Consider the following 57,671-nt stretch of genomic DNA (forward strand, 5'->3'; position numbering starts at 1 on the left):
AGTCCGGATGCGCGCTGCTCGGCGGTGAAACCGCAGAAATGCCCGGATTCTACGCTGACGGCGAGTATGACCTTTCCGGTTTTTGTGTAGGTATGGTGGATAACGCCAAAATCGTTGACGGATCTTCCATCACAATCGGGGATTCAATCATCGGTCTGGAATCTTCCGGCATACATTCCAATGGTTATTCACTGGTGCGTAAACTGTTTGATGAGTCCGGCCTGAAGGCAGATGATCTGCTGCCCGGCACTGACCAGAAAATCGGCGAAGCACTGCTGACCCCCACCCGGATCTACGTTGATGCGGTTCATAACCTTTCCCGCGACATTGAGATCAAGGGTATGGTTCATGTTACCGGCGGCGGTTTTTACGATAACCTGCCCCGCATCCTGCCCAAGCAGGTTACCGCGGAAATCAACTTTAATTCATGGGAAGTATCCCCTGTATTCAACTGGCTCAAGGAACAGGGTGATCTGAGCTGGCCTGAAATGCTGCAGATTTTCAATACCGGTATCGGTTACATCCTCGTTGTAGCTAAAGACCGTGAAGAAGATGTGCTTAACAGACTGTCCGGAATGAAAATTAATTCATGGAAGATCGGTGAAATCACCGCCCGTGACGGAGATTCCGAGCAGGTTAAAGTTAATTTCTAGTCTTCTGTTTTTGATTAAGTTAAAAGCCCTCGGACTTTTTCGTTCGAGGGCTTTTTTTCGTGCTATTTTTTAGTCCACTTGCCGCTTTTTGCCTGGATAAACCAGCCTGAAGGGGCGCGTTGCTGCCATTCCTGTGCAAATATGGCTTTTACTTTTTCAAGTTCACTTCCGGGGATATTCATGGAAGCGGCCACTTCAGTATAAAGCTGGTCGCGGGTGTCATTATCCTGTGCGACAAGTCGGCGCAGTTCGGCGGTCTGCTTGATGTTCAGACCGTTTTTGCTGATTATCTGCAGATAGCCGTCCTTTGTAATGCCTATGTTGCCGGAATTGTAGTAGGGCACCAGTTTCTTGTGATCGGCGGCGATAGTTTGTTTCAAGCCCCGTATTGCCGAGTTGGATTTTTTGTCTATTTCCGCCTTGCTGACCTGGGCATGGGCCTCCTGAGGGCTGAACAAGGCAAGAAAATTTTCAAGAGCGGACTGGTCATCCTTGCCTTCCTGCCCGGGGTTGGTCCCGTAGACATCTTCCACAATATCCTCGGCGGCCCGTTCTACCTTGGCTGCCGGAAAATATATGTTCACTGTCACACAGGCGACAAAGGAAAGAAGGCTGAGAAAGGTTAAAACCTGTGCGGTCTTTTTTAGCATGTGGAACTCCTGTGCTTTTAGTTGCCGATGACCCGTTTCAGTCTTTTGAGCATGTCTGAAAAGCTGATCAGGTTTTCGGGGTTGCTGTTGATTACATTAATTCCGAATAAAGGCGGTCTTTTGATAATGTACTCGATACCGTCCTCTCTGATCAAGCCTCGAATCTTGAAGATATCGTCATCAAGTGTGCATTCAAGTCCCAGCCCGGCGTAACCGAATTCCTTGAAAAATTGGGAAAACATTCCCACTCCGGCACCGGTCAGTCCGGAACCTGTTCCGATTACCGAGAGGGTGTTTACTGCTTTAAGACTGATGTCTCCTGATTTGCCGGAACCGGGAGTTGTTTTCGCCAGCAGATGGAAGGACGCGGGCTGATTATAGGCTATGACCAGTTCGTTCAGGTCGAGGTCCATGCGTCCTGTAATGCGCCCGATATCCAATGCCTGACTGAGCGGTTCAAGATCAAGGTGTCTGAATTTGAAGTCAGCACCATACTGTCGTGAGTCCTCAAAAGGGTTTTCCGCGAAAATTTCATCAATGGTCATATCTCCACCATATACTTTGCCGAAAAGCTTGCCTGTGGTGGAAAGATGGTCCTTAAGCAGCCAGAATTTAAGATCGCCACTGAGCTGTCCATGGATGGGCAGTGATTCCGGGGATAGAGGCAGCAAGTCAATATCTCGGGCAATGATTTTGCCATTCAGTGCAAAATCATCATTAAAGGGGTGGCGCATTTTAAGGTCTGAAAAATGCAAGCTGCCGCCGTCGATACCTATAACAGGAATAGTTCCGAATTCAATTGAATTGGATGATACACTGATCGGAAATGCAAAGTTTTCTATGGTCAGTTTACCTGCTTTAATTTCGTCAAAGCTGATCATGCCGGAGGGTGAATAGGGCAGAGTAATGTCTGCCTGAGGCAGGAATTTATCATTGAGTGAAAGCATAAAGGGCAGGTCGGCATTAATTCCGCTGAAAGCAGCTTCATCCTTGCTGACTGTGCAATTTTCAAAGCGCATATCTCCTGTGAGAACAGTCCGTTGCTTTGTGCCGTTGAATGCGCAGCGCAGGGAGAATATACCGCTGCCGTCCAGACCTTCAAGTGAAAATGGATCAATTGCAAAGGTCTTGAACGGAGCAGCCAGATTTGCGGTGTAATACTCCGCTTTGCCGGAAAAAGAAGGGACGTTGAACATATCGTTCAGCAGTGCTTTCACTTTCAGTTCACCCATTTCTTTCCAGTTAACGAGGCCGTTGAATTTTAGGGAGTCTGTTTTGTCCGGCAGGATTGATTGCACTTCCATTTGCAGAGGGTAGTTTGTGAGATTTACATAGAAACGGTCATAAAGAGCTTCGCCGGCATTGATATCCATGTTGAGATTCAATTGGCGATTCGTTGCCGGAAAGCTGGCATTAATGGTTCCGTCCAAGCTGTCGAGCAATATCATTCCGTCCGGTGAGGCGGCAGATAGAGATGTGAACCCGAGTTTTAATTCCGCTTCAGCTGAATTTTGAATATTACGCAAGGCCACATCCAGCGAAAACTGCCCGTCCTTGTCCCAGTTTTCAAAGGCTGGAAAGTTCAGTGCAATGATTCGTTCAAGCAGGGGCAGGGGATTTTTAATTTTTAATCGGCAATTGCCATTGCCATTTTTTCCCAGTGAGTATTCCAGCCGGGTGTGAAGTTCCGGCAGGCTTCCGGCCTTGATGTGCAGCTCATTAAAGTGTGCTGCACCGGAAACAGGATTGATTGCTCCATTCCCGCTGACGGTCAGGTCCGGGGAGTGCAGCCCGAGTTGGGGAATATCTATTTCAGCTTTACTTATTGCGAGGGTGAAACGGTTTAATTTGAGAATTCCGTCGCCAAGTTCGAAGATCGAATTTACCGCGATGGGCCCGGATTTGACCGGTCCTTTTTTATTGAGATATTTACCGCTGAATTTGAATTTTGTTCCATGCAGATGTTCTATATATCCAGCCAGTTCTCCCGCAATTCCAGCCTGCGGAAAATCCACGGAAAACTGCCAGTTCAGGCCGAAGCCGTGATCTTTTGCAGCTGCCGGCTGCGTAAGGGTGAAGATCAGCAACAACATTAAGTATGCACTGATGAAAATGGGGCGGCTGTTCATCTGATGTTTATACACTGCGGATGTCTCGCTGAAAAGCAGGCTGACCCAAAAGAAAAAGGAGATTTGATCCAATTGATCAAATCTCCTTTTTTTTGAGTTTAAATTGACTCCCCAATTAATAAAAGTTTCAGGAGAGTCCAGAGAATCCTTTTTCAAACGGGTTCTTTTCCCCCGGCAGGCCGCCGAAGGCATTCTTAACAGCGCAAAGTATATCTAAGCTTCTTTTTTTCCGTCCTCAAGATAGGGGTTGAAGTACCCGAAGTTGATCCACGGACATTCATTTTTGATGCGCTTACGAAAATTGATGAAGCCCATGCCCGGCCCGAATTCATATGGTTCCATCAGTTCCATGTACAGGTCCGGGTCGATGTTCAGGTTGCGCAACTGAATAAAATCAAATTTAGTTTCTTTGGCAACTTCCACCAGAGCACTGACTTCAAATTCAGTATCGCTTATCCCCGGAAAAAAGAGGTAGTTCAAGGATACGTGCAGGCCCAGTTCTTTAGCTTTGGCAATGGTCGCCACTACGTTATCGAATTTGTAGCCCTTGGGGCGGTAGTATGCATTGTAGACCGGTTCGCGCAGGCTGTTCAGGCTGACTCTGATAGAGTTGAGTCCGGCTGCGGCCAATGGCTCCATTGATTCGGTGATGGAACCGTTAGTGTTGATGTTCACGGTGCCGATGCCGCCTTCATCTCGGTATTTTTTTATGGCCTCGGCGAGGAGCACGTGTTCGGTAAGCGGTTCACCTTCGCAGCCCTGCCCGAATGAGAATACGGGCCTGCGTTCACGCTTGGCGTGGTAATGCATGATTTCGGTGATCTCTTTTGCCGTAGGTGTAAATTTTATACGTTCCTGCGGGGAGGGGAAACCGGATTCCTCCGGCTGCTCGGAAATACATCCTATGCAGCGGGCGTTGCAGGTGCGGGATGTTGGCAGGGGAGCTTCGAAACGCCCCAGGGCAAGGTTTTTAGCTGCCGGACAGCAGTAAGTCAGAGCACAGCCTGCCAGATGGCGGACCAGCCTGTTGTCAGGAAATTCCTTCAACATGCGCTGTGCTCCGGCATCAATTTTTTTATTCGGAATATTAGTGAAAACCTGACGCTTGTCCTCGTCCACTTTTTTGGCGGTGACCCAGAACTTACCGTTGGCATAGCCCACTGCACCATATGAGAACATGGGCAGTACCGGAGCGTCATCAGTATTGCCGTATGCGGCAAGTCCGGTCAGGGTGTGGCCGGGGCAGGGGAAGGCGGTAACGGCTGTTCCTTCCACCTCAACCACTTCCCCTGTTTCCGGGTCCAGTCCGATGGGAAAGCGACCGGGAAGCAGGAAAAATTCACTGTCCGGGGGCAGGGGAATGTATTCTTCCGGTTTGGGTTGAAAAAGTTCATCGCCCCGGCGGCACATCATTTCAAGTTCAGGATGGTCAAATATCTGTCCGTTTTCATCAGCAAAGACAAGCAGCGGACGCGGTTTTTTTTTGGCAGCCATTATATCAAGTCCTGTTTATTTAATAGGTGGTTTTGGAATTGTTGTGATCAGGGTAGTACCCTTTTCTCTGGACGTTGTGAATGAAATATCTCCGCCTGAAGCACTGGCTATAAGTCTGGCGCTGTATGTTCCCAGCCCGGTGCCTTTCTTTTTACCATAGGTGGTGTAGCGGTCAAAGAATGTTTCTCGGATGCTGACCGGAATTTCGCCCATATTGTGGATTTTAGTAATGATGAAGCGGCTGTCTTCATTGATACTGATTGTTATGCTGCTGTTTTCCGGAGCTGCTTCAGCTGCATTTTTAAGCAGATTTGAAAACATGGTGATTATCAGCGAAGCCTCACCGTAGCAGACGATAGAGTTTTCTTCCTGAATAGGTTCTCCATCCAGCAGGCTGATAATCTGCAGACTTTTATCTTCCACAAGCTGGCTCAAGTCACCGATGGCGGCATTGATGGCACTGAAAAGGTTGAAAGGATGGGCATCGGCTTTGAGAGAGCCTGTTTCGAGCCGGATCAATGTCAGCGATGTGTCGATCTGGCGGATCATGCGCTCACTGGTTTTACGCACTATTTCAGCCAAGGTCTGAAATTCGTCATCAAGTCCGGCTTCAGTCTCTAATATGCGCGACATTCCGACAATATTGGCTGTGGGGGAACGCAGGTCGTGCCTTGCGATACGTTCCATCTCTTCACGTAACTGCAATTGCTGGCGTTGTTCCGTGACATCGATGGCCAGCAGCATGAATATGGACGGAGCCACCTGATCCACTGTCAGATCCCAGAATCTTTCGTAGGCAGAAACCGATTTCAGGAAATGCAGATGGTATGACTCAAGATCATTGAACAGATTTCGGCGAACATCATCTGAAAGCGAAGAAATAAATGGCGGATCCTGCTTATATTCAAAGGCTGGAAGCTGGGCGTGGGCAGCCTTATTGGCGAGTATTGTTTCCTGTGTCCGGGTACTTATCAACAGAGCCGGAAACGGCAGGCTCTGCAGGATGAGACCATATAATTTTGCATCATCATCGTGCTTTTTCCTACGGATGTGCTGGGTTTGAAATTTATCAATAAAGGTCAGCAGCTTTTCTTTGGATGATGATGCCGGGAGGAAAGATACATTATGGAAGTCAAAGAGCGGTTCAAATAAATCCGGGCGTGATGTATCGATTATAAACAGTGCCGGGGCATCTTCATTTACTTCGCGGATATTGGCAAAAGTCTGAGCGGTATCCTCCTGCTCAGCCATGATAAGCAGGTCGGGTTGCTGGCTGGCGTAGGTGAAAAGTGTCTCCCGCGGAGAGCGGGTGATGGACACCTCGTGGCCCAGATCGTGCAGTATAGGCATGAGGGTGTGAATCAGCGGATTCTTCCCGGTGATCAGGATGTTCAGTTTTTCGTATTCGTTTTTGTGGCGCAAGTGCGGCATGTCTGCTCCTGTTTTTTAGCTGCTGAAACAGTTTTGAATCAGGATGTTCCGGGAATCTGGAAAAAAGTATTCGCCCAGCGGTTGGATTCGTAATAGCTTTTGGACACCAGCACCGGGTCCAACTCGAGTTCGTCGAGCAGAAACTCAAGATTTATCCAGTCTCCGGCCTCAAAGAAAGAGGTAAGTTCCAGATATCTGTTGTAGATATTGTCTTCCCCGCACAGGGCTGCGTTGATTTCATCGCCAAGGGGCAGGTAGCGGGTCAACTCCCTCATGGGCAGGTCGAACATGGCTCCAAGCAGCGAAAACAAGCCCAGCAGAAACATGGAGTCGGCCGGTAATCCCTTGCCGGATTTCTGAGCTAAGAGTTGCAGAAATTTAGCCCTTTGAGTTGCAAGCTGCGGCAGTTCCCGGCTTTTTGCTTCGGGAGTAAGGTCGGTGAGCAGGATGACCCGCAGCCAGTTTTTAAGCATTTTCCAACCGGCCAGAACAAGGGCCTGTTTGATGGAAGTAATTTTCTGGGAAAAACCGAAAGTAGGCGAATTCAGCAGGGTCAACAGCCGGAAGCTGATGGATACATCATTCTGGAGTGCTTCAGCCAGAGCCTTGAAGTCCGGGTTCGGATCTTCTATGAGCTTGAGGATTTTGAGTTTTACTATCTCTCCGGAGCGCAGCTTCCTACCTTTTACATTTTCAGGGCGCTTGAAATAAAATCCTTGAAAAAAATCAAAACCCAGCTTTTGGGCCAGATGGTACTGGTCTGTATTTTCTACCCGCTTGGCGATAAGCTTGGTGCCGTACTCTTTGCATAGTGCGCAGATGCGCTGAAGTTTCTCTTCATCAGCGGATAAAATGTCGACAATGATTGCATCTGCGTATGTGATCAGGAATTCTCCCTGAGGTCTTGCTTCAAAGTCATCGATAGCTATGTAAAAACCGTCTTTGGAAAGTTCTTGCAGCGCTTTGATCAGGTTGGGGGTGGGAGGTGTTGTTTCAGGAATCTGGACAACTGTTTTCCCCGCAGGCAAGGAGTAAGGAATTTTGTCCATGATGGCTTTATGTGAAAAATTGACCACCAGCTTGACATTGTCCGGAATTTTTTCGTCCGGTGCTGCACAGATATCAGCTGCTATCCGTAACGTGGCTTTGTAGCTGTCGGAAATTTCTGCTCTGGTCGCCTCGCTGCTGTTACGAAAAAGCAGCTCATACCCCCACAGGGACTGGTCAGGCATGAGAATCGGCTGCCGTGCGAAGAAGATCTTATCGTAAAGCGGTTTTTTACCGGACATATTAATTGTTCCTGTTCACAGTTTTGTTAAGGAATATATTGTTTTTGATGGAATATCCAGAACTTCACTGTAATGAGAAGCAATATCATGTGTAGTTGAAGACAAATAAAAAGGCGGAACCGCATAAGCAGTTCCGCCTGAATGGTCTTGCGAATATTTTCGCAGTACTTCTTAACGTTTGGAGTACTGGAATTTTGCGCGTGCGCCAGGCTGACCGTATTTTTTACGCTCTTTCTTACGAGCATCACGAGTCAGGAGACCTGCGCGTTTGAGGATAGAACGAAGCTCAGGGTCTATCTCAATAAGTGCGCGGGAGATACCGTGTCTTACAGCCTGAGCCTGACCTGCAACACCACCGCCGTCAGCGTTGACTTTGATGTCGAATTTGCCGAGGGTCTTGGTCAGTTTCAGGGGCTGCTGAACGATCATCTGCAGGGTTTTACGAGGAAAATAATCTTCGTAAGGTTTGCCGTTAACGGTGATTGCACCGGTTCCCTCATAAAGGCGGGTACGGGCAATAGCGTTCTTTCTTCTGCCGGTAGCGTAATTGAAATCTTTACTCATTTTTTGCTCCACCCTTAATTAGAATTCCAGTACTTTGGGCTGCTGTGCAGTATGCGGATGATCAGTACCAGCGTATACTTTCAGCTTTTTGATCATCTGTCTGCCGAGGCGGCTCTTGGGGAGCATGCCGCGGACTGCGGTTTCGATGACTACTTCAGGCTTCTTCTCAAGCATAACCTTGAGAGTTCTTTCTTTCAGACCACCGGGGTGGTTGGTGTGCTTGTAGTAAGTCTTCTGGTCCATTTTGTTGCCGGTAACCTTGATCTTGTCAGCGTTGAGAACGATGACGAAATCGCCTGTGTCAATATGAGGAGTAAACATTGCTTTGTCTTTTCCTCTGAGTGTGTTGGCGATCTTGGTTGCCAGGCGGCCGAGTACCATATCTTCAGCATCAACTACGAACCATTCGCGGCTGATGTCTTCTTCTTTAGGAATATATGTCTTCATTAGAAATGCTCCTTACATGAAATCTGGGAAGGGGCTTTATACAAGTATTGATTGTTGGATGTCAAGCTTTAAATAATCCCTTTTTTGCAGACTATGAATCTGCAACCAGTTTCTTGAGGGTTGCGAATGCTTTTTCAATACCAGCGGGGTTGGTGCCTCCGGCCTGCGCCATGTCGGGCCTGCCGCCACCACCTCCGCCAACCTCAGCTGCAACGGGTTTGATTAATGCACCGGCCTTGAATCTATCGTGCAAGTCCTTGGTCACGGCGATAATCAGGGAAACTTTACCGTCATCAACCTTTGCGGCAAGGCAGAATATACCGGAATCCATTTTGGATCTCAGAGCATCGGCCTGATCGCGCAGGGCTTTGACATTGGTCACTTCGAGTTTGGCTGCGAGAACTTTAACGCCGCCAATCTCTTCTATGGAACTCATCAGGTCTGCACCTGCACCGGAAGCCAGTTTTGACTGAAGCTTGTCATTGGCCCGGGTCAGTTCCTTCACCTGAGACTGCAGGGCCGCAATTCTGTCGACCAGCTGTCCGGGTGCTGCTTTGAGCATTGCGGAGGATTTGGATACTTCCTCGCGCTGCTCCTGCAGAAATTTAAGTGAATTCCATCCGGTAGCGGCTTCAATGCGGCGGATACCCGCAGCTACGCCGGACTCGGACAGGATTACAAATGTTCCTGCTTCACCGGTAGACTTGAGGTGGGTACCACCACAAAGCTCCATGGATTCACCAGGAATTTCAACAACTCTGACAACATCTCCGTACTTTTCGCCGAACAATGCGGTAGCGCCTTTGGCGACGGCTTCGTCATTGCTCATTTCCTGTACGACTACGGGAGTGTCGCCCAGTATAGCACGGTTTACCTCATTTTCAACCTGACTTATTTCTTCAGGAGTCATGGCTGCAATGTGGGTGAAGTCAAAACGCAGCCGTTCAGGTCCCACCAGTGACCCGGACTGCTTAACATGGTCGCCCAGAACATTTTTAAGGGCAGCGTGGAGCAGGTGCGTAACAGTGTGGTTACGTTCTGTTGCTGTCCTTGTTTCCGGGGCAACCTCAAGCTTGGCTTCCTGATCAATGAGCAGTTCGCCTTCGCTTACGAAAATTTTGGATGCGGTAAGTCCTGCGGAAGCCTTTACGGTTTCCAGTACTTCTGCATTACCGGTCATGGTGCCGATTGCACCGGTGTCACCCATCTGACCGCCGGACTCTCCGTAGAAGGGAGTTGCGGCAGTGATGATCCAGCCGCCGTTGCCCTGAGTTATGCGTTCAAGATGTTCGCCTTCTTCGGAAAGCAGGTTGACTATCCGGGATTCGGTTGTCATCTCGGAGTATCCGGTGAAGCTGTTCTTAAGCCCAGCTTCCAGAACCTGACGGAAGATTGCACCGGTGTTCTTTTCACCGGAGCCCTTCCATGCCGCTTTGGCGCGGTCTTTCTGCTCTTTCATGGCGGCGTTGAAGCCGTCTTCGTCAACTTCGAAATCTTGTTTCTCAGCAACATCGTTGATGATGTCCAGCGGAAAACCGTAAGTATCGTAGAGTTTGAAAGCAGTTTCACCGGAAATGATGTTTTTGCCGTCTTTCTTCAGCTCTTCCATTTCCTCTTCAAGGATGATCAGGCCTTTGTCGAGGGTCTGGCTGAAGCGTTCTTCCTCTTCCTTGACCATGCGGGCCATGAAGTCCTTGTTGCTCAGCAGTTCGGGGAACTGGCCGCTCATTTCTTCCACTACCATTGCGGTTGTTGCGTGGAGGAAGGGATCAGTAAGGCCGAGCAGACGGCCGAAACGGAATGCGCGCCGGATCAATCTGCGCAGCACGTAACCGCGTCCTTCGTTTGACGGCAGGATCTGATCGGTGATCAGGAAAGCTATGGAGCGGGAGTGGTCGGCAATGACCTGCAGTGCAGTGTCGATTTCCGCGTCTTCTTTGTATTTAACGCCGGCTTTCTTGGCTACAGCCTGAATCATGGGCTGGAATATATCGGTCTCAAAGTTGGACTGTACACCCTGGCAGACCGCAGTGATGCGTTCAAGACCCATGCCGGTGTCAATGGAAGGACGGGGCAGGGGCACGCGGTTGCCTTCCTCATCCTGATCATACTGCATGAAAACGAGGTTCCAGATTTCAAGGAAGCGGTCGCAATCACATTTGCCGATGCCGCAGTTGGGTCCGCAGCTCATGTCTTCGCCCTGGTCGATGTGGACCTCGGAGCAGGGACCGCAGGGGCCGGTGTCGCCCATGGACCAGAAGTTGTCTTTCTCGCCGAGTCGGTAAATGCGTTCAGCCGGGAAGTTTACAACATTCTGCCAGAGTTCGTTGGCCTCATCGTCATCATTGTAAATGGTGACGTAAAGTTTTTCTTTGGGCAGCCCCAGTTCTTCAGTGAGGAATTCCCAGCAAAATTTAATGGCGTCTTCTTTAAAGTAGTCGCCGAACGAGAAGTTTCCGAGCATTTCGAAGAAGGTGTGGTGGCGTGCGGTACGGCCTACGTTTTCGAGGTCGTTATGCTTGCCGCCTACGCGCAGGCATTTCTGCGAAGTGGTCGCGCGAACGTAATCCCTTTTTTCCTGACCGAGGAAGGTGTTCTTGAACTGGACCATACCTGCGTTGGTAAAGAGCAGGGTCGGGTCGTCCTTGGGAACGAGGGATGAGCTGTCTACGATTGTGTGACCGTTTTTTTCGAAATACTTAAGGAATCTTTCTCTGATTTCACTGGCCTTCATGGGCTGTCTCCGTAATAGCTATATCACCGAAAAGAGGTATTTCCATTCGGTTTTATTCTTGGAACCCCACCCGAGCAGGGTTCCTTATAATCTATGCTGAGCCAACTGGCTTTACTCTGTCGCACCTGCTTCGTCAACCTTCTCGTCAACCTTCTCGTCAACGTTCGCTTCATGGTCTTCTTTGAGTCCGAGGTGGATAAGCAGTTTGTCTTCAATCTGCTGGCGCAGTTCCGGGGTTTCGGCAAGGAACTGACGTACATTTTCCTTGCCCTGTCCCAGACGTTCGGAACCGAAAGCGTACCATGCGCCGGATTTATCCACGATACCGTGGTCCACGCCGAGGTCAAGAAGTTCACCTTCACGGGACATGCCTGTTCCGTAAAGGATATCGACAAGTGCTTCGCGGAAGGGCGGTGCCACCTTGTTTTTGATGACTTTGATCCTTGTCCGCGAACCGAATACCTCATCCTTGTCTTTCAGGGTCTGGATTTTACGGATGTCCAGACGGACCGAGGCGTAGAATTTAAGTGCGTTACCGCCGGAAGTTGTTTCCGGGCTGCCGTATCCGGTCATTCCGATCTTCATGCGGATCTGGTTGATGAACAGGACTACTGCTTTGGATTTATGGATGGTCCCGGTAAGTTTCCGCAGGGCATGGGACATAAGTCTGGCCTGTCCGCCGACTTGTGTCTCGCCCATGTTACCTTCCAGTTCTGCCTGCGGAATAAGTGCGGCAACAGAGTCGATAATTACGATATCAATGGCTCCGGAACGGACCAGCAGGTCGGTGATTTCCAGGGCCTGTTCACCGTAGTCCGGCTGGGAAATGAGCAGTTCGTCAGTGTTTACGCCCAGTCTTTTGGCGTATTTGACGTCAAGGGCGTGCTCCGCGTCAACGAATGCAGCGGTTCCGCCCGCTTTCTGGCATTCCGCAATAACATGCAGGGCCAGAGTTGTTTTACCGGAAGATTCCGGGCCGTATACTTCAGTGATTCTTCCCTTGGGTATACCGCCGATGCCAAGAGCCAGATCAAGGCTGATAGACCCGGTTGGAATCACCGGCATATTGTGTGCGGCATCAGAATCAAGACGCATGATGGAGCCCTTGCCGAACTTGCGTTCAATGGTGGTCAGGGCTGTACTTAAAGCCGCCTTGCGGAGTTCATCGGGATTTACGTTTTTCTTGCTCATTTTATCTCCATGTAAAGTTGGACGTTCAACGTATCCTGTTCTTGTTTATCGTCACATGTACAAGGGGTACGGGAGCGGTTGTTCGTCCTTTTGCCCGGATGGGCCGAATTTTCGACACAAAGAGCAAGTGCTTCACATATCAAACACACTTTAATAAATCAATGGATTCCGGCCTAGGGATTTTGTTGCGGTTTCCATAAAATGAAGGTACAGCCGCCCCATGAACAAACAGTATGACGCTTTGGCCCTGTTTTCAGGGGGCCTTGATAGTATATTGGCCTGTAAGGTAATTCAGGATCAGGGATTAAGGGTTCTTGGCCTGCATTTTATCACTCCTTTTTTCGGTAATCCTGAGAAGATAGAGCACTGGCAGGACATTTACGGGGTTGAAATCATGCCCGTTGATATCAGTGAAAAATATGTCCAGATGATGCTTGATGTGCCGGATCACGGCATGGGTAAACTGGTAAACCCATGCGTGGATTGCAAAATCATGATGATCAGCCATGCCAAATCCATGATGGAAGAATTCGGCGCAAAATTTATTATTTCCGGCGAGGTGACCGGGCAGAGACCCATGTCCCAGCGTCCGCCGACCCTGAACGCAATCCGCAACAGTTCGGAGACAGGGGATATCCTTCTCCGTCCGCTTTGTGCACAGTCTCAACCTGAGACTGCTGTTGAAAAATCCGGTCTGGTAGACCGTGAGAAGCTGCCAAATATTTTTGGCCGTGGCCGCAAAACACAGTTGCAGATGGCAAAGGATTACGGTTTCTCTGAAATCCCAACCCCTGCCGGAGGCTGTAAACTCACTGAGCAGGAGAATGCTGCCCGTTATTTTCCGCTCCTGCAGCGTATGACCGAAGCGGATGTAAACTCCTTTCAACTGGCAACTACCGGACGTCAGTTCTGGGCCGGTAACAAGATGCTTGTTGTAGGCCGCAACCGTAATGATAATGAGTGTATTGAAGATCTTTACGAAGCTGAGGATTATCTTTTCGAAGTTCGCGGTTTTCCCGGCCCTTTGAGCATAGGGCGTGCCTTTTGTGATGAGGAATGGATACAGCAGGAGATTCTTGATGCTGCAGCCATGACCGCATCTTTCTCTCCTAAAGCTGTGAAGTCCGGTGAGGAAGTTCATGTAGCCATTATCGGACCAGAAGGTGAAATGATTGTAAAAGTGACCCCCAATCGGGAAACTTACTTTGCGCGTCCGACTCTTGATGGATTGAAAGAATGGAAAAAAGAGCGGGGAGAAGCGAAAGAGAGTTAAAAAAGACTCCGGATGCTCTATAATAAAATTTTATTATGACTTGCCGCTTTGCATATATGAAGGGTGTTTCTGCAGAAGTTCTTTTGAATTTAACAATGACCTGCTATCCTAGCGAACATGTTGTTGTATGAGGTTTTGTTATTTCTGTTAGCGAAGCTTGATAAAAGTTTTTGGTATTCTTAAACCCTTTGCCAAAAGGGTTTAAGCCACCGGAGGCGAAATCTTTTGATCAAAAGCGCGTAGCGCATCAAAAAGGGTTTTAAATGCTTTCCAATATATTTTTCTTTGTCCTGAGTATTTTTCTGCTCTGGTTCGGTGCTGATTGGATTGTTGATTCTGCTTCCAAGATTGCCAAGAAATACAAGGTGGCCGACCTTGTAATAGGTTTGACCATTGTCGCTTTCGGCACATCCGCTCCGGAATTTCTTGTTACCGCTACGGCGGCGTTCAAAGGTCTTTCGGATATTTCCCTTTCCAATGTTGTCGGATCCAATATTTTCAACCTCGGTTTTATTCTGGGGCTGATGGCACTGATAAAACCTTTGCCGACCAACAGATCTTTGGCAATGCGTGACGCTCCTCTGCTGCTGGCAACCACGGCCATGATTCTGGGGCTGGCTTATTTTGATAAGCTGGACAGAGCTGCGGGAGTTACATTGCTGGCCATTCTGGGCGGGTACATAGGTTACCTGCTGGTGCACAGTAAGCGGGCCGCCAATGCCATGTCCGGGATTGTTCCGGAAGTGGAAGAGGATGACGGAACGCAACTGAGTTCCAAAGATTGGCTCAAGCTGCTGGTCGGGTTTATAGGAATTGCGCTTGGCGGTGAGTTCATGGTCGATTCCGCTTCAGCCATTGCCCGTCATTTCGGGGTTTCAAACTGGGTGATCGGCATGACCATCGTTGCTGCCGGGACTTCGTTGCCGGAGTTGGTTACCTGCCTTGCCGCTTCGCTTAAAGGCCGTAATGAAATGCTGCTCGGAAACCTTATCGGCAGTGATTTTTTCAACTTCGCAGGTGTGCTCGGCCTGACCTGCCTGATGCGTCCGCTTGATGTCTCTCCAGATGCATTGCCCGGACTGACCTTACTTGTAGGCATGGTCGCGCTGGTGCTTTTTTTCATCCGTACCGGTTGGAAGGTTTCACGCTGGGAGGGTGCTGTCCTGGTCGCCTTGAGCATAGGACGTTGGGTATTTGATTTTATGAGTTAGTTTTTTATCAAATAAAAAAGCGAAAGGCCTGCGGATAATTTTCCGCAGGCCTTCTTTTTGAAGCAGATTTTTGCCTGACTTATTTAGCTACCATAACGCTTGTAGCTTTGATCATGGCATTAATCTCTTGGCCTTCTTTGAGACCCATTTTTTCAACCGAATGTTTGGTGATGACAGATACGACTTCAACGTTCGGTGCAATCTCAACAACAACTTCAGCATTAACCATGCCGATGGTGAGTTTTTTGATCTTGCCGGGGATGAGGTTTCTTGCACTAAATTCCATAATAGTCTCCTTCTTTTATAATTAATAATATGCCATCTATGACTTAAATCTTACTTGGTCAAGTAACGACTTAAAAAAATTGAAGTCTGTCGCTCTAGTGGAGTGTTTGTTGTTTCAAAAATAACTCTTGTTTTTGGTAATGTCAGAGATCTGCGTCATGTTTTTATAATTTCTCGCATTTTATGCCCATCTGACGTATGAATGAAATAAATACAGATAAATTGCCCAGAAGAAGGAGTTCATGATGTCGCAGAGTTCAAGCGGTGCTTTCAGCCATCCCAAGCCATTTTATCTGCTTTTCTCCGTGGAGATGTGGGAACGGTTCGGTTACTATGGAATGCAGGCCCTTCTGGTTTTATTCATGGTCAAAAAGCTGGGGTTTACCGACCAGTTGGCAGACCAGACCTTCAGCGCTTTTGCAGCTCTCGTGTATGCTTTTATCTGCGCAGGTGGTTATATTGGTGATAAGGTTCTCGGTAGCCGCAGGACCATGTTTCTGGGAGCAATTGTCCTCGCTGCCGGATACGCATTGTTAGGCATTAACTGCGAAAAATTTCTTTATCCGGCACTTGGAATCATCATTGCCGGGAACGGTCTGTTCAAGGCGAACCCTTCGGCACTGGTTTCCAAGCTGTATGACAAGGGTGACTCCCGAGTAGACGGAGCCTTCACCTTATATTACATGGCAATCAATATCGGTTCTTTTGCAGCCATGTCGCTTTGCCCGATTATCCAGAAACATTACGGCTGGAATGCAGGTTTTCTGGTCTGCTTCATCGGTATGCTCATTGCTATCGGCAACTATATTGCCTTTCGCTCTGTTCTGGAGCCCGTGGGCTCGGAGGCAGATTTCGAGCCGTTGAACCTGAAGAAACTGTTACTGACCTTGATCGGCACGGTGGCTATTGCGGCGATGTCGGCTCTGCTATTGACTCATCTGACTCTTGCCCATGAGTTGCTTTATGCGGCTCTGCTTGTTGTTGCTGTCCTGTATGTACGTGAGATAATGCGTGCCGAACATCATGAAAAAGCCAACCTTGTCATTTGCTTGATCCTTATGGCCGAGGCGATTGTCTTCTTTGCTCTTTACCAGCAGATGCCTACCTCCCTGAACCTTTTCGCGGCGCGAAATGTGGACCCGTATATTTTTGGAATTCCGGTGGAAGCAGCATCCTTTCAGGCTTTGAACCCATTCTGGATTATGATCATCAGTCCTGTGCTGGCAGTGGTCTATGCCCGTTTGGATAAGGCGGGAAAGGATCTTTCCCTGCCCGGTAAATTTGCGCTCGGTATGCTTATGTGCTGTGCGGCGTTCATGACTCTTGCTTATGTCGCCAGATTTCAGGCGGATGCCAAAGGATTTGTGTCCGGTAACTGGCTGGTGATCAGTTACGGTTTTCAAAGTCTCGGTGAGCTTCTGGTCAGCGGGCTGGGATTGGCTATGGTCGCCCGGCTGACTCCGGAACGGTCCATGGGTTTTATGATGGGGGCGTGGTTTATGTTTCAATCTATAGCCATGGTCCTGGGTGGAGAGATTGCAACCATGGCCAGTGTGCCGGAGCATGGCATGACTGCATTGCAGTCTATCGATATTTATGATGATCTGTTCTTCAAGATAGGTGCTGCTACAGGAGCCATCGGGGTGGTTATGGCCGGATTTGTTCCGGTCCTTAAAAAGTATATTCAGGATTAGCGGGAGATTTTACCCCGTTTGAATTTGACCGAAAAGCCTTGATTCTGCTGGCTATGATGTTTATTTATACATTTGTAGCAGAAAACAAATACGGATGTGTTTCATCCTGTTTATGATTAAAAACGATTCCAAGGAGACTAATTATGAGTAGATTCGGTGCAGCCGGTTCCGTAAGTGCGAGACCGGAAGTCCTTAATGCATTTATGCGCGGCATTTACAGCTGGATGAGCGCGGGCCTTTTGGCAACCGCAGCCGTGGCATGGGTTACTCTTTCCACTCCGGCGGTTATGAACCTCGTGCTGGCCCAGAATCCTGAAACAGGAATGATCGCCCCGACCATGCTTTTCTGGGTTGCGGCAATCGGTGAAATCGGGCTGGTTTTCTATCTGAGCATGCGCATTTCCAAACTTTCATCCGGTGCTGCTACCGGGCTGTTCATGGCCTACAGCGCGTTGAACGGTTTGACCCTTTCCACTATTCTGGTGGCCTACACAGCGGCATCTATTTTCCAGACTTTCCTCGTTACCGCAGGAATGTTCGGAGCCATGTCCCTGTATGGCCTGACTACCCGTAAAGACCTTACCGGAATGGGGTCGTTCATGATGATGGGCCTGTTCGGTATCCTCATCGCCATGGTGGTGAACTTTTTCATGCAGAGTTCTGCGCTGAGCTTTGCCGTTTCCATTCTCGGTGTATTCATCTTCGCGGGACTGACAGCTTATGATTCCCAGAAGTTGAAAGATATGGGTGAGTACATTCCCGCTGACGATGCCACCGCAGTAAGACGCGGCACTATCCTCGGTGCATTGACCCTGTACCTCGACTTTATCAACATGTTCATCTTCCTGCTCCGTCTTATGGGTAACCGCGAGTAGTTGAGATAAATAGTACGTTTACAGGCACGCTCAAACCCCGTAGGGTTTGAGCGTGCTTTTTTAATGCCTCCGGCGGCTTAAACACTTTTCCCAAAAGGGTTTAAGAATCCCAAAACTTTTTATCAAGGCTTCGTCTGCCAGCTATTTAACGTCGCATTTTATGTTAAAGTTACACCAGCTACAGAATATTCTTAGCCCCATTCTGGCCCCAATTTCAAAGGGATACAGTGCGGTCATGTCCCGCCGTGCGGAGAAATATGTGCAGGGTGAATACGAGCGGTTTCGTCCTGAATGTCCATGTGTTTCTGTGGGGAATATCGGTTCCGGGGGCAGCGGGAAAACTCCCCTTGCGGACTGGCTGCTCAAGTGGGCGGAGCGGGAAGGACTGTTGACTGTTTTGCTTACACGTGGCTATGGGGCCAAGCCGGCGCAAATGCCGTATCTGGTGAATCGGCTGAGTCCGGTCCATGAGGCAGGTGATGAACCGCTCATGCTTGCTAACGGTAATCCTGAGGCTAAGATAGTGGTCGATCCGGTTCGTAAGCGTTCCGGTGCCTGGGCAACGCAGGAATTTCAGCCGGAACTGATGCTGCTTGATGACGGATTCCAGCATATGGCGGTGGAGCGCGATCTTGATTTCGTGCTGCTCACTCCTGATGATTTTACAACTGGCTGGGATAAGGTTATCCCCCGTGGCACATGGCGGGAGAGTCAGCTGGCACTGCAACGGGCGGATGTTTTTTTCGTGAAGAGCGGCCCGCAGACTTTTAACCAGATGCGCCCGCTGATAGAACAGAAGCTGGCTCGGTTCGGTAAACCGGTTTTTCAATTTGAACTGAAAGCAAAAGGTCTCAAGCTCCTCGGCACAGGAGAACAGCTCGGCTTTGGAAGTGAAAAATATCTGCTTTTTGCCGGAATCGGCAAGCCGGAAATATTGCATGAGGATGCAAAAAAATACATGGGCCGTGCCCCCGAAGAATTTATAATTTTCAAGGATCACCACTCATACACAGCACAGGACATGGAATTGATCCGCAGGAAAGCAGCGGCTGCCGGTGCAAAGCGGATTGTTTGTACCCCCAAGGACGTTGTGAAATTGACTAAACTCGGCTGTGAAGAATTTTATGTAATTGATCTGGAAGTAGAATTTAAAGAAACCGTTTTTTTTGATGACATAGAAGAAGTCCCCTTTGATAAGTGGTGGAATAAACAAAGATTAATAGACGCATTTAATAAATAAAAACGCACGCCTCCCTGAGATGGACGGAACCGAAACAACTAAAAAGGTTTTGGGATTCTTAAACCCTTTTGCAAAATGGTTTAAGCCCCCGGAGGGACTCCCGGTAGGGCCGGTGGAGGCGAAATCAAATCATTATAAAGCGCAATCGCGCATCATATAATTAGGAATTTAAAATGGGAAAAAAAAGAAAATCTAAGAATCCCGGTATGATTAAGCCTTACGAGGCTATGAATGTTTTTAAGCAGAGCCGCAAGCCCCTTTCCGCCGGTGAACTTGAGAAAAGGCTGGGGCTGACCAAGAGGCATCGCAAATTTGTAAAGAATATACTCAAAGACCTTGTGCGCGAGGGTAAAATCATCAAGATCGGCAGTGCTTACGGCGTTGTGGAAAAGATGAATATGGTCACCGGAAAGCTGCAGGTTCAGCGTTCCGGGGCGGCATTTCTGCTCCCGGACGATAAAAACCGCAAAGATATCTACATCCATACCAAAAATCTTCGGGATGCATGGCATGGAGACCGGGTTACCGTGGCGATTACCGGTTCCCATTGGGGCGGCAAACGCGAGGAAGGACGCGTGGTGCGTGTTATTGAGCGTGGAAAGCAGGTCTTCCCGGTGCGGGTGATCCGGCCCATGGGCGGTACGGCCCTGCTCTGCAACCCTACAGACCCGCGTCTGGATTTCGGTATTGTGGTCGAGCCTGAAGAGGCCGTTGCTGACGGGCCTGTACTGGATGATGACGGCAGGGAAATTTATCCTGCCGAGTCTGCTGAAGCAGCTGTGGATTTTACCCGGATTGCCAGGGGCGATATACTTTTGGTGGCACCGGGTGAACAGATTAATCCTTCTCTTTGGGAAGGGCGCATTCTGAAAATGCTGGGCGATGAAGACGATGCCATTGTACAGGAAGCAATAGTCAAGGCGAACCACGGCATTCCCACGGCTTTTCCGGGCAAGGTGCTGGCTGTCGCTGATGCTTTACCGGATGAACCCGAGGAAGATGATTTTGCAGAGCGCGAAGATATGCGCTCCATTCCTTTTGTGACTATCGACGGTGAGACCGCCAAAGATTTTGACGATGCCGTATTTGTAGAAAAGATCAATAATGGCTACCGTTTGCGGGTGGCTATCGCAGATGTAAGCCATTACGTTGCCATGGACTCTCCGTTGGACCGCGAGGCCCTTAAGCGTGGTAACTCTTATTATTTCCCCAAGTCCGTGGAGCCCATGTTCCCCGAAGCCTTGAGTAACGGACTGTGCAGCCTGAACCCTGACGTGAATCGTCTGGCTATGACCGCTACCATAGAGTTTGATAATGCAGGTGCTCCTGTTGGAGCTTCCTTTGTCCCGGCTGTGATTAAGAGTCACGCCCGCCTGACTTACGAACAGGTCTACAAAGGCGTCATTCTCCGTGAACAGGAGGAGCAGGAAGGTTTGGGAGCACTGCTGCCCATGCTTCAGTTATGTGAAGAGTTGGCGCGCAAGATCAACAAGCTACGCAAGGAGCGGGGCAGTCTGGAATTCGATCTTCCTGAGCCTGAAATCCTCTTCAATTTGCAGGGCAGAACTGTAGATATCCGACCCCGTTGTCGCAATTTTGCCCATCAGATTATTGAGGAATTTATGATTGCTGCCAACGAAGCGGTTGCAGAATTTCTGACTGAAAAAGAACTGGGCTGCCTGTACCGGGTACACCCCGGTCCTGATGAAGAAAAATTGACCAACCTGTTCAAGGTTCTGCGCAAAATCGGCATCAGTAAGCAGATTCCTGATCCGGTCACCCCGCAGACTTTGCAGGCTGTGATAGCGGATTCAGAAGGAACTGATCAGGAATATCTGGTCAGCCGGCTGCTTCTGCGATCGATGAAACAGGCCAAATATGAGCCTGATAATGAGGGACATTTCGGGCTGGCTTCAGAATGCTATTGTCATTTTACCTCACCCATCAGGCGTTATGCCGATCTGGTTGTTCATCGCTTGCTTAAGGTTGCGCTTGGTGACGGCCATCAGGCTATTCCCGGCCAGAAGCAGTTGGGACGTATCGGCAATGCTATCAGCGGCACCGAACGTACAGCCATGGAAGCTGAACGTGAAATTCTGAAACGGCTGACCATCATTTTTCTTAAAGATAAGGTTGGTGAAGAGTTTACCGGGGTTATTTCATCAATTGCGGAATTCGGATTCTGGGTGGAATTTCAAGAGGTAATGGCTGAGGGTATGGTCCGGCTTTCCTCGCTGGGTGATGATTATTACACTTTCTGGGCTGATCGCCAGATGATTGTCGGTGAACGAACAGGGCATGCTTTTCGTTTGGGGCAGAAAGTAACCGTCCGTTTGGAATCGGTCAGCCTTGAGTTGCTTGAAGCCAACCTTGCTCTGGTCGCAGGGGCCGAAGATTACAAAAAATACGTTTAAATAAGAAAGCCCGCTCAGGTTTTATTGGGCGGGCTTAATGATTGTATCGTAATCGAGCTTAGCGGGTGGCAATTTCTTCAAGTCGGCGGGCAATCTTGCAGAATAAGGTCAGCTCACACACTTTTTCATCAATTTCACACTGATATATGTCGTCGGCGTCGGCAATGGCGTTGAGTGATTCGTAGACCTTAACCAAAGTTTCGGGGGTGATCCGTCCGCATAGGTTGGTAATCATTTTTTTGAGTTCAACGGGTGCATCAGCAAGCAATGACAACTCAACTCCGGCATCACCGAAATCGAATTCAAAGTGCTCAACATATTTTGTAGCCAGATTTTTAATAATCAGGTCATTACTCATTGATAACTCCAAATACTATATCACCTAACTAGCTACATACATTACTACAAAGGTTTTTTTTTTGAAAGTCTTCTCTGTTTATAAAAATGGTTGCAGTATCGGTTTGCAGATGTTAAGTATAGATGAACTTTTTAGTTAAACAGTTGTTAATTTGAGGTGCCGATGCAAGCTAAGGATTTTGATTCATTTTTTGAAAGATTAAAAGAACAGACAGATATTTCCACTCAGGCCCAGTTGGCACGCGAGCTGGGTGTCGGCAGGGCGGCGGTTTCTCTGGTAAAAAAGAAAGGGGCAGTTCCTCCTCGCTGGATACTTGAACTTTCAGTACGTTATAATCTCGATTCAACCTGGCTGGAGTCCGGAGTAGGCTCTCCCAGGGCGGAAGTTAATGCTGCCGAATTTGCTGACGAATTTGCCCGTATCCCCAAGGTTGCGGCCCGCTTGTCTGCCGGTGGCGGTTCATTTGAGACCGGAGCTGAAATTGAAGGTTTTTATGCTTTTCGCAAGGATTGGATCGGCAGTAAGGGCAACCCCGCAGATATGGTATTAATGGAAGTTTATGGCAACAGCATGGAACCTGAATTGAAAGAAGGTGACATTGTGCTGCTTGATCAGTCCCGTCAGGATATATTGGCGGGGGGGATTTACGCTGTGGGAGTGGAGGATACTGTCATGGTTAAAAGAGTCGAGAAACGTCCCGGTCAGGTTGTGCTGCACAGTGACAACAGGGATTATGCCCCAATTCACCTTGGCGGAGATGAATTGGAAAACGTACGTGTTCTGGGACAGGTTGTCTGGGTTTCACGCGAATATCATTAGCTTTTTTATATATAGCGTTTTTAACGGCCTCCTTTGCGGGAGGTCTTTTTTTGGCTTCTGGTTTATAGTAACTTGATGTTTGATAAACTATTTGTGTAATTTTGTTGATCTGTGTTTATTTTAGGTTGACATAAGTGTTTTGCTGTGGTTAATTGTTGCTGTCACATGGCAAAGGGCGCTGGAAGGCGGTTGTTAACCTTAAACGGATTCACGAAACAGGAGTCAGTCATGCAGGAAAGATTTTGCAGGTGCGGTAACCGGGTTATGGTTCAGTATCACAGCAAAAAGAATGAAGCATGGTTCACCCGTTTCTGGGTTATGGGGAATACCTTCGGCAAGACTATCCGGGTCTGCCCGGTCTGCGGTTCCCCTCTTAATATAAATAGCCTTAAATAAGATTGCTGCCGGACTTATGCCTGTTTTGCCGGGCATAGGCCGTCTCCCCCTGTCGATGTTTTATCGTCAGGATATATTTCAAAATTTCCGCAGGCATCTCCCCTGTTGTCTGCTGGAATACAGCACCGTCTCATCTACACACTTAATCCATCTCTCATCATCATGGCAGGCTGTCCGTCGGGGGCAGCCTGTCGCATCCCCCTTCATAAGTGCGGTCTGAGCAGTAGAAATTCAGTACGAAAGTAATTTTATGAATGCCGTATCCTCATACATATGGTGTCTTGTTCAGGCTGGACCGGAACAGGACAGGCTGATACATATTGCGTGTTTTTCAGCTTCAGGTCTGACTTTTGGGAGGATAAAATGGGCGAATGGATCGTAGATTTTCAGGGGCGCAACCACTCCACAGCAATTAAACTTAATTTTTTGTGGAAGCAGGATAATATCTTTTTTATGGATAACCATCGCGCTGCATTGTGGTGCTGGTTGGAAAGTCTTAAGAAGAACGAGAAATTAAATCTGTTTCATGTAGACCGGCATTTTGATGCCTTGTTTTCGAAGCAGGATTATTCCCATTTCCCTCATGAAAACTTTGAACGTTTCGGGATCAGTGAGTACCTTGAATGCGGGTATGACAACGATTTTTTTGCGGTTACCCCGCTATTCCGCTGGGATAATTATCTGGGGCTGTTCATTGAAAAATATGGTGAGCGCATTGAGAACTGGGCCTTTGCCACTCATGGCAAGGGAACGACGCCGCATGCTGTCCGGTACGCAGCTTATGAGCCGTGGGAATTTCCGGCAGCTCTTGGAGGTTTGGAAGGAGACTGGATTTTTAATCTGGATCTGGATTATTTTTTCGGGCGTATGGCAGACGGAAAAATGGACCGCCTTTTTACTGATGAATATATCAGGGGCTGGGGTGCCGAGCTTCGTAAAGGGCTGGCTAGAGGTGCTATTAAAACGCTGACTGTGAGTTTAAGCCCTGAATGTGCTGCCGGATGGGCAGGAGCTGAGGCCGCTCTCGCAGTACTCAATGAAGGGTTGGAAATAGATTTTTCGTTGCCGGAATAGATTTGAAAACCCAAAGCCCCCATTAATCAGTAAGATTAGCGGGGGCTTTTGGGTTTTTATAAAGAAGACGAATCAGTCTCTGTTCCAGACTTTGAATTTGTGGTTGGCGAAGAATTCGGTATAAAGCTCTTCAGCCTTTTCTTTGAATTTATCATCATGCATGATCAGCACGCTCAGCGCTTCATATTTGAAATAGGCTACAACATCGTCCCAGTCTATTTCGTCCTTATCATTTTTAAAGCGAAATCCCTGCAGCCCGGGTTCAACCAGTTTTTGCGTCATGGGGTCATCCACACCCGCAGCTTTGAAAAAGTCGCAAATTTCTTTTTTTACATTATCCGGCCAGTCTGTTTCTCCCAGAGGGATGAGGTCCTGAAATTTATTTTCCTGGCCTTTTTTTAATATATACATTGCGGTCTCCATTTTTCAGTTTCTGACTTTCAAACTGAGTATGAAATAAAAGGAATTGTTTTTCAAGAATATCCAAGTCCCATCTGTATAGAATCGTATGTGGAAACCGGAAAGACATGAAGCGGACATGAAGTGACATAAAATTGTAACCTTTGCGACATGAATGGTTTGGTTCATGTGGTACTAATTACATCAACAACACTTCTGCATCTCTGAAGAAAATGTACCAGCCTCTTCCCAGCTGTTCCCTCTCCGGTCTTCCCTGACACCCGGACCGGAGGGGGGCACCGGGAGCCTGCCATATACTTCTTACTCCCGCTCCTGATCTGTTTTGATGAACCTGCCGATGATCTGCCCTGTTGCCGGATTGCGGGAGTCATCGTCGAATTCTGTTTTCAGGAAAGTCAGTGCCGAACAATCCGGTGAGAAGACCAACGTTCTGATCTGTGAATTCCCGCCATGTTCATATTCAATGATGTCGGTTACGTAAATGGTGTTGCCGGAAATTGTAACCGATCGGCGCACATCGTTTTTATCAAGCAGCCATGTTGTTTCATGATAGTTGCCGTTCTCAGGGATTATGTAGCTGTCGTAATGACTCTTTTCTCCTTTCTCTCCTGTCAGAATGCGCAGGCTTGCTTCTGCGCGGACCATTTTGCCTTTATAGTGAACCGTAACGTTTCCTTTGTACGTTCCTATAAAGCGGGAGTTGTCCTCCTCTTGAATTGTGATTCTTTCGGTGTCCTGCTTTTGTAGCGTCTTTTCTGGTGGTTTGTCCTGAAACAAGCCGTAGCGCGGACGTTTAAGGTCTTTTAGATGGTCCAATTCCTGCGCTTGGGCAGGATAAATGATGGATAACAGCAGTATAATTGCGATATATGTTATTTTCATGCGTAGAGCTCCGCAGTTTTGCTGGAGGGATTTGTTCATTCCATGTATTGTGTATTCATCATAAATTGGAGGACAAAGCTTATGGTTCGGTTTGTTAATTCGTTTTTGTTTTTATTGTTTACTGCAGGGCTTTTTGTTTTTGTACCCCATCTTCAGGCTGAAATGAAGATTACTCTTAAGGATGGAAAAGTTATTGAGGTTCCGGTGGCTGAAAGTGACGTTCAGTCAATTGAATACGGTGCTGTCCAGAATAATGATCCGGAGGTTTTCCCCGAGAAGTCAATAAGAATACAGAGCGCCAAGTACGGCAATATCAGTTTCGAACTGGAAGGAGAACTCGGCTATAAGCAGTATTTTTGTAATGCAAAAGAGGCATTGCTAAAAAAATGTGATGGTAAGGATAAATGCCGTATCATTGTCGGTTCCACTTTTTGCGGGGATCCTTATCCGGGTAAGGGTAAATACCTTTATGTGGAATACACCTGCGGTCAGAAAATGAAACGGGCAAAAAAGTCCCAGACAGAGGTTATGCTCTTGACCTGCCCTTGATTTGATAGCTGTTTCTTCGGTGGGTCCTATTTTTGCATTCCTAGACGAAGGCGAAAATTATTCCTGCTGGAGGTTTGCGTATGAGGAACATTTTGGCACTTGGGCTAGTATTGCTCAGTGGCATGTTGCTTTTAAATTCAGGTCTTGAGGTCTATCATTGCTTTATTCCCAAGAAGATTTCAGAATCTCAACCGGTCCGGTTGGTCCGGATCGAAGGTAAAAATTGCCCCCTTTATTATCCTGAGGGGCAGTAGGCAAAAAACACCCCCCTTCCTGTAATGCAGGGAGGGGGGTGTTTTTTAAAAAATTATTGAAATCATCCAGAAAGGTTGAATTTTTACGGTTAACCAGCAAGTGAAGTTTGTAGGCATAGAGAGGCTTTTCAAGCATCCTGAAGTCATCCATTGTATGGCTGCTTTCTTTAAGCAGATATGGCAGAGTTGTCTTGTTACAAATCGCCGCATCCACCCTTTTGTTGTACAAAAGTTCCAAAACAAGTTTTGTTGAGTATACAGGGTGTGTTTTTATAATCCCGTTTGAAAGATATTCATCCAGCGGCCCGTATGAGTTGCCATGCAGTACCGCAATGGTTCTGCCGGTCATGTGTTCCAGATCTGATGTTGTAAGCGTAGAATCTCTGCGCACCAGCAGATGGTCTTCTATGGTCCACATGGGAAGGGATATGTTATATCTTGATTTTGTTTCCTGACTGGTGAACATCGGAGAGGTAAGGGCAAAAGCGTCCGCTTCTCCGTTATTGATTTGTTTACCTATTCTTGCTCGTGGAAGACATCTATATTCTAATTTATAGTTTGAATACTGTTTCTGGAAATCCTCCAGCATATCAATAAATAGTCCGCGCAGGCTTTTTGAGGGTTCATTTTTACTCGTGACAGTGTAGAATGGAGGGAATTTATAGCCGAATATAATTTTTATATGTTGAGTATCGGTTTGGCCCGCATTTGCCTCGGCACAGGTAAATGCCAAAAGAGTACAGAAAATTAAGATCGTTTTTAGAAAGTTTGTATTCATTCTTTGGCGTAGGTCTGAGTAATTGTATGTTATATTAAACAGGTGGACCGAGTTTATGTATCCTATTTTTAAATTATTATCAGCAATTTTTTTATTTCTGATTATTCTGGTTGCCGGGTATTTCTTGATCAAATGGTTTTCGGCTTCCGATTACCGGATCGGGAAAATGAAGCAGGGGCAGGTGATTAAGTTTGAGACAGAATCCAGTATGGATTCCACTGAAAAAATGAATCTACGCGTTCTCAGCTATAACCTCGGATTTGCCGCCGGACCCGTGCAGCAGACTCTGGCTGATGAGCATCCGGAATCTTTTTTCATTGCTAATCTGGATAAGTTTATTGATCTGGTTAGAGCTGAACAGGCAAATGTTGTTCTTCTGCAGGAGGTGGACCTTGATTCCAAACGTTCCTGGTATATGAACCAACTGGAATACATAATGGGCCGTCTGGGCTGGGGATATGCTGCACCGGTGGTGGATTGGGATATGTATTTCCCGTTGCGAAAGGAGCGCAAGATTACCAAGGCCACAGTGGTTATCTCTAAATTCCCCATTGTTTCAAATGAGTATGTACAAACCTCCTGCAAGCCTAATTTTGAAAGCATGCTCCTGAACATTTTTTATTATCCGTTACTTTGGAAGTCCACCATGCAGCGGGTGGGGGTTGAAGTGGGCGGCAAGCGGCTGGACGTCTACAATGTTCATCTTTGTGTGTGGAACAGGGCGGCCCGCGTAGCGCAGGCTGAATACCTTTCCAAATGGGTAAACACGGCTAGCTCAGACCTGGATTACATTATAGGTGGAGATTTTAATTTTCAGGCATACATCAGGGGGACTCCTGTACCTTCGGTCGATTTAGCGAAGGCTCCATTCGTAAACGGATTTCGCGACAACTTAAACGGTAGTAAGGAAATTTTGAGCAGGCCCGGTGAATCAGCCGGCAGCATTCATCAAAATATTACCTTCGAAGAAAGGAAACATCGTTACGACTTTATCTTTTATTCAGCAGGGATGACCCTGAAGAATGCAAAAGTAATTACCGGGATAGATGCTTCTGATCATTTCCCTGTGTTTGGAGAGTTCAGTTTTATAGAATAGATTGTTTTTTTTGCTGATATAATTAATAATTTTGGGTAAGTGTGTTTTACTGTCTGTCCTGACGAAAAAATGTTATAGACATGTTCTACAAATAAAAAACATTATGCTGTGAATTTCTGTGGGGCGCGGGGGGCCAATGAAAAGAAATTATAGTTGTCTTGCCGTATTCATTTTTTTTGCGTTTTTAGTCTGCTGCTTTGCTTTTGCTCTGCCTGCACAGGCAAAAGATATCTTAATCGTTCACAGTTACGATCTGGATAATATTTGCGGTGCCCCCCAGCAACAGGGAGTATTGGAAAGTCTGGCCGAGGCCGGCTTCAAGGCCGGGAAAAATCTCACAGTGCATCAATATGCCATGAACACCAAAAAGGAAAATAACACTCCTGAACTTATGGCGAAGCAGGCTGCAGCTGTTCTTGAAAAAATCAAAAAAATCACCCCGGATGTTCTGGTGCTGCTTGATGATAATGCTTTCAGGACAGTGGGCCTAAAGCTTGTAGATAGTAAATTTAATATTGTTTTCAGCGGCATGAACGGTCAGCCGGAAGATTATGACCGCAAAGTGAAGTGGATGGATTCATGGTCGAAGCCGGGCCATAATATCACCGGAGTCTACGAGAAACTTCATTTTATAGAAGCCTGCATGGTTCAAAAGAAAATTATACCCGGTCTTGAAAAAATATTGGTGGTTACTGATAATTCTCCAACCGGGAGAGCTGTACTGAAACAGGTCCGAAAGGAAATGAACGAGGCCGGCAATGAATTAGGCATTGAATTTCAGATACGCATTGCTTCCACGTGGGAAGAATATGTGGAAATTATCAGACAGACCGGTACTGATTCATCCATCGGGACCATTTATCCGGCAGCGACCCTGCTTAAGGACCGCGATGGAAAAAGTCATTCAACATCAGAAATCATAAAATGGACCGTTGCCAACTCCATGATTCCGGGAATCCCGCTTAACTATTCCTTTTCCCGGCTGGGAATGCTCGGCGGAGTAGGGGTTGATTTCATTGCTATGGGCAGGCAGGCCGGGGTAATGGCCGCAGAAATCCTGAAAGGCTCTGCTCCCGGGGAGATACCGATCGAAGAGGCAGAGCGCTATGCGCTGGTTTTCAACTTGAACCGGGCCAAAGAGCTGGGAATGGATATTCCTACCGATATACTGATGGCTGCTGATGTTATTTACAAATAATTCGGATTCGTTTTGCTGAGATGAATAGCGCAACTTCCTATAAATTATCATCATTGGTGGCGTTCGCCATTTGTGGAATGGCTATTGTGACTGCCCTGGCTTTGGGCAGTGTTTTCTCATACAGTTATTTTAATACCCTTAAGGATGAATATCATGACCGGGTTCGTGCAGAGGGGCAGGAAGTAAGTCTTGAATTGTACAGCTTTCTGCACCGGGCCATGGGGCGTCTTGGTGAGTTGAGTAAGGATAACTCCATTCGGGTTGCCATTATGATGGGAGTTGATTATCCGCTTTCCGAAAAACTGTCCGAGTATGATCAGGCCCAACTGGGAATTGATTTTTTTGTCCTGCGTCAGGAGGATGAAAGGGTTTTTTCTTCCTCAGCCAGACCTTTCAACGAAGTTTATGTACGAAATGCGCTTGAGCATTCCCCGCATCGCTGTTCTTTCTGCAGGATAGGTGACGGCGGTTTTCTTACTGTTTTTTCCCTGCCAATCCGCAGTCGTTCGGAAGTTGTGGGAAGTGCCGCCTGCATGGTGGATTTTTCAAGGTCTGAGTTGCAGTCTATCTTCAGCAAATCGGATGTAAGCAGGATGGTTCTTTTCGAAAAGGGCCATGCTTATGATTTGCTTTCCGGAGAATCTTTGCCTTTTTCCATGGGGAAAAATGCAGGCGATGGCGATCTTGTGAAAGTCTCCTTTGATGATGATAAAAAAGGTGTGCTGTACCGCAGTGCATTGGTTCCGGGGCTGGCTTATTTTGTCTCAGATGCCCGCTTCAACGAATCATTACAGCGGACATTCTGGCTGCTGCTCCCTATTTTCGGGGGAATAATCGGCTTGTGTGTTCTTGTTTCACTTTATCTCAGCAGCATACTTACCCGTCCTTTGAGCAGCATAACTTCTTCTGCCGAGGAGATTTCAAATGGTCGTGAAGAAGATCTTCCTGACCGGGGAAGTCTCATCACTGAAATTAATGCTCTTGGCAAAGCCCTTTCGTCCATGCTGGAAAGTTTGCGTAAAACTAGAGGGCTGGAGCAGTATCAGTTCTTTTTTGACAATGTTGATGATCTGGTCTGTATTACCGATATTGATGGTTTTTTTCTGAGGATAAACAGTCGTGGTACTGATTCTCTGGGTTACGAATATGATGAGTTCCAGAAAAAAACCATTTTTGAGCTTGTTCCTGCTTATGAGCGGGACAGTCTGCGCGGAATTATGAACAGTCTTTTTGCAGAAAAAGGTTCGCGCCAGTTTGAGTGTCCGGTTATCGCCAAATCCGGTGAGATTCTATACACGGACGTGCGTTCCCGCCGGATAGCCTATCAAGGGCGGTACGTGCTCTTGAGTGTGGTGCGTGATGTAACCGACCGCAAGCGTGATGAGGAAGAGCTGCAACGCTATGCGACTGAGCTTCTGAAGGCCAAGGAAGTGGAAGAGAGAAATTCAGCCCATATGGCCGATACCCTGAAAAAGCTTGAAGAGGCCATGAGCCGAGCTGAAATAGCCAGCCGGACCAAAAGTGAATTCCTTGCTCAGATGAGCCATGAAATCCGTACTCCCATGAACTCGATTCTGGGTATGGCTGATATGCTTTCCGATACCAGGCTTACAGCGGAGCAGGAAAGTTATGTCTCGATTTTCAGGGATTCCGGTAAGGCTTTGCTGAGCCTCATAAATGATATTTTGGATCTCTCAAAGATTGAGTCCGGTAAACTGACTCTTGAAGATACAGAATTTAATATTGATGAGCTGGTTGATGAAGTCTCCGGTGTTATGTCTGTGAGTGCCTGGAAAAAGGGCCTTGTTTTCGCCTGCCATGTGGACCCGCTCTGTCCTGACCGTTTCAGCGGGGACCCGACACGAATCAAGCAGATTCTGCTCAACCTGCTCAGTAATGCCATAAAGTTTACTGATTCCGGTTCTGTGGTAGTTGAGATATTTTGTGACCCCGTTACAGAAGGACAGCCCATGCTGGACATGGTTGTAAGTGACAGCGGTATCGGGATTTCAGAAGAAAAACTTAAAATTATTTTTGAGAATTTCGTTCAGGCTGACTCTTCCACCACCAGAAAGTACGGCGGAACAGGGCTTGGTCTTTCTATCACCCGCAATCTGGTTGAGATGATGGGAGGGAATATCTCCGTACGTAACCTTCCTTCCGGAGGGGCGGAATTCAGGGCTCAAATTCAGGTCGGTCGGGTAGATACTCAGGAAACCGATGCCTCAAGAATCCGGTCCGTAATGCAGGATCGTGAAGTGCTGGTTATTGACGAACGTACACTGGTCAGGAGTTATATATGCACATGTCTTAATGAGTGGGGAGCTAAATGTGTGCATGCCGGTGATTTGAATTTTGCCTGTGTGCAAAGTGAGTCCTGCCGAAGCAATGCCGAACTGGTCATTATTTCAGACAAGCTTGGAGAAGAGGACGGACTGAGCGAGGTAGAGGCAATCAAGGCCCGGTTGAATAATAACAACCCTATGCTCTGCACCCTTTCCTCTTCTCCCGGAGTAAGTAGCAACAGTCCTGAGATCAATATGCTCTTCGGGGTTAAGAGCAGTGTTCGCTGGCCTGTGACCCGTGGTGGCCTGTTGAAGGCAATGCTGAATATTTACGGAGATACCGTTGTTTTGTCGGAAAAACAGGAACAGGTTCTCGACCTTAATCCATTGCGAATCCTCGTAGCCGAGGATTCGGAAAACAATCGCATACTCTTTGATTTTTTCCTGAAAGACACTCCTTTCAGGATTCGTTATGCCGGTGACGGCGATGAGGCCGTGCGCATATACCGTGAAAATAACTTCGACATGGTGCTGATGGATATCCAGATGCCCGGCAAGGACGGTCTGGAAGCTACCCGCGAAATCAGAGCTTATGAATTAGGAAACGGCTACCCGTCTACCCCGGTGGTGGCCCTGACGGCCAATTGCCGGGAGGAAGACAAAAAGCTCTGCCTTGAGGCCGGTTGTAACGGAGTCCTTTCCAAGCCGATTAAAAAAATCAGCCTGATTAAGGGTATTTTGAAATACAGTTCCTGAAGACTGTTATTTTTTGCCCAGCCAATTTCCCAATGCTTCCTGCAGGGCAGATGAAGCCAAATGGGCGCAGTGCGTTTTGTCTTCGGGCAGCCCTCCGAGTCTTTCAAGGATGTTTTCACCTCCGATTTCAGAAGCCTCATCAACGGTTTTGCCTGTACTCAGTTCACAGGCCATATCTCCGCTGACAATGCTGGGACCGCATCCGGTGGTGTAAAATGAAGCCTCGGTAATGACGTTGTTTTCTATCTTGAGGAAAATTTTGATCAGGTCGCCGCAGGTCCCCTTCATTTCTCCTACAGAGTCCGGTGATTCCATTATCCGGGCATAAGTCGGATTATGCCAGCGGGAGGTTTCCCTGCCGAACATACTGTGGGCTGCATCATCGCATTGTTGTTGAATATCAGTAAGAAGTGTGTCCAGATTCTCAATCATAAAAAAAGCTCCTTGTTGAAATAAGGCGAATTGAGGTTCGCTCAACCAGGAAAAAAATGCAATCAAACTTTTTACCGGTTTTAGAGCTTCTGACATTAATATTGTAATTATACAGGATTTATTGTTGAATAACAGAACGTCGGATGTTTTGCCGACTCCTTTCAGCTAACGGATTTGAGACTATGGAATTAAGGCAGCTCAGATATTTTGTCGCTGTGGCCGAGGAATTACACTTTGGCCGTGCGGCCCGCAGGGTGCATATTGCCCAGCCTCCTTTTTCGCAGCAGATCAAGGCGCTGGAAGAGGAACTCGGCGCGCGTCTTCTGGAACGTAACAGCCGCAAAGTCCGGCTTACAAGCGAGGGCAGGTATTTTTACAAGCAGGCCATGGATATTCTGGCTCAGGTGGAGGAGGCTTCTTCAACAGTAGGCAGGATGGCCAAGGGAGAATACGGGAATATCAGGGTAGGTTTCATGGAGATTGCCATGGACAGCCTGCTGCCCGAAGCCGTGCGTTCCTTCAGCCACAGGTATCCCGGTGTCTCGGTTCGTTTAAGCCAGTTCGGGGCTTCCATCCAGTTGGAGAGGATTCATACCGGTGAACTTGATGTAGGTTTTTCAACTGTGTACCTGCATGCCATGGAAGGGCTTTCCTCGGTTAAGCTGTTTTCAAAAAAACATGTGCTTGCCGTGCCCGAAGATCATATCTTTACTGCTCAAAAAAGCGTATCATTGAGTGATATTGCAGGGGAGAATCTACTCATGTTTCCAAGAACCGGGCAGCCGGACCTTTATGATTCCATCATGAAGGCCTTTGCCTCAAGAGGGCTTGTTCCGAAAGTCAGGCAGGAAATCTCCGGACTCTCCGGAGCTTCAGCCCTGATTTCATCGGGCATGGGCGTAACATTTCTTCCTGATAACAGCCGTGTTTCCCGGAAAGGTATTGCCATTGTCCCTATCAGTGACGAGTTTCCCTGCATGGATATCTATATGGTTTGGAACAGGGAGGATTACTCCAACACGGCAGGGGTTTTCATGGAATGGGTTGCTGACTATTTTTCCGTGTCCGGTGCTTTTGCCGGACTGGTCAGCTGATAGTTTTGTGGGTTGTTAAATGACTGATATTCTGGATGGACTTGAAATATCATGGGTTCCCTCGATCACTGAAGTTGATCGTGATGAGTGGAACCGACTGGCTAAAGCGCTTGATTTTCCTTTTCTGGAGTGGGACTGGCTGCGGCTTATAGAGCAGAGCGGCAGTGCCACCCCGGAGAGCGGATGGCTTACGGCTCATCTCCTCGTGCGTTATGAAAACAGGCTTGTCGGAGCGGCTCCGCTGTTTGTGCGGGACCAGAGCGAAGGTGAGTTTATTTTTGACCGGGTCTGGGCTGAGGTGGCGCAGAAGGGCGGGATTGCTTATTTCCCCAAGATTGTGGGCATGAGTCCGTTTACTCCCGCTTCCGGATACCGTTTTCTTATTTCTCCGGATGTTCCCGGTAAAAGGGTCTGCGGCCTGATCTGCCATACCCTTGATCGCTTCTGTGCAGTTAACGGTCTGGGCAGCTGTGCTTTCAATTTTGTGGACCCGGACTGGGTTACAGAGATGGAAGCTTTCGGCTATGCCGCTTGGAAGCATCAGGGTTATGTCTGGGAGAATAATGATTACCGTGATTTTGACCATTGGCTGGGAACCCTGAACAGCAACAGGCGTAAGACGGTACGCCGTGAACGAAACGTCCTTCGCCGTGAAAATATCCGGGTGGAAACCCTGACCGGCTATGATATTCCCGAGAGTTATTTCAGCCTGATGTTTCAGTGTTACGAATCCACCAATGATAAATTCGGAGTCTGGAGCTGTAAATATCTCACTCCCCAGTTTTTTGAGGGGTTGAAGCAGAGCATGCTGGAAAACCTGATGTTTACTGTTGCCTACCGAGGTGATGATCCTGAACCTCTGGCTTTGTCCATGTTTGTTTTTTCAGGGGACAAGCTTTGGGGCAGGTATTGGGGCTGTTTTGAGGAAGTGCGTTTCCTCCATTTCGAGCTTTGCTATTATGCACCCATAGAGTGGGCCGTGGCCAATGGCATAAATATATATGACCCGGGCATGGGCGGAGAGCACAAAGCCAGACGCGGCTTTTTCTCCACCCCTTCCTACAGCCTGCATAAATTTACCGACCCGTCCATGGATTTGACTTTCAAGACCTATATTCAGGAAGTGAACAACCTTGAAAACGGGTACATTTGTGAAATGAATGACCTCATGCCCGTAGGCCGTTTGGAAGAGGGGAAAGATTAATTCTGCTGCCGCAGCTGCAGCAGGAAGTTCCGGACCCTTTCATCCTTGCGGGAGACTTCCCCGTATCCCTGAAACTGGTGATCTGTGTCATATGAAATGATTGCGGCCCCGGCCTTTTTAAGTATTGACTTCATTGCATTCTGGTCGAGCAGTTCATCATGTTCGCCGATCAATGCCAGTACCTGCCCTCTGCTTGCTCCCTGCTTTGCAATTCTTTTTTCTAATTCTTCCTGCGCTGTTGCGAAGCGGTCTACATGTTCCTGTGAAATAAGGATGCTGTCACCGTTGGAAAATTCATAGACATCCCCCAGACGGTTGCGGACCAACTCAGCCGGGGTCAGAGCTGGATTAATCAGAAGTGCGGGAATTCTATGCCTTAGGTGCATGATCAGGGAGTAGAATCCGCCCATGGATGATCCCTGCATCACCAGCGGGCGTTCTTTGTTTTCAACTATGATCTTATCAATTATCTCAAGGCATTCAAGTGGGTCTGCGGGTAGGTCAGGACTGATTAGCTCATGATCGGGATAATTTTCAATAAGTGCGGCAGCCTTTGAGTTTGCGCCGGAAGAACCGAATCCGTGTAAGTTAAGGAAAATGTTTTTCATATCAGTAATATTGAGGTATGTTGTTATCCGAGTTGTAATGACTTGCATAGCCGATATCATAATGCTTACTAATCAAATGTGCGGGGCAGGTAAAGGAGTTGCAGTTGAATAAAGAGCATCCGGCGATTGTTTTTTTCAGCGGAGGGACAGCCTTGAACGGTCTGGCTGCTGAGCTTGCCAAGGTCAACCCGGAGTGCGCCTACATCATAACTACTTTTGATTCAGGGGGCAGTTCTGCTGCTTTGAGGGAAGTGTTTGACATGCCTGCGGTCGGCGATGTCCGTAACCGTATTCTCGCCCTTGCTGATACTGACAGTCCTGAAAAAGCCAATATTGTTGCCATGCTCAACACAAGGCTGCCCCGGTATGCGGACCGGACCGCATTATACGGGCAGCTTTCCCATCTTGCCAATGGCTCACATCCCTTGATGGACGGTTTCTCCGAAGTTGTCCGCAAAATTATTTCCGAACGGTTTGCCTTGTTTATTGAATTGGCCGGAGACAGTTTTGATCCGGTCAATGCAAGTCTGGGTAATATTGTACTGGCAGCCGGGTTCATGGCCCATCAGCGGGTTTTGGCTCCGCCGATCGCCCAGCTTTCCCGGTTGATAGGAGCCAGAGGCGTTGTCCGCGCATCCACGGTTGATAACGGGCATCTTGCAGTAAGGTTGATGAATGGTGAGATTCTTGCCGGGCAGCATCTATTTACCGGCAAGGAGAGTGATCCGGTTGCTTCGCCTATTGATGGTATGTGGATTTGTTCCGGTATAGATGATCCCTGGCCGCGTTCGGTGCATGGCTCTTCTCTGGCCATAAATCTGATCAATGATGCAGATATGCTTGTTTATCCCATGGGTAGCTTCTATTCCAGCACATTGGCGGCACTTTCTCCGCAGGGATTGGGTCAGGCCATTTGCAGGAACCCTTGTCCCAAGGTTTTTATCCCGAATATGGGGTTTGACCCTGAACTCATCGGTCACGACATAAATCTTCAGGTGGAGCGGCTTCTGGAGGTGTTGCGTATGGATTCTGCTGCCTATGTCAACTTGAGCAAGGTCTTGAATTTTATTCTCATCGACTCCGTTAACGGCACTTATCAGCAAGAGCAGGATTTTGCAGCCTTGGAAAAACTGCCCGTGAAAGTAATTGACCGCAGGCTGGTTTCAGATGAATCTGAAGGTCTGATTGACCCCCGCCTACTCGCTCCAGTGCTTATGGAGCTGGCCTCAACCGGTGGAAAGGGGGGCGTAAGTTAAATCTGAAAATAAGGAATTTGTATGTATATAGGCGCTCATATGCCCATTACCGGCGGAGTGGACAAGGCTGTAGAGAGGATTATGTCCATAGGCGGGACCGCCTTGCAGATATTTACCCGCAACCAGCGCCAGTGGAAAGTGAAGCCCCTTGATGAAAGCGTGGTCGATAATTTTAAGAGCTTGAGGGAAGAATGGGGCAATTATCCGGTCAGTGTCCACGATTCCTACCTGATTAATCTGGCTTCTCCCAATCCTGAAAGCGCATCCAAATCCGTGAAGGCTTTTGCAGAGGAATTACGCAGAACCGAGAGGCTGGGGGTTGAGTCTCTGGTCACCCATCCCGGCTCACATCTTGGTTCAGGCAAAGTGGAAGCACTTGAAAGGTATGTATCCAACCTTGATCAGGCTATAGCCCTTTCGGAAACAGAGGAAGTAAAGGTCCTCATCGAAAATACCGCAGGGCAGGGAACAAATCTTGGCAGCAGGTTCGGAGAATTGGCCACTATATTGGAAGACTCCGGTTATACCTCACGTATGGGGGTCTGTTTTGATACCTGTCACGCTTTTGCCGCCGGGTACGATCTGCGCAGTGCCGAATCGTGCATAGAGGTTTTTGAGCGTTTTGATGAACTTGTCGGATTGGATTTTATCCGCTTTTTTCATTTAAATGACAGTAAACATGAATTGGGGTCGAAGAAAGACCGTCACGAGCATATTGGAAAGGGACACATTGGACTTGAAGGATTCAGGTTCGTAGTCAATGATACCCGCTTTTCAACCGTCCCCAAGGTTATTGAAACCCCCAAAGATGATGATCCCGAATTTAAGCTTGATAAAATGAATATAGATCTGCTGCGTTCCTTGCACGGTTAGCCGGCTTTATATCGTTTTTGGAATCTCGGTCTGCTGCAGGCGGACAAAAGACTGTCTCCAAACCGTCTTTCCGCCGCAGTCCTCAGTCGTTTATGTTTAGAGGTTTTCAAGGCAGTTCTTCAAGGTGGACACACCGCAGGAATGGAACATGTGCAGAGGAATCTGTTTTGACTTGGTGTATTTAACAATATCTTTTTTGGCCGCATGGGATATCTGGTTAGTGAAGATGATTACATGGTCTGCACTACCGAGTTTTGAAGAAACCTTGTTTTCTTTGCCGGTAAAGACCTTGAGCTTGATGCCTTTCTCCTTTGCTGAAACAATGTAATCCCTTTTGAGCCTGTCCATTCCGCCTATGAGGGCTGCGCACATGGTTGCCTCCTTTGTTTTGGTTTTAGTAATTTTATAGTGAAAATGATTTTCAGTGTCAAGTAGAGGCGGTAAAAAATATCAGTACCGGGCTGAAGTGCCGCGGCTGTTCTCAGGCAGTCAAAATTGTTGTAATGTCGGTATATGTTTTTGCGCAGGTTTGGGGTATTATTCAACACCGGATGTGAAGAGAGTAGACTGGTTTCAAGTCTTTGGAAACGCGGAATTAAATTTTAGTTGGGCGGTATTTTTGATTTGATGAAAAATAATGAGGCTATATCTGAATCCGGGATGGGGAATCTAGTTTCACGCATTTTACTTACCTGCGCATTTGCGGTTTTTGCCGGGTTTGTGGGGCTATCTTTATGGGTCGGGTATTCTTCACAATTGCAGGTCAGGACCACCGCCCGGGATTTGTTTGTGGGCGAGTCTGCGCGGCGGGCAATGGCCGTCAGTTTTTATTTTTCCAATCGTGTTTCCGAACTTGAAAATATTGCCTTAAGTGAGTCTGTACATTCCCTGACCGATGTGTTGAGCGAAAAGGGGCGTGCTGCCTTCACCGATAATTACGCCCTTGTGGAGGATGTTTGTTCGTTTGTGAATAGCAGTCTCTACCAACGCAGCGCTGGCAATGAGCAGGCCTATTCACGGATTGCAATTCTTGATGACGGGGGCGGGATTATTGTTGATTCTGATGCCGAATGTACGCTGGAAAGCGGTGATCATGAGCTGGAAAAGTTCAGGGTCCGGCACGGTTCCCCTGCTTTCTTTGCAGGGGAGTATGGTGGAGAACTCGCGATTGTGGTCAGCGTTCCCATTGATGCTTCAAAGGGAATCAGGGGGACTGTAGTTGGTTGGACAAAATTGGACAGCCTTTACCGCAGTCTCGGTTTCATGACCGTGTCTCCTTCTGTCGGCAGTGATTTCCTGCGAGTGGGAGGAACAGTCGTTGCCGTTTCAGACAGTTCCGCGCGGCAGAGCGGACAACTTCTGCTTATGGATGTCCTGCATGAGTGGGACGGCCTGACGGTTCTGAAAGCCGGACAGTCAGGCAGGGAAGTTGATTATCTTGCTATTTCATCTCCGGTGCAGGGGACTTCGCTTAGCGTTATCAGCCTTGTGGAAGAGGAAAAATTATTTGGTTTCCTTAGCCTCAGGGCTCAGTTTATGCTTTCAATCTTTATCTTTTTGATAATAAGTATCGGCTGCCTCTGGCTGATACGGTCCGTGCTGGCCCGCAAGGTTTATGATGCCCGCATGCAGGAGGCCGCAAAGAGGGTTGAGGAAGTCAACAGGCAGAAGGATAAGATCGAGCAGGAAATCAAAAACCGCCATCTTGCCGATGCGTTGCGCAGGAGGGCTGAAATCAAATTCAGGGATATTTTTGATAATGCACCGATCGGTATTTTCCAAGCCACCCTTGACGGCAGTTATCTGACTGTGAATAAGGCTCTTGCAGAGTTGTACGGCTATGAGAGCAGTGAGGACCTGATATCCAAAGTCGAAAGCCTCGGCAGTCAGATCTATGTGAATATGGAAGATTGGAACCGTGCCGTACAGATATTGCACTTATCAGGGCGGGTCGCCGGATACGAAGCGGAATGCCGTCGCAGTGACGGTAGTGTGGTCTGGACTTCACGTGATTTGAGATTGGTCGAGGCTGAACCTGGAATGCCTGCTTATGTGGAAGGTTTTGTCATCAATATAAGTGCCCGCAAAAAGGCTGAAGAGAAGCAGCAGAAGAGCGAGTGGAGGTTCCGGTCTCTTTTCGAGAATTCTCCGGTGGCCCTGTGGGAGCTGGATATGCGCAAACTCAAGGCTCTTTTCGATTCATACGGTCTGGAAAAGGGTCCTGCTATTCGAGAGACGTTGCTTTCAGACTTGGAATCGGTGAAACAATCTATGAACTTGGTGGAAATAATAGATGCCAATAACCGCACCCTCGAATTTTTCGGTAACAATTCGCGTGAAGAACTAACCAATAAAGGGTTTTCAGCCTACGTTTCTCCGGATTCATGGCGTATATTCCGAACCATAATGCTTGACCTGATTGCAGGAGCACAAAGACACCGCAGTGAGTTTAATTTCATCCGGCTGGACGGCAAGGAGCAGTCTTTTATTCTTAATATGAATATTGTTCCGGGATTTGAGGACTCCTGGTCCCGTGTGCTGGTTTCTGTCGAAGATATTTCAGAGCTTAAAAGAATCGAGCGTGAGCTGCGGGCCAGCAGGGAGGAGGCGCAGAAAGCCAATGAAGCCAAAGGACGTTTTCTTGCCAATATGACACATGAATTCAGGACTCCCATGAACGCGGTCAAGGGTATGGTCCAACTCCTGCAACGTTCTGAATTAACAGCTGAACAGCAGGAGAATCTGCGTTTGATCAAGTCGTCAGTGGATAGCCTGCTGGTTATTGTCAACGATATCCTTGATTATTCCAAACTTGATTCCGTGCATGTTGAATTGAATGAAGAGCCTATAGATCTTCCCGTTTTCCTGAGTGATATGCGGGATGTGGTTGATGTGGGGGCCATGAACAAGCCTTTGCAGGTACTCCTTGAAGCGGAGAATGTGCCGGGGTGCGTGCGGGTTGACAGCCTGCGTCTGCGTCAGGTGCTTGTCAATCTGTTGGGTAATGCCGTTAAATTTACCGATAAAGGGTCAGTGACCTTGCGGTGCAGTCTCGATTCACACTCCGCTGAAGACAGCAAAAACTATCTCCATTTCGAGGTCTCTGATACAGGTATAGGATTGCCCGAGGAAGCAGTTGAGGATCTATTCAAATCCTTTGTGCAGGCTGATCCCAGCATAACCCGTCGTTACGGCGGAACCGGTCTGGGGCTGTCAATTTGTTATAAGCTGGTCAAGCATCTTGGGGGAGAACTTTCGGCCTGTAATAACGAGCATGGAGGGGCGTTGTTTTCCTTCTCCCTGCCCGTGGAAGTATGTGGCCGTAGTTGCGTTGATGGAGAGTGCGATAGTGTAAATTCCCCCCCCGAAAGTGTCGATTTTTCCGGTATTAAAGTGCTGGTAGCTGATGATAGCAAGATGAATCGTATTCTGCTGCGTAAGATTTTTGATAAAAACGGACTTACTGATTATGTGATGGTTGAAAACGGCAAAGATGCTGTTGACGCTTTTTCCGAGTCTGATGATTTTGATCTGATTCTCATGGATATACAGATGCCTGTACTTGACGGTTTTGAAGCTACCCGGGCAATCCGTAAAACCCATTCCCCGGTCAGGATTGTAGCCCTTACAGCCAATGTGGGGGGAGAAATTCTGGATAAATGTATTGAAAGCGGGATGGATTCACGGATTACCAAGCCCTTCAACGTGGATGACCTGCTTGCGGAATTGGCAAAGGTAGCCCAAAACTAGACGGTGAATAGTTGATTTTTGCTTGGGATGTTGTGCCGGTAAGAAAATGCTTTGAGTGCAGGTAGTTGTGTGATTTTTGTCCTGTCCGATATTTCTTGAACGGTTTTAATTACAATGGTAATTCCCTAGTAATGACGTATGATTTCAGGCTGCCTTAAGGGTTTAAGTTTTTTTACAGGCGAATTGTGATGATAAAGGCTCTTGCACAGAAAAAATATAATTATTTACGTGTGGCCCCTTTACCCCATTTTGTACTGGGACTCTGTATCGGCATGGTGGTGACTCTTGCATGGCTGGCGGCTGAGTTCTATCGTGACGGGCACAGTTTCGGCTTCATCACCTCGGCGGCCATTGCCCTGAGCTGGGTGACCGGGGCTTTCTTTTCCGTGGCCGATATTATCAGCCGTTACCGGGAGTATCTGCGTATCCGCAGAATGCTGATGGATAAAGGTTACAGTGATAAGATTTTTAAGACTGTGGCCTCTTCCCGCTGTCAGCGCGACGCTGCTCTCTGGGCTGCCAGACAGGCCGGATACGGGTGCCTGGCCAAGAAGGTCTACCACCGCCTTGGATACCGCTGGTATCATATTATGCCGGACATGTTGGTCCGTAATCCTTTCCGTTTATTTACCCCTAAATTTTTGCGCATGGCATTTATGCCCGGTAAGCGTGTTAAATAGGTCTGCCTCCGGCGACTGGGGAAGCTCTACTAAAAGTTTCCAAGCCGCCAGAGGCAGAATCATTTCATTAAAAAAGAGTTTAGCGCATTAAAGGTTTTCTTAATGCGTATTGGGCTTTGCCCGGAAAACAAATTTTCCATCCTTTTCTTCAGCAACAGCCTTGTGTCTCGGCGGGATGGCGCGGTATTTTACAGCCGGATAGCCTAAGAACAGAGCTCCGTGGGCCATGTGTTCAGCGGGGATGGCGAGAAAATCCAGAACCTTTTGACTATATGCCGCGGCCAGTACCACGTAGCCTGCCCAGCAGGTCCCATAGCCTTGGGCATGGGCAGCCAGTTCAAGGGTATTGGTGGCGATTACGGTATCGGCCTGCGGGGTGATGCCCTGCTTCGGCGCCCATGCAACAGCCACAGCCGGTGCCTTACGGCAGATCACATCGTTGCCTTTTTTCCATGCATTAACAATTCCGGCTAGAAATAATTTTTCAGCCAGCGGATTTTTCTGTTTGACCATATCTTCCATCCACTCAACGATCACCTCGCCAAGCTCGTGGACCTTCTCGGCAGTGTCCAGAACCGTCCATGAGACAGGCTGTGCGTTGTGACCGGAAGGAGAGTAGGCTGCAGTATGGATGAGTTCACCGATTTCAACTGAACTTATATTTTTTTTCTTGAATTTACGCACGGAGCGGCGGGTTTTGATCAGGGTTTCAACGGAAGCCGCATCTGGCAGTTCTTCCTTGCTGAAAGGAACTGCTTTTTGTCCTTCAAATGCAGTAAGGGTTATGGCTCCGGTGGGGCAGACGGCCATGCAATGACCGCAGTTGATACAGTAGTTTGTTTTCTTGGGATGAACGGTGGGTATCTGCCCTTTTTCTTCCACAGTCAGTACAGAGAGAGGGCATTCGTTTACGCAAAGTTCGTCCGCTTTGCATAGTTTCGCATCAATTATAACTGGTAACATTTTAGTTTCCTTGTTTGTGGGTATGAATTTGTGTTTGTGAATAGGTAAGCATTGCTTACGATTTGACCAGCAAAAAAACGCCTCTTTGCGGGAGGCGTTTTCAGATTGATGACAAAGTCTCAATGATTTATTTTCATTGCATTAATTGAATCTACTTCGAAGCCTTTTTAATCACGACAGCTTTGCCGTAGTCAGGCTCAGCATCCTTGGTTTCGGCCCCCGTTTTTTCCGGTTCTGGATCAATTTTTTCCCCGGATTCGGTTATGCTGAAATCTTCTGCTTCACACGGGAGGTCTTTCCAGGAAAGCTTAATGCTGAGTTTGTTTTTCCGTTTATTGGTTTTGGCTTTGATCTCCATGTTGATTTTATCGGAAGGGATCAGAGTCGCAGATTCTTCCCCGTTCTGGATGATCATGTTACCCGCTTTGAATCCTTTAAGGATGTCTTCCAGAATGGTGATTGCTTCTTCCTGCCCGACTTTCTTTTTCAGGCTGACTTTGGTTTTTTCTTCTTTGCCCATACGTACCTGCCTTTTTCTGTGGTCATCAGGTCAGTGAGAGCAGGGCCTGCGAGAGAAGATGCGGGTCCAGATAGGGAGTGCTTTCTTCGCTGACAAGCTCGCAGTCTATTACCCGAATACCGAGTTTGTTGATTTCTCTTTTATCTATTCCGCCGGGGTAGATCCCGTTTACCGAGTCCACAAGTATGAAATTGAGTACATCGCTGATAGCTATATTGTATGGATCGTCCTTGCGCAGGTAATAGAGGAGCTTGTGAATCTGATCGGTCAGGGAATGGCCTTTCAGTTCCGGATCGGTTCCGGTATTGGGGGTAAAAATTTTCGGGCACCTGTTTTCGCTGATTGCTTTGCCGATACCTTCAGGCAGCAGGTTGGCCACCACACTGGAATAAAAGCTCCCCAAGGGATAGCAGATCAGTTCCGCGCTGCAGATCAGCTTGCTCATTTTATTGCGGATTTTAACTGTGCAGGGGGTGGAATCGTCCAGTTCTTTAGCCAGCCAGAGTTTCTTGATGCCGGAACCGATGGGTGAGGCTTCTTTCCCGGTAAGCAGGTGCTGCCCGACCACAAATGTACCGTCTTCCAGTTCTGCCGCAAGATGGATATCCCTGTTGACCGTAGGGCGCACAATACCGCGAACCTCAACCAGCTTTGAGAAAATATAAATTACCGGATCAATGTGGCGGCGGTTGTTGATGTATCCGGCGGTGAGAATAATATTGCCGATACTGGCTCCGCGCAGGTTGAAATCCTCCATCACGTCTGCAAATTGAATGAAATGGGTACGGATTATTTTGCGCATGGGGGCAGGAATATCGCGAACCAGCGGGTGTTTGCACGCCATCATTTCTTCGAATTCCGCACGCAGTTCATCATCGTCAGCATTCTTGGGCAGGCGGTAGGCGAAAAGCTTGTATATTTCCGGGTTGCCCAGCACAGATTGATCAGCAAGAGCCATTAGTCTGTTGCGGATATCACCTATTCCAAACATATTAAACTGGCTGCGAATGACAGCCGAGCTGCCCCCGGAATCAAAAGGCGTTATCACGTGGATGCTGTTGTGAGTGTACTGGGTCAGTACGGTGGAAGTCTTTTTAAGCGCAGTACCGCCGCTGAAAAAAAGAATTCTGGGGCCCAGGTCCGGGGTTCTTCTGTAGCGTTCCAGTTTAATCGGGTCCGGCACCCGTACTTCACGTTTGATTTTAATGCGCATTTTGTTGCCTCCGGCAGTTGGGGAAGGGGAACTTTCCCCGCTGCCATCCCCTCGAAACTTTTTAGTATGCTTCACAGCTTCGTTTATTAAAGCGGCGAAGCCTTAATAAAAGGTTTTGGGATTCTTAAACCCTTTTGGAAAAGGATTTAAGGCCTCCGGCAGGGCCACCGGAGGCTATATCAGTTAGATCGATCCGTCTTTCATAAATTTCAAACAGGCATCGGCAGCTTTGTCGAAATCCACACCGCCGCTGATTTCAATGAGAGTAGTCTTTGACAGAAAGTCCGCATAGGCGTCAACATCGGGATCGCTTTCTTTTTCAGGAGAATCGGGACGGTAAAAAAGTCCGGTTCCCTTCATGAATGCGGGAAGCAGGTCTTTGCGTTCTTTGGGGTCGACGATATTGACTGTTGTTTCGGAATTATCGCGCTTCCAGTTAAGGATTACCAGTCCGCTTAAGGGAGCCTTGAGGATGAATTTATTTTTGCCGTAGCATTCGTCGATAAGAGCATCATATTTGTGTTCGAGTTCCCACAGTTCTTCCTTGGGCATGGCGAGAAAACGCTCCTTGTCTTCACGAGTCACGATGCAGGAAAGGTCCGGGTTGTTCAAGGCGGTGCCGGGATTGATGCGCGGCTGTTTGGCTACCCCGTACATGGTCAGGGAATCGCCGTTGTCTTCGGCCATTACCCGGTCATTGCTGACAAAGGTGGTGCCCCGGCTCATCAGGTGCAGGGCGAGGGTGGATTTACCCATGCCTGAGAATCCGGCCATGGCAATTCCGCGTCCATTTTCAATCACACCTGCGGCATGTCCGAGAAAGCACCCGTTGTTAAGTTTGTACTCAATAAAGCGGTTGTTAATGAAGTTAATGACCTGATTGGAGTTTTCAATGCAGGGACCGATGGCGATGTTGTCCTCCCCACCGAAAACGAAGAGCATCCCGGTCAGTCTTTTGTAAACAACACGGCCATCAGGAAGATTATGAAATTCTTCTTTGATTTTGGTCTTGCCCGGATCAGGCTGCTTTACGGTGTATTCAAGGCCGAGGTCCGCTACGGGACATTCATGTGCGGTGATAAGGATGTCACCTTTGTCTGTATCTACCAAAAATTCTTTGAAGTAGTTGTTCAGATCGGCCAGCAGCTGAGAGTTGTTGACTCTTGTTTCGATTACACAGCCCCCGAAGTCGATAAACAGGGATTCGGTTGCGGGGAAATCTTTGCGGTATTTTTCAATAATTGCGGATTTGGTGATTGCGCTCTGGTTCATTATTCTTCTACCTTTTTGATAACATAGTCTACGTAATGGGCAGCAGCGTCTATGCCGCGGGCATCAAGCAGGCCGCGGAATCCGCCGAAGGCTGATACTTCAAAAATAAAGGGTCCCTCAGGGGTGATGGCAACGTCCACACAGGTGAAATCGAGGTTGAATATGGCCTGCGCTTTACGGGCGAGGTCGATGATTTCCTGCGGGGGATCAACTGGCGCGTATTTGCCGCCGTTTACGGTGGTGGTATTCCATGAGTCGGTGGTTTTGCAGCGGGCGTAAGTGGTCAGATATTCACCGCCGAGAAAGACGATGCCGAGGTCGCTGTCATTGAGGTCGATAGTTTTCTGGATGTACATGGTGTTGTACTCTTTATGGTAATCCTCAATAATCTTACGGGCGTCGGGGCCCGGTTTGAGTACAAACATCCCCCGGGCCTTGGTGCTGTACAGGGGTTTGAAAACAGCCTCGCCGTATTCTTCAACTGCGGCCAGCGCGTGGTTCACGTCTTCGGTGATGGTGGTCGGAGGCATGGGAATATCGCCGAGCTGGAGGGAAATGGTGCAGGTCAGGCGGTCCAGAACACGCAGGATGGAGTAGGGGGAGGAGAAAAATTTTACCCCGCGCCCTTCAAGCATGCGTAGCATTTCAAGCCTGTCGAGCAGGTCCGGTGAGTACTGCTTACCGATTTTTTTGATTATCAGCGCGTCATAAGTGGAAAGGTCTTCCCCTTCCACCATGGCCCGTCCTGATGGCAGGTCCAGACGTACATCCTGCATTTCGAAGATTTTTGTCTCGCGACCTGTTTTTTCAGCCACAGCCTTGGCGAGTTGTTCGGATGACCAAGCGCCTTTCAGGCCAATTACACCTATTTTCATTGTCAGCACCTTTTGTTTTGCTTGTTAGTAATGAAGGATGTCTTCCGGCAGAATAAACTTATCCCACTTGCCGCTGTAGCGGTTCATCTTTTCCAAGAGGAACATGGAGCGGTTGAACATTTCCTTGGCAAAACCGTAATTGAATTCGAAACGGGTGGAAGTATAGAAAGAGCGGGCCAGTGCCAGTGCCATCCTGGCCTGCCATGTGTCATCTTTGTTTTCCTGCGCGAATTCTTCAGTGAAACTGTACATGCGTGAAATCACCGCATTGATTTTGTTCCTGATGGGACGGTCAAAAACAGGCATGCGGAAACCTGAAACAAGGAAGACCGAGAGGTCCTGAATGTAGTCGAAATCACGGGAGCGGTGCAGGTCAATGAATCTGACTCTTTCATCTTCGTTACTGTAAACGACATTATTGCAGTTAAAGTCGCCGTGAATGAATACTGTGAACGGGGCCGGAAGAGTGTTTTCGATACTCGCACATTCATTGAGCAGGGCTTCGGAGGAGACTATTTCCGCAGACCCCATCTGGCTTGCGCTGCGGTGGAATTCCGGGTGAACCTGCAGCACTCCGTTCTGGCGGGCCTTGAGTTGTTCCATGAAAGTGGTTCGGACCGGCTGATTCTTTTTGGTCGTGGTCCAGACATGACGCAGGGTCTGTTCAAGGGTGAACAGGGCGTTTTCGAGGTCTGTGTCATCCGAGGTCAGGATCATGGTATCAAGGGTACAGCCGGGCAGAAACTCGACCAGCATGGAGCCTTTGTTTTCTTCTTTGGTTTCGTGAAAACCGAATATTTCAGGAACCATGCCCGGAAAGCGTGCTCCCCATTCTTCAAGGCTTCGTTTTTCAAGCTTGATTTTATCCAGATTGCCTTCTTTATAAATACTTCCCTGTGCCACCGGGGGATTGTTACTGTTTTCATCACCTTTGGCCTGAATGTGTCCTATGCGGCAACCTGAGCGCGATCCCCAGATTCCTTGAAAGTCGATGTCCGAGAACGAACCATCGTAACCGGAAACGCTCAGGGTTTGTTGCAGTGATTCAAACTGTTCGATTTTAATGCGTTCTCCGAGGATGGAAAAAATGATTGCCTCGCCGATATTAAGCAGGGAATCACCGATCCGTTCAAGGTAGCGAAAGATGAACAGGCAGGTCACAAGGTCGGGAATGTTTTTTCCACTGCCCATCTCAGCCATGATGCGGTTGAAATTCTCTTTGTACAGGGAATCCAGACGGTATTCTGATTTACATATTTCGAGTGCCAGAGGCATATCCTCATCGCTGAATCCAGCTGCAATTTTTTCTACAGTCTCTTCAATAATATCAAACGCTTCTGAGCATTCGTAGCGATTTATTTGGCCTTTGTCCTCAAGGTAGGCCATCTGGTTTACAATATTGACGCAATGATCTCCGATACGCTCCAGATTGACCGATGAAACTTGAATGGCCCTGATTTTATTAAGCAGCTTGGTATCAAGATCGATGGAACTATTGATCCGCGAGTATGACTTATTCTCGATAACTGTTTTTAGGTTGTCGATATAGTCGTCGCGGGAGGTGATCTTGCGGAAAAGGGAACGGGAGGGTGAATTTACGAATTCCCGTGTAGCCTTGAGTTGATTTAAGACTTCGATGATAAGAAACTTGAAGTTCTCATCCAAACCTTCAAAAGTAAGCATGATTATGTATTGATGTTAAGTGTTTTTACAGTGGGTGATTCATCCCCGTCGGAATCTTTCCAACCTATTTTAATATTGATTTTGTTGCCGCTTTCCTTGCGCTTGGCTTTTACGGTGAAATTGAGCAGCCCTTCGGGGTGCAGCTCAATTTCGTCGCCGTTGGTGGAAAGATTGATTGTTCCGGATTCAAAACCGTCAACAAGTGACTGTAGGAAGGTACGGATGCTTTCCGCATCCTGAAGTGATTCAAATACGAATTTTTTTTCGCTGGCCATCAGATTTCTCCATAAGATGTTTTGCTGCTTACTAGCACTATGTGTAACATGAATGATTGCAGCAATGTAACGATTTGATGACGAAGAGGTTGTCCAGCTAACCGGCCATGCGTGCTTTATACTCTTCAATGACTGAGGGACGGTCAATTCCGGCTACAATCAGTTTTTTTCTGATATTCAGATCATCCCATGCGGGTTGCAAACCTATTTCACGGGCGGCTTTGGCTGAGTCCTGAGTATCCAGCGGTTTGGTTTTTTCGCTCATGTGGCAGTCATCACCCATGAAAATGAGTAATTCCTTGTCCCCGCCGGTGCGGGAGGCGTTCTGTTCATTGACCACGGAAATAAGGAAATCAGTGTAACGCTGGGATTGCGGATTCCAGACTTCAATGCCGTCCACATCATATTTTGCCAGCAGAATAGGCCAGAACTCTTCCGGGTGGGGGATGACCACGCAACCGCCAAGAGAGCGCGCTTCTTCAATCACTTCGGTAGCCCGGTAGAAGAATTTAAGTGAAAAGTCGGCTTTGACCAGCTTTTTAACCTCCTTGAGGTAAGCCTGTATGCGGTTGATCAGGTTGTCGCCGTATTTGGGGCGCATGGCGTCGAAATAGTTACGCAGCAGTTTGTTCTTTATGGAATCCTTGGGTACGGTGGACCACTCTTGATCAAGCATGGTCTGGATCTTGGTTACATAGACCCGGACCATCTCCACGAGGTCTTCATCTGCACCGGTGGATTTAGCCGCTTTTGCAATGCGATCCTCCATGGGTTTGGTGATGGTGTCCATGTATTCAAAAAGTTGTGAGGAACGGTATTTGAAAGTGTGGGACAGCATGGATTTAAGTACGTGCGCTTCTTCAACTTTTTCATTTTCAAAGTGGAGCAGGAGCTGTACTTTCTGATTGAATCCGCTTGCATAGCAGTCCACTTCAACTCCGGTGTAATCACCGTAACTCATGAGAACGTTATGCTGGGTGGGTATCATCAGCTTGTCGTGAACATTGGGGAACATCTTCTCCACGCGCTGGGTGATGTACTTGAATGGCACGAATTCAGGATGCCAGTGAACGGCCAGCAGGTTTTCCTGCCGGGCGTATATTTTGGAAGGTGTAACCACCTGCTCAATCTGCCAGTCGGCAAGTTCAGTTGAGATTACTTCGTGGAACCTCTGGCGGTCCTCATCCGAGATTTCGGGGGAAACTTTTACTGCCGCTGGGCAGGAAGCTGCTGCGTTCATTTTTTTATTCGTCCTGTTTTTGGGGGCTGTTTGGATTAAATTTTTGTTTCAGTCGTACTTTGCGTGGCATCTGGTTTTCATGTGGTTCAACTCATCGCATGCTGCATGAGTCTTCTCCACGTCACCTTCATCGAATGCTTTTTGGAATGCGTTGCAAAGCGCGATGTATTCTTCATAATACTCATCACCCAACCCCTTATCCTCGTCTGTGACCATGAGTCGGGAGTCATCGATAAATTCCTGCACAACCTCAGCCGGGGGAAGTTCTCCGGAATGCAGGGTTTTGAAAATTATCTTGAATGATTTCCTCATTTTCTTTTTCAAGTTGCTGTATTTGGGCTTTGCCGGAGTAGACGAATCTCCTGATACCGCTTCAGGGGCAGGACCAATGGAAAACTCTTTGGAAGGTTTAGCTTTGATTTTGATTACTGTCTGACCTTGTTCATTGCGGATATTCATCTTAAGTTTTTCAAAGCCTTCAATGGATGCGAGGTAAGCGTCTTCATCTGTGGCACCATTTTCTATTGCTGAAGCCATTTTGCGGAGAAAACCAGGTAATTCCTCTGCACTTATCATTCTTTCGATTTTATTTTCTTTTCCCATAACTGCGCTCCGGCTTGTTCTGCGGTTTTTGTTTATCCCATCAGTATGTATCTGATCAGTATATCATAAAAGTTGCGATATTGTTACGTTTTTGTGACCAAGTATGGTGATGAAAAATAAAGATACAGAGCTGGATTGATCAGGTATTATGTATGGTACACCCAAGAGGTGGGACAAGGCCAGCATGAATTTCTAAAAAAACCCGGAACCATCTTGGATTCCGGGTTTTTTTGCTGTGAGTCAGGGTGGGAAATTTATTCTTCGGCAATAGCCAGCTCTTCGAGGTTCTTGCCTGTTTCCTGCTCAATGGATGTCTTGATGCGCAGGGCGTTTTCTTTGCTGTGTTTCAATTGGGACAGCAACCGGGCGTCGGTGCAGGATTTAATTTTATGGTCAAACATATAAACAACGGTAACCATCTGTTCGCCTTTGACCAATTTGTCGGCAATAAAGACGATTTCCTTTTCCGTAACCGGGAGCTCTCCCGAGTATTCAATATTATTATGGGCAGCAATAATATCCGCTACTTCGCCATAGCCTTGTTTTCGCACTATCTCTGCTCCGGCGGAAGCATGTTCCGGTTGTCCTTTGGCTATGTCGTGCAGCAGGGCAGCAGCCGTAATCAGAGCCAGATTCGGGCCTCTATCGCGCAGCCATTTCAGGTCGCGCCCGATGCGTCTTGCTACATCGCGGACTATTCGTGAGTGCTTAACGGTCTTTTCCGGGGTATTGCAGGAGGCAAGGAGCTGTTCACATTGTTCGGGGGTTGGGATGTTGGGATGTGTCAACTATAGGTTCCTTCTGATTGTATGATTTCGGTTCAGAAAAGATTGAAGAAATAAAATTACCGGGCAATGTCAAGGTTTCCCGATTGATAAAAGTTGCGGTCAGGCTGAATTCCTTTCAATCCGTTCCCGGTAAAATTCAATAAAATTCTGCACCAGCGGGGTTATGCGTTCGGGATTCCAGATCATGCCGATTTCGAAGGGGGGCAGCTCTATTTCCAAGGGTTTGAGGGCGATGCCGTCGGGAATGGTTCCTGCGGAATCACTGTTGATTACTGTCCAGCCGTGTCCGGCAGCCACAAACACGTTTCCGGTGTGCTTACGCTCATACTGCATGCCGATTTTCAGCTCGAGGTCTTTTTCGGCGAAAATGCGCTGCATCTCTTTTACGCGCATGCGGCAGTATGAATCTGTGCTGCAAATGTAAGGCAGTTCTGAAATATCCTTCAAGGTCAGTACATCCTTTTTTGCCAGCGGGTGGTTGGCGGGGATGGCAGCACAGGTTCTGGAATTGTGTACGATCATACTTTCGAGACCCTTGGTGTCGACCAGATTCATGGTAACAAAACCCACATGGCGGGTTCCTTCCTTGACTGCATTGACTTGGAAATATGTATTTTCATCATGTAGGCAGACCTCCACATCAGGATATTGCCCGATGAAATCACCCATTATGTGCGGGAATGCCGAAGACAGGGCCAGATAAATGAAGCTTATCTTCAGCTTGCCTGCAGTTCCGTTTCCCATTGCTTGCAATGTTGTTTTGGAACGGTCCATGACGGCCAACATCTCCTTGGCTTCTTTCAGGAAATACCTGCCTTCTTCTGTAAGCTCAACCTTACGGTTGGTGCGCTTGAAAAGCGTAACTTCAAGCTCCTCCTCAAGCTTTTGAATTTGTCTGCTGAGCGGAGGTTGTTGAATATGGAGTTTTTCCGCTGCTTTTCCGAAATGAAGTTCCTCTGCAAGAGCTTTGAAATACCGAAGTTGACGTATTCTCACAATGATACCTTTTAGGTCTTAAAAATGGATTAAATGGTATTGGATTTGTATTATATCTTGCCGTAGCTTAAATCAAACACAAATTGGAGTTCTTAAAATGTATGGACAATATTTTTCAGATTTTGTGCGTCGAGGTGCTGTAACGGCCTTATTTGTGATGCTTTTTATGGGATTGATCGTGGAATATTCTGTTGCGGGGATGCTGGTGGCAGAAGGTAAACATAGTCATTACGTCGCCAATCAGGAAGAGGGCGTTGTCTATATTGTGTATGGCGATGGAGAGTGGGTTCAGTTCGCGGACGGATTCGGGTATATCAGCGGGCTTTGCTCTGCTCCCGACAAATCTCTTTATGTTCTGTCCGGATCGCAGCGCAGGCTGTATCGAGTAGCCGCTGACGGCATGGTGCAGACGGTCTGCAAGGTCGGTTCCTCACCTCAGGCTATTTTTGTGGATCGGGACGGGGATGTGAAATTTGTGCAGCGCAAGGGCGTTGTGACTGAGATTAAGTAGATAGGACAACCTCTTATGTTGATTAAAGTGGATACAGATAGCTGTGTGCAGTGCGGAATTTGTGTGAAAGCATGTCCTGTGGGAGTGATTACATTCGGTAATTCAGGGCCGGAGGCTCTTTCCGAAAATGGTTGTAACCGTTGCGGGCATTGCGTTGCTGTCTGCCCGAAGGATGCTCTTAGGCATAGATATGTGGATATTTCAAAGCAGAAGGTTATTGATTCGTATCCTGTTATTGATGCGGAAACGGCCGAAAACTTTTTGCGTTCCCGACGTTCAATCCGGTATTACAAAAAGAAGTCAGTGCCTCGTGAGCAACTTCTTCAACTTGTTGATATTGCCCGATTCGCACCCTCAGCCAGCAATTCGCAGAGCGTTTCATACTATATAATTGAGAACCGCACTGTGCTGGATGAGTTGCTGGAGTCAGTTATGGAGTGGATGGAAAAGCAGATTGCAACAGGTGAGTTTCATCATAGTTTTCCGATTCACGTAGATTCATGGAAGAATGGAAAGGATCCTGTTTTTAGGGGGGCTCCCCATCTTATTGTTGCCGCTGCTCCTAGGGAATTAAAGAATAGGCGTGACAATACCGTGCTCAACTTGGCCTATCTGGAATTGTATGCCGGATCTGCAGGTCTCGGCAGTTGCTGGGCCGGTCTTTTTGAGTTTTTTGCAGCTGATAATGAAGAGTTTGTTTCCAAGCGGTTGGGATTGAAAAAAGGGCTGGTTCTGAGCGGAGCTGTAATGGTCGGATTTTCTGCTGAACGGTATTTAAAGCTTGTGGAGCGAAATCAGCTTCAGGTTTCATGGGTGGAATGATTTTGCGGAATGTTTCCGTAAAGAAAAAAAGGATTGAATCTTGCGATTCAATCCTTTTTTTATGAAAAGTGGCGTCCCCAAGGGGATTTGAACCCCTGTCGCCTGCGTGAAAGGCAGGTGTCCTGGGCCAGGCTAGACGATGGGGACGCATCTAAAATAGCTACCTGCTTCAGTGGCCTGAATCACTTTTGGCGAAGCGGGATTTTTATATAAAGACCTGTCTATGCAAGTCGTTTTTACTGATGGCGTCCCCAAGGGGATTTGAACCCCTGTCGCCTGCGTGAAAGGCAGGTGTCCTGGGCCAGGCTAGACGATGGGGACGCATCTAAAATAGTTACCAGCTTCAGTGGCCTGAATCACTTTTGGCGAAGCGGGATTTTATATAAAGACCTGACTATGCAAGTCGTTTTTACTGATGGCGTCCCCAAGGGGATTTGAACCCCTGTCGCCTGCGTGAAAGGCAGGTGTCCTGGGCCAGGCTAGACGATGGGGACGCATCTGTATAAAAGACCCGCTTCAGTAGCCTGATACTTAATGAAGCGGGTAAAAATTTTTGCTGGCTGGGACACAAGGACTCGAACCTTGATTAACGGAACCAGAACCCGTCGTCCTGCCAATTGAACGATGTCCCAGCAGCGAGAAAACCTTTTATGTAGAATTGAGGTTACTGTCAACAAGAAAGTAAGACTTTTTGTAAAAAAGTGAAGGTTCCCACTGTAGCAAAAGCGGGAAGTCCTAAAACTGTTTGTGCCTTCTGGCTAAATATCCGATCGCGGCGATCAGGAGAAGTATGATTTCTGTGCCTCCCGAAGAGCCTGTTGAGAGCGTGCAGCCGGTAGATCCCCCCGAAGATCCTGTTGCTCCGGAAGCCGTTCCCGATGCCGTCAGCAGGGATGGGTCCCTGATGGCGTTTACTGTTGAGTTAAGGTCGAAGTTGCCGTTGTCCTCTACAACTATATTTACCATGTAAGTACTGTCGGCACTAACCGATTCATCTGTTGTTAATACGTTGCCGGTCAGGTCTGATAGCCACCAGTTCCCGTCGTTGAATGTTCCGAAGTCAGAATATGTAAAATCTAAAGTTGTGTTGTCATCCTTGAGTTTCAAGAGTTTAAATGTGGACACCTTGCGGTCGCGGTCGGCTGTGATGGGGTATGAGAATGAGGCCAGCGAATCCTGTCCAGCAGCGGGATTGATAGTCATGGTTGAGTCTATTTTTTCCCCTACGGGTGAGACTGAGTTGATTTGATACCTGCTTTCAAGTTCAGTGGCGCCCAGCGGTTCGGTGGACTGGGATAGTATTGTTGTGTCCGGGACGGTCTGCGGTTTTGCGGTAATCGGGGCCACACTGCTTGGTATTTCACCGTTAAGTCCGCTAATGACAAGTGCATATGGTTGCGGTCCATCTGGTATATTGTAACCTTGTACGGTAAAGGTCCACCTGCCTTTTTCCGGTTTATCCACTATTATGCCTACTGCGTTGTTGACCCGGTCAAAGCTGTTGGAAGTCGGGTATTTGTACGTTTCAATATCGACCTGAAACGGTTTGAGTGCTGTTTTTTCGATAGTGGATTGCCCTAAGCTGCTTTGATAGATATAGCGTTGATTTGTGGCAGGGGAGGCGGAGGTTGTTTTGAATTCAATGTTATAAAGAAGGGGTTGAAGTCTGAGGTACATTTTCTTTGATTTGCTTGTCGGGCATGGTTGATAGCCGGTGAAAACCAGTTCTGTTGAACCTTGCGCAAATTGGTCGTGATAACCGCTGATTCCATAAAACTCTTCGCCGTCTAATACCATTATTGTAACTGAGATAAGGGTGTTCTCTGCGAGAGGGGCGCTTAGAGGTATGGTTATTTTTGAAAAACCAGAAATATCGTCCGGGAATGCGGGAAGCTCGACAAGAAGGCCTTTGCCGGCAGCAAGGGGTTCACTGCCCCCATCCGAGGGATAGGATACGGTAGCCGAGGTTTCAAGGGGCAGGCGCGCATTGTTCGGGTAATGGATTTGCCCTGAAGGAGACCGGGCCATCAGGTCCAGATCGTTGACCAGACTGTTGTTTGAAATCTCGCTTCCGGCCTGATCGGTCCATACAAGATGCGCTTTGAGCGGCCGACTTGAGTCTTGAACGTCAAAAGTGAAAGATTTTGAATAGCCGGTGGTGACTGTCTCGCTTGTCATGTCATAATAATTGATGGCAAACGGCGATTTCGGAGACAGAGCTTCCCGGACATTAAGCAGACCCCAGCCGCATACGCTGTTCGGAACTGAGAGGATTTCCCGGTATTCACCAGATCCGTATTGGCCGTTTCCCATATCTTTAGCACTGTTGAGTAAAATAGCTTTCATCAGTGCAGCTGAGGGGGTGTTCATGCCCTTTTCTTTTTGCAGGTATTCCCTGACGAGAGCCGCAGCCCCGGCTACCTGCGGGGCTGCCATGCTTGTACCTGCCTTGTTCACGTAGGGTGCGGTTTCCCAATTTTCGTATGTTGTCGACATTACGCTACTGGCCGGGGCCAGAATATCAGGTTTGTATCGTCCGTCCAAAGTCGGGCCCCTTGAGCTGAATGCTGCAACACCTACTGTGCAGTTTGCACGATAGTCTGTAAGGACAGGCATACTCAAAGTCCAGCCGATCGAGCCGGGATTGGAAAAATCAGGCCATTTGATGTTTTCTGACGGACGGTAGCTTTCGGAAGCGCCTACGATAATCATATTTTTTGCTGTAGAGTCGGGGTTTATGGAACTTTTATCTATTATCCCGTCTCGATTCGCATCCGTGCCCCTGTTTCCGGCTGCGGTTATGGTTAGAAAGTCTTTTTTATTGAAAAGATAGTTGTCTATAATTCTGGATACGTCAGAATTAAATCTCAGACTGGTCGTTGATATACGGGCGTTCAGGTCATAGGCTTGCGTATAGGTGGCCAGATAGTCGGCTGTGGCATAACTGTGCTGTTCGCCAAATGCTGCTTGAAATATGAGTGTCGCCTTTGGAGCTATGCCGGCATAACAGGTGTCCGGAAAGCTGTTTTCCGCCGGTTTTGCTCCGGACATAATGCCATTGCCAAGTACGGTTCCGGCCACATGGGTGCCGTGTCCGTTGTAGTCATCCAGTCTTCCGGTGGTGTTAAATATTGCAGCGATCAGGACAGCTACCCTGTTACCTCCGTTTCCATCGGAAAAATCCGGGTGCAGGTTGTTGATGTCTCCACCGCATAGACCGGAGTCAAGAACAGCAACTGTCTGACCTTCTCCGTAGTATCCAAGATCAGCACCGACACCACGCGCTCCGGTGATAAGGGAGGCCGTGTCATTGTTGAATGTTATTTCTATCGGGGTAGAGATCCACTTAATCCCGGCTATTTTCGCGACAGGGTAAAGTTGAGTGCTTTCAATGTTGATTTCAATGAAATGGGTGCTGCCGGAGTTGCTTACGGAATTTATAACTCCGCCGAGCGCAGTGATGGCAGTGCAGATCCTTTCCGCATCTTCATTTTTAAACGTGGTAATAACGAATGTTTTGTCTCCAGAGCCGGATGTGGCAAGTTCCATCGCTGCTGAACTGATAATGAATTCC

The 57,671-nt window shown here is 47.9% G+C and carries 51 protein-coding genes and 4 tRNA genes (2 of these 55 only partly in view); 22 read left to right on the plus strand and 33 right to left on the minus strand.

The window, feature by feature from the left end:
* On the plus strand, positions 1 to 653 hold the 3' portion of the coding sequence (gene purM / locus ACKU41_RS15750) for a phosphoribosylformylglycinamidine cyclo-ligase (RefSeq protein WP_321402138.1). It extends 394 nt beyond the left edge of the window; 653 of the gene's 1,047 nt are visible here — the last part of the coding sequence; its start codon lies beyond the left edge, outside the window; its stop codon occupies positions 651 to 653.
* 62 nt (positions 654 to 715) lie between these two features.
* Here the strand turns inward: purM and ACKU41_RS15755 are convergent, their stop codons facing one another.
* From ACKU41_RS15755 to recA, 9 genes are all read right to left on the minus strand, one after another.
* Complete coding sequence (locus ACKU41_RS15755) at positions 716 to 1,303, minus strand: DUF1318 domain-containing protein (RefSeq protein ID WP_321402140.1); 588 nt, start codon at positions 1,301 to 1,303, stop codon at positions 716 to 718.
* A gap of 17 nt (positions 1,304 to 1,320) precedes the next feature.
* Positions 1,321 to 3,504: a hypothetical protein gene (locus ACKU41_RS15760; protein ID WP_321402141.1), complete on the minus strand. Its 2,184-nt coding sequence runs from the start codon at positions 3,502 to 3,504 to the stop codon at positions 1,321 to 1,323.
* 141 nt (positions 3,505 to 3,645) lie between these two features.
* A complete protein-coding gene (locus ACKU41_RS15765; RefSeq protein WP_321402143.1) occupies positions 3,646 to 4,926 on the minus strand; it encodes a radical SAM protein in 1,281 nt (426 codons plus the stop codon).
* A 15-nt stretch (positions 4,927 to 4,941) separates the two neighbouring features.
* Positions 4,942 to 6,357 (minus strand): HAMP domain-containing sensor histidine kinase, encoded by a 1,416-nt coding sequence (locus tag ACKU41_RS15770; protein WP_321402144.1) that lies wholly within the window; start codon positions 6,355 to 6,357, stop codon positions 4,942 to 4,944.
* Between the two features lie 38 nt (positions 6,358 to 6,395).
* Complete coding sequence (locus ACKU41_RS15775; protein ID WP_319778470.1) at positions 6,396 to 7,646, minus strand: HDOD domain-containing protein; 1,251 nt, start codon at positions 7,644 to 7,646, stop codon at positions 6,396 to 6,398.
* Between the two features lie 171 nt (positions 7,647 to 7,817).
* Positions 7,818 to 8,210 carry a 30S ribosomal protein S9 gene (rpsI, locus tag ACKU41_RS15780; RefSeq protein ID WP_319778472.1) on the minus strand — a complete coding sequence of 131 codons (393 nt, stop codon included), beginning with the start codon at positions 8,208 to 8,210 and terminating at the stop codon, positions 7,818 to 7,820.
* Between the two features lie 18 nt (positions 8,211 to 8,228).
* On the minus strand, positions 8,229 to 8,657 hold the full coding sequence (gene rplM / locus ACKU41_RS15785) for a 50S ribosomal protein L13 (RefSeq protein WP_319778474.1): 429 nt from the start codon (positions 8,655 to 8,657) through the stop codon (positions 8,229 to 8,231).
* A gap of 91 nt (positions 8,658 to 8,748) precedes the next feature.
* Positions 8,749 to 11,391 carry an alanine--tRNA ligase gene (gene alaS, locus ACKU41_RS15790; protein WP_321402148.1) on the minus strand — a complete coding sequence of 881 codons (2,643 nt, stop codon included), beginning with the start codon at positions 11,389 to 11,391 and terminating at the stop codon, positions 8,749 to 8,751.
* A gap of 111 nt (positions 11,392 to 11,502) precedes the next feature.
* Positions 11,503 to 12,582, minus strand: a complete 1,080-nt coding sequence (gene recA, locus ACKU41_RS15795) for a recombinase RecA (RefSeq protein ID WP_319778476.1) — start codon at positions 12,580 to 12,582, stop codon at positions 11,503 to 11,505.
* 220 nt (positions 12,583 to 12,802) lie between these two features.
* Between recA and ACKU41_RS15800 the strand changes: the two genes are divergently transcribed.
* Positions 12,803 to 13,855 carry a tRNA(5-methylaminomethyl-2-thiouridylate) methyltransferase gene (locus ACKU41_RS15800; protein WP_321402151.1) on the plus strand — a complete coding sequence of 351 codons (1,053 nt, stop codon included), beginning with the start codon at positions 12,803 to 12,805 and terminating at the stop codon, positions 13,853 to 13,855.
* A 263-nt stretch (positions 13,856 to 14,118) separates the two neighbouring features.
* The gene (locus ACKU41_RS15805; protein ID WP_321402153.1) at positions 14,119 to 15,066 is read left to right on the plus strand and encodes a calcium/sodium antiporter; all 948 of its coding nucleotides are present in this window, start codon (positions 14,119 to 14,121) and stop codon (positions 15,064 to 15,066) included.
* 79 nt (positions 15,067 to 15,145) lie between these two features.
* On the opposite strand, the gene ACKU41_RS15810 is transcribed toward ACKU41_RS15805, so the two are convergent.
* Positions 15,146 to 15,352 (minus strand): TOBE domain-containing protein, encoded by a 207-nt coding sequence (locus ACKU41_RS15810; RefSeq protein ID WP_319778480.1) that lies wholly within the window; start codon positions 15,350 to 15,352, stop codon positions 15,146 to 15,148.
* 244 nt (positions 15,353 to 15,596) lie between these two features.
* Here ACKU41_RS15810 and ACKU41_RS15815 point away from each other — a divergent pair, with 244 nt between their 5' ends.
* From ACKU41_RS15815 to rnr, 4 genes are all read left to right on the plus strand, one after another.
* On the plus strand, positions 15,597 to 17,045 hold the full coding sequence (locus tag ACKU41_RS15815; protein ID WP_321402155.1) for an oligopeptide:H+ symporter: 1,449 nt from the start codon (positions 15,597 to 15,599) through the stop codon (positions 17,043 to 17,045).
* Positions 17,046 to 17,188: 143 nt separating this feature from the next.
* Positions 17,189 to 17,920, plus strand: a complete 732-nt coding sequence (locus ACKU41_RS15820; protein WP_321402157.1) for a Bax inhibitor-1/YccA family protein — start codon at positions 17,189 to 17,191, stop codon at positions 17,918 to 17,920.
* 160 nt (positions 17,921 to 18,080) lie between these two features.
* Positions 18,081 to 19,160: a tetraacyldisaccharide 4'-kinase gene (gene lpxK / locus ACKU41_RS15825; RefSeq protein WP_321402160.1), complete on the plus strand. Its 1,080-nt coding sequence runs from the start codon at positions 18,081 to 18,083 to the stop codon at positions 19,158 to 19,160.
* 173 nt (positions 19,161 to 19,333) lie between these two features.
* Positions 19,334 to 21,574, plus strand: coding sequence for a ribonuclease R (rnr, locus tag ACKU41_RS15830; protein WP_321402162.1), 2,241 nt, complete (start codon positions 19,334 to 19,336; stop codon positions 21,572 to 21,574).
* A 58-nt stretch (positions 21,575 to 21,632) separates the two neighbouring features.
* Here the strand turns inward: rnr and ACKU41_RS15835 are convergent, their stop codons facing one another.
* A complete protein-coding gene (locus tag ACKU41_RS15835) occupies positions 21,633 to 21,932 on the minus strand; it encodes a hypothetical protein (protein WP_319778486.1) in 300 nt (99 codons plus the stop codon).
* A 162-nt stretch (positions 21,933 to 22,094) separates the two neighbouring features.
* Here ACKU41_RS15835 and ACKU41_RS15840 point away from each other — a divergent pair, with 162 nt between their 5' ends.
* The 3 genes from ACKU41_RS15840 (at position 22,095) to ACKU41_RS15850 (ending at position 24,221) form a co-directional block, all read left to right on the plus strand.
* Positions 22,095 to 22,751 (plus strand): helix-turn-helix transcriptional regulator, encoded by a 657-nt coding sequence (locus tag ACKU41_RS15840; protein WP_319778487.1) that lies wholly within the window; start codon positions 22,095 to 22,097, stop codon positions 22,749 to 22,751.
* A gap of 228 nt (positions 22,752 to 22,979) precedes the next feature.
* Positions 22,980 to 23,147: a hypothetical protein gene (locus tag ACKU41_RS15845; RefSeq protein ID WP_319778489.1), complete on the plus strand. Its 168-nt coding sequence runs from the start codon at positions 22,980 to 22,982 to the stop codon at positions 23,145 to 23,147.
* A 363-nt stretch (positions 23,148 to 23,510) separates the two neighbouring features.
* The gene (locus tag ACKU41_RS15850; RefSeq protein ID WP_321402167.1) at positions 23,511 to 24,221 is read left to right on the plus strand and encodes a UPF0489 family protein; all 711 of its coding nucleotides are present in this window, start codon (positions 23,511 to 23,513) and stop codon (positions 24,219 to 24,221) included.
* Positions 24,222 to 24,293: 72 nt separating this feature from the next.
* Here ACKU41_RS15850 and ACKU41_RS15855 read toward each other — a convergent pair whose 3' ends face one another.
* Positions 24,294 to 24,632 (minus strand): hypothetical protein, encoded by a 339-nt coding sequence (locus tag ACKU41_RS15855; protein WP_319778492.1) that lies wholly within the window; start codon positions 24,630 to 24,632, stop codon positions 24,294 to 24,296.
* A gap of 309 nt (positions 24,633 to 24,941) precedes the next feature.
* Positions 24,942 to 25,523 carry a hypothetical protein gene (locus tag ACKU41_RS15860; RefSeq protein ID WP_321402170.1) on the minus strand — a complete coding sequence of 194 codons (582 nt, stop codon included), beginning with the start codon at positions 25,521 to 25,523 and terminating at the stop codon, positions 24,942 to 24,944.
* An 81-nt stretch (positions 25,524 to 25,604) separates the two neighbouring features.
* On the opposite strand from ACKU41_RS15860, the gene ACKU41_RS15865 reads away from it, so the two are divergent.
* On the plus strand, positions 25,605 to 26,072 hold the full coding sequence (locus tag ACKU41_RS15865; protein ID WP_321402172.1) for a hypothetical protein: 468 nt from the start codon (positions 25,605 to 25,607) through the stop codon (positions 26,070 to 26,072).
* A 162-nt stretch (positions 26,073 to 26,234) separates the two neighbouring features.
* On the opposite strand, the gene ACKU41_RS15870 is transcribed toward ACKU41_RS15865, so the two are convergent.
* Positions 26,235 to 27,236 carry a transporter substrate-binding domain-containing protein gene (locus tag ACKU41_RS15870; protein ID WP_319778496.1) on the minus strand — a complete coding sequence of 334 codons (1,002 nt, stop codon included), beginning with the start codon at positions 27,234 to 27,236 and terminating at the stop codon, positions 26,235 to 26,237.
* Here ACKU41_RS15870 and ACKU41_RS15875 point away from each other — a divergent pair.
* The 3 genes from ACKU41_RS15875 to ACKU41_RS15885 all read left to right on the plus strand — a co-directional run bounded on the left by ACKU41_RS15875 (position 27,229) and on the right by ACKU41_RS15885 (position 32,439).
* Positions 27,229 to 28,200, plus strand: coding sequence for an endonuclease/exonuclease/phosphatase family protein (locus ACKU41_RS15875; RefSeq protein ID WP_321402175.1), 972 nt, complete (start codon positions 27,229 to 27,231; stop codon positions 28,198 to 28,200). The two genes, ACKU41_RS15870 and ACKU41_RS15875, sit on opposite strands and share 8 nt — an antisense overlap.
* A 136-nt stretch (positions 28,201 to 28,336) precedes the next feature.
* Positions 28,337 to 29,398, plus strand: a complete 1,062-nt coding sequence (locus ACKU41_RS15880; RefSeq protein ID WP_321402177.1) for an ABC transporter substrate binding protein — start codon at positions 28,337 to 28,339, stop codon at positions 29,396 to 29,398.
* Between the two features lie 20 nt (positions 29,399 to 29,418).
* Positions 29,419 to 32,439, plus strand: a complete 3,021-nt coding sequence (locus ACKU41_RS15885; protein ID WP_321402179.1) for a response regulator — start codon at positions 29,419 to 29,421, stop codon at positions 32,437 to 32,439.
* 6 nt (positions 32,440 to 32,445) lie between these two features.
* On the opposite strand, the gene ACKU41_RS15890 is transcribed toward ACKU41_RS15885, so the two are convergent.
* Entirely contained in the window at positions 32,446 to 32,871 is a 426-nt protein-coding gene (locus ACKU41_RS15890) for an iron-sulfur cluster assembly scaffold protein (protein WP_319778502.1), read from the minus strand.
* Between the two features lie 182 nt (positions 32,872 to 33,053).
* On the opposite strand from ACKU41_RS15890, the gene ACKU41_RS15895 reads away from it, so the two are divergent.
* The gene (locus ACKU41_RS15895) at positions 33,054 to 33,965 is read left to right on the plus strand and encodes a LysR family transcriptional regulator (RefSeq protein ID WP_319778503.1); all 912 of its coding nucleotides are present in this window, start codon (positions 33,054 to 33,056) and stop codon (positions 33,963 to 33,965) included.
* 19 nt (positions 33,966 to 33,984) lie between these two features.
* Positions 33,985 to 35,169 carry a GNAT family N-acetyltransferase gene (locus ACKU41_RS15900; protein WP_321402182.1) on the plus strand — a complete coding sequence of 395 codons (1,185 nt, stop codon included), beginning with the start codon at positions 33,985 to 33,987 and terminating at the stop codon, positions 35,167 to 35,169.
* Here the strand turns inward: ACKU41_RS15900 and ACKU41_RS15905 are convergent.
* Entirely contained in the window at positions 35,166 to 35,777 is a 612-nt protein-coding gene (locus tag ACKU41_RS15905) for a YqiA/YcfP family alpha/beta fold hydrolase (RefSeq protein ID WP_321402184.1), read from the minus strand. The two genes, ACKU41_RS15900 and ACKU41_RS15905, sit on opposite strands and share 4 nt — an antisense overlap.
* 104 nt (positions 35,778 to 35,881) lie before the next feature.
* Between ACKU41_RS15905 and ACKU41_RS15910 the strand changes: the two genes are divergently transcribed.
* Both ACKU41_RS15910 and ACKU41_RS15915 read left to right on the plus strand, forming a co-directional pair.
* Positions 35,882 to 37,033 carry a GAK system CofD-like protein gene (locus ACKU41_RS15910; protein ID WP_321402186.1) on the plus strand — a complete coding sequence of 384 codons (1,152 nt, stop codon included), beginning with the start codon at positions 35,882 to 35,884 and terminating at the stop codon, positions 37,031 to 37,033.
* Positions 37,034 to 37,054: 21 nt separating this feature from the next.
* Positions 37,055 to 37,906, plus strand: a complete 852-nt coding sequence (locus ACKU41_RS15915) for a deoxyribonuclease IV (RefSeq protein ID WP_321402188.1) — start codon at positions 37,055 to 37,057, stop codon at positions 37,904 to 37,906.
* Positions 37,907 to 38,002: 96 nt separating this feature from the next.
* On the opposite strand, the gene ACKU41_RS15920 is transcribed toward ACKU41_RS15915, so the two are convergent.
* Entirely contained in the window at positions 38,003 to 38,278 is a 276-nt protein-coding gene (locus tag ACKU41_RS15920) for a DUF2325 domain-containing protein (RefSeq protein WP_319778508.1), read from the minus strand.
* A gap of 255 nt (positions 38,279 to 38,533) precedes the next feature.
* Between ACKU41_RS15920 and ACKU41_RS15925 the strand changes: the two genes are divergently transcribed.
* Together ACKU41_RS15925 and ACKU41_RS15930 are read left to right on the plus strand one after the other, a co-directional pair.
* Positions 38,534 to 41,656, plus strand: coding sequence for a PAS domain S-box protein (locus ACKU41_RS15925; protein WP_321402190.1), 3,123 nt, complete (start codon positions 38,534 to 38,536; stop codon positions 41,654 to 41,656).
* A 188-nt stretch (positions 41,657 to 41,844) separates the two neighbouring features.
* Positions 41,845 to 42,336 carry a hypothetical protein gene (locus ACKU41_RS15930; protein WP_319778511.1) on the plus strand — a complete coding sequence of 164 codons (492 nt, stop codon included), beginning with the start codon at positions 41,845 to 41,847 and terminating at the stop codon, positions 42,334 to 42,336.
* A 99-nt stretch (positions 42,337 to 42,435) separates the two neighbouring features.
* On the opposite strand, the gene ACKU41_RS15935 is transcribed toward ACKU41_RS15930, so the two are convergent.
* From ACKU41_RS15935 to ACKU41_RS15985, 11 genes are all read right to left on the minus strand, one after another.
* Complete coding sequence (locus ACKU41_RS15935) at positions 42,436 to 43,299, minus strand: nitroreductase family protein (protein WP_321402193.1); 864 nt, start codon at positions 43,297 to 43,299, stop codon at positions 42,436 to 42,438.
* 151 nt (positions 43,300 to 43,450) lie between these two features.
* Complete coding sequence (locus tag ACKU41_RS15940; RefSeq protein ID WP_321402195.1) at positions 43,451 to 43,819, minus strand: amphi-Trp domain-containing protein; 369 nt, start codon at positions 43,817 to 43,819, stop codon at positions 43,451 to 43,453.
* Positions 43,820 to 43,844: 25 nt separating this feature from the next.
* Positions 43,845 to 45,032 (minus strand): GAK system CofD-like protein, encoded by a 1,188-nt coding sequence (locus ACKU41_RS15945; protein WP_319778516.1) that lies wholly within the window; start codon positions 45,030 to 45,032, stop codon positions 43,845 to 43,847.
* 183 nt (positions 45,033 to 45,215) lie between these two features.
* Entirely contained in the window at positions 45,216 to 46,304 is a 1,089-nt protein-coding gene (locus ACKU41_RS15950) for an HprK-related kinase B (protein WP_321402197.1), read from the minus strand.
* Complete coding sequence (locus ACKU41_RS15955) at positions 46,304 to 47,179, minus strand: GAK system ATP-grasp enzyme (RefSeq protein ID WP_321402199.1); 876 nt, start codon at positions 47,177 to 47,179, stop codon at positions 46,304 to 46,306. Before ACKU41_RS15955 ends, ACKU41_RS15950 begins: the two co-directional genes overlap by 1 nt.
* Positions 47,180 to 47,203: 24 nt before the next feature.
* Positions 47,204 to 48,862, minus strand: coding sequence for a PhoU domain-containing protein (locus ACKU41_RS15960; protein ID WP_321402200.1), 1,659 nt, complete (start codon positions 48,860 to 48,862; stop codon positions 47,204 to 47,206).
* 2 nt (positions 48,863 to 48,864) lie between these two features.
* Positions 48,865 to 49,137, minus strand: coding sequence for an amphi-Trp domain-containing protein (locus ACKU41_RS15965; protein ID WP_319778521.1), 273 nt, complete (start codon positions 49,135 to 49,137; stop codon positions 48,865 to 48,867).
* A 97-nt stretch (positions 49,138 to 49,234) separates the two neighbouring features.
* Positions 49,235 to 50,377 carry a hypothetical protein gene (locus tag ACKU41_RS15970; RefSeq protein WP_319778522.1) on the minus strand — a complete coding sequence of 381 codons (1,143 nt, stop codon included), beginning with the start codon at positions 50,375 to 50,377 and terminating at the stop codon, positions 49,235 to 49,237.
* Between the two features lie 48 nt (positions 50,378 to 50,425).
* Positions 50,426 to 50,980: a GAK system XXXCH domain-containing protein gene (locus tag ACKU41_RS15975; protein WP_321402201.1), complete on the minus strand. Its 555-nt coding sequence runs from the start codon at positions 50,978 to 50,980 to the stop codon at positions 50,426 to 50,428.
* 254 nt (positions 50,981 to 51,234) lie between these two features.
* A complete protein-coding gene (locus ACKU41_RS15980) occupies positions 51,235 to 51,768 on the minus strand; it encodes an HD domain-containing protein (protein ID WP_321402203.1) in 534 nt (177 codons plus the stop codon).
* A 99-nt stretch (positions 51,769 to 51,867) separates the two neighbouring features.
* A complete protein-coding gene (locus ACKU41_RS15985) occupies positions 51,868 to 52,764 on the minus strand; it encodes a LysR family transcriptional regulator (RefSeq protein WP_321402205.1) in 897 nt (298 codons plus the stop codon).
* A 97-nt stretch (positions 52,765 to 52,861) separates the two neighbouring features.
* On the opposite strand from ACKU41_RS15985, the gene ACKU41_RS15990 reads away from it, so the two are divergent.
* Positions 52,862 to 53,275: a hypothetical protein gene (locus tag ACKU41_RS15990; protein ID WP_321402207.1), complete on the plus strand. Its 414-nt coding sequence runs from the start codon at positions 52,862 to 52,864 to the stop codon at positions 53,273 to 53,275.
* A 15-nt stretch (positions 53,276 to 53,290) separates the two neighbouring features.
* Positions 53,291 to 54,097: a nitroreductase family protein gene (locus tag ACKU41_RS15995; RefSeq protein ID WP_321402209.1), complete on the plus strand. Its 807-nt coding sequence runs from the start codon at positions 53,291 to 53,293 to the stop codon at positions 54,095 to 54,097.
* A gap of 69 nt (positions 54,098 to 54,166) precedes the next feature.
* Here the strand turns inward: ACKU41_RS15995 and ACKU41_RS16000 are convergent.
* From ACKU41_RS16000 to ACKU41_RS16020, 5 genes are all read right to left on the minus strand, one after another.
* A tRNA-Glu gene (locus tag ACKU41_RS16000) sits at positions 54,167 to 54,244 on the minus strand.
* A gap of 96 nt (positions 54,245 to 54,340) precedes the next feature.
* Positions 54,341 to 54,418 (minus strand) — tRNA-Glu (locus ACKU41_RS16005).
* A gap of 95 nt (positions 54,419 to 54,513) precedes the next feature.
* Positions 54,514 to 54,591, minus strand: a tRNA-Glu gene (locus ACKU41_RS16010).
* Between the two features lie 63 nt (positions 54,592 to 54,654).
* Positions 54,655 to 54,729, minus strand: a tRNA-Gln gene (locus ACKU41_RS16015).
* A 103-nt stretch (positions 54,730 to 54,832) separates the two neighbouring features.
* A protein-coding gene (locus tag ACKU41_RS16020; protein ID WP_321402211.1) for a S8 family serine peptidase crosses the window boundary here: on the minus strand, positions 54,833 to 57,671 show its 3' portion. Its footprint extends 341 nt past the window's final position; 2,839 of the gene's 3,180 nt are visible here — the last part of the coding sequence; its start codon lies beyond the right edge, outside the window; its stop codon occupies positions 54,833 to 54,835.

Source organism: Maridesulfovibrio sp. (assembly GCF_963678865.1).
GTDB lineage: Bacteria > Desulfobacterota > Desulfovibrionia > Desulfovibrionales > Desulfovibrionaceae > Maridesulfovibrio.

Coding starts and splice junctions, on each gene's coding strand:
- ACKU41_RS15925 (WP_321402190.1), top strand. CDS start 38,534: ATGAAAAATAATGAGGCTATATCTGAATCCGGGATGGGGAATCTAGTT.
- rpsI (WP_319778472.1), bottom strand. CDS start 8,210: ATGAGTAAAGATTTCAATTACGCTACCGGCAGAAGAAAGAACGCTATT.
- ACKU41_RS15935 (WP_321402193.1), bottom strand. CDS start 43,299: ATGTTACCAGTTATAATTGATGCGAAACTATGCAAAGCGGACGAACTT.
- ACKU41_RS15895 (WP_319778503.1), top strand. CDS start 33,054: ATGGAATTAAGGCAGCTCAGATATTTTGTCGCTGTGGCCGAGGAATTA.
- ACKU41_RS15855 (WP_319778492.1), bottom strand. CDS start 24,632: ATGTATATATTAAAAAAAGGCCAGGAAAATAAATTTCAGGACCTCATC.
- recA (WP_319778476.1), bottom strand. CDS start 12,582: ATGAGCAAGAAAAACGTAAATCCCGATGAACTCCGCAAGGCGGCTTTA.
- ACKU41_RS15775 (WP_319778470.1), bottom strand. CDS start 7,646: ATGTCCGGTAAAAAACCGCTTTACGATAAGATCTTCTTCGCACGGCAG.
- ACKU41_RS15765 (WP_321402143.1), bottom strand. CDS start 4,926: ATGGCTGCCAAAAAAAAACCGCGTCCGCTGCTTGTCTTTGCTGATGAA.
- ACKU41_RS15975 (WP_321402201.1), bottom strand. CDS start 50,980: ATGGGAAAAGAAAATAAAATCGAAAGAATGATAAGTGCAGAGGAATTA.
- ACKU41_RS15965 (WP_319778521.1), bottom strand. CDS start 49,137: ATGGCCAGCGAAAAAAAATTCGTATTTGAATCACTTCAGGATGCGGAA.
- ACKU41_RS15945 (WP_319778516.1), bottom strand. CDS start 45,032: ATGCGCATTAAAATCAAACGTGAAGTACGGGTGCCGGACCCGATTAAA.
- ACKU41_RS15920 (WP_319778508.1), bottom strand. CDS start 38,278: ATGTGCGCAGCCCTCATAGGCGGAATGGACAGGCTCAAAAGGGATTAC.
- ACKU41_RS15990 (WP_321402207.1), top strand. CDS start 52,862: ATGTATGGACAATATTTTTCAGATTTTGTGCGTCGAGGTGCTGTAACG.
- ACKU41_RS15805 (WP_321402153.1), top strand. CDS start 14,119: ATGCTTTCCAATATATTTTTCTTTGTCCTGAGTATTTTTCTGCTCTGG.
- ACKU41_RS15835 (WP_319778486.1), bottom strand. CDS start 21,932: ATGAGTAATGACCTGATTATTAAAAATCTGGCTACAAAATATGTTGAG.
- ACKU41_RS15950 (WP_321402197.1), bottom strand. CDS start 46,304: ATGAACCAGAGCGCAATCACCAAATCCGCAATTATTGAAAAATACCGC.
- ACKU41_RS15860 (WP_321402170.1), bottom strand. CDS start 25,523: ATGAAAATAACATATATCGCAATTATACTGCTGTTATCCATCATTTAT.
- ACKU41_RS15880 (WP_321402177.1), top strand. CDS start 28,337: ATGAAAAGAAATTATAGTTGTCTTGCCGTATTCATTTTTTTTGCGTTT.
- ACKU41_RS15930 (WP_319778511.1), top strand. CDS start 41,845: ATGATAAAGGCTCTTGCACAGAAAAAATATAATTATTTACGTGTGGCC.
- ACKU41_RS15995 (WP_321402209.1), top strand. CDS start 53,291: ATGTTGATTAAAGTGGATACAGATAGCTGTGTGCAGTGCGGAATTTGT.
- ACKU41_RS15940 (WP_321402195.1), bottom strand. CDS start 43,819: ATGGGCAAAGAAGAAAAAACCAAAGTCAGCCTGAAAAAGAAAGTCGGG.
- rplM (WP_319778474.1), bottom strand. CDS start 8,657: ATGAAGACATATATTCCTAAAGAAGAAGACATCAGCCGCGAATGGTTC.
- ACKU41_RS15800 (WP_321402151.1), top strand. CDS start 12,803: ATGAACAAACAGTATGACGCTTTGGCCCTGTTTTCAGGGGGCCTTGAT.
- ACKU41_RS15810 (WP_319778480.1), bottom strand. CDS start 15,352: ATGGAATTTAGTGCAAGAAACCTCATCCCCGGCAAGATCAAAAAACTC.
- ACKU41_RS15755 (WP_321402140.1), bottom strand. CDS start 1,303: ATGCTAAAAAAGACCGCACAGGTTTTAACCTTTCTCAGCCTTCTTTCC.
- ACKU41_RS15840 (WP_319778487.1), top strand. CDS start 22,095: ATGCAAGCTAAGGATTTTGATTCATTTTTTGAAAGATTAAAAGAACAG.
- ACKU41_RS15905 (WP_321402184.1), bottom strand. CDS start 35,777: ATGAAAAACATTTTCCTTAACTTACACGGATTCGGTTCTTCCGGCGCA.
- ACKU41_RS15815 (WP_321402155.1), top strand. CDS start 15,597: ATGTCGCAGAGTTCAAGCGGTGCTTTCAGCCATCCCAAGCCATTTTAT.
- ACKU41_RS15960 (WP_321402200.1), bottom strand. CDS start 48,862: ATGCTTACTTTTGAAGGTTTGGATGAGAACTTCAAGTTTCTTATCATC.
- ACKU41_RS15900 (WP_321402182.1), top strand. CDS start 33,985: ATGACTGATATTCTGGATGGACTTGAAATATCATGGGTTCCCTCGATC.
- ACKU41_RS15915 (WP_321402188.1), top strand. CDS start 37,055: ATGTATATAGGCGCTCATATGCCCATTACCGGCGGAGTGGACAAGGCT.
- ACKU41_RS15845 (WP_319778489.1), top strand. CDS start 22,980: ATGCAGGAAAGATTTTGCAGGTGCGGTAACCGGGTTATGGTTCAGTAT.
- rnr (WP_321402162.1), top strand. CDS start 19,334: ATGGGAAAAAAAAGAAAATCTAAGAATCCCGGTATGATTAAGCCTTAC.
- ACKU41_RS15970 (WP_319778522.1), bottom strand. CDS start 50,377: ATGAACGCAGCAGCTTCCTGCCCAGCGGCAGTAAAAGTTTCCCCCGAA.
- ACKU41_RS15820 (WP_321402157.1), top strand. CDS start 17,189: ATGAGTAGATTCGGTGCAGCCGGTTCCGTAAGTGCGAGACCGGAAGTC.
- ACKU41_RS15955 (WP_321402199.1), bottom strand. CDS start 47,179: ATGAAAATAGGTGTAATTGGCCTGAAAGGCGCTTGGTCATCCGAACAA.
- alaS (WP_321402148.1), bottom strand. CDS start 11,391: ATGAAGGCCAGTGAAATCAGAGAAAGATTCCTTAAGTATTTCGAAAAA.
- ACKU41_RS15890 (WP_319778502.1), bottom strand. CDS start 32,871: ATGATTGAGAATCTGGACACACTTCTTACTGATATTCAACAACAATGC.
- ACKU41_RS15885 (WP_321402179.1), top strand. CDS start 29,419: ATGAATAGCGCAACTTCCTATAAATTATCATCATTGGTGGCGTTCGCC.
- lpxK (WP_321402160.1), top strand. CDS start 18,081: ATGTTAAAGTTACACCAGCTACAGAATATTCTTAGCCCCATTCTGGCC.
- ACKU41_RS15770 (WP_321402144.1), bottom strand. CDS start 6,357: ATGCCGCACTTGCGCCACAAAAACGAATACGAAAAACTGAACATCCTG.
- ACKU41_RS15850 (WP_321402167.1), top strand. CDS start 23,511: ATGGGCGAATGGATCGTAGATTTTCAGGGGCGCAACCACTCCACAGCA.
- ACKU41_RS15865 (WP_321402172.1), top strand. CDS start 25,605: ATGGTTCGGTTTGTTAATTCGTTTTTGTTTTTATTGTTTACTGCAGGG.